At 72.2% G+C, this 54,273-nt stretch carries 54 protein-coding genes, 1 tRNA gene, 3 pseudogenes and 1 riboswitch (1 of these 59 running past the window's edge); of the genes and pseudogenes, 36 read left to right on the top strand and 22 right to left on the bottom strand.

Translation table 11 applies throughout. From position 1 onward, the window contains the following. The 5 genes from metX to QE401_RS20740 all read left to right on the top strand — a co-directional run. Window positions 1-648, top strand: the 3' portion of a protein-coding gene (gene metX, locus QE401_RS20720; RefSeq protein ID WP_307139996.1) for a homoserine O-acetyltransferase MetX. It extends 558 nt beyond the left edge of the window; only the last 648 of its 1,206 coding nucleotides appear in the window; its start codon lies off the left edge, out of view; it ends in the stop codon at window positions 646-648. 279 nt (window positions 649-927) lie between these two features. Next, window positions 928-2,235 carry an MFS transporter gene (locus QE401_RS20725; protein ID WP_307139997.1) on the top strand — a complete coding sequence of 436 codons (1,308 nt, stop codon included), beginning with the start codon at window positions 928-930 and terminating at the stop codon, window positions 2,233-2,235. A gap of 84 nt (window positions 2,236-2,319) precedes the next feature. Then, window positions 2,320-4,077 carry an ABC transporter ATP-binding protein gene (locus QE401_RS20730; RefSeq protein ID WP_307139998.1) on the top strand — a complete coding sequence of 586 codons (1,758 nt, stop codon included), beginning with the start codon at window positions 2,320-2,322 and terminating at the stop codon, window positions 4,075-4,077. Between the two features lie 127 nt (window positions 4,078-4,204). Next, entirely contained in the window at window positions 4,205-6,409 is a 2,205-nt protein-coding gene (locus QE401_RS20735) for a TonB-dependent siderophore receptor (RefSeq protein ID WP_307139999.1), read from the top strand. Window positions 6,410-6,653: 244 nt separating this feature from the next. Beyond that, the gene (locus QE401_RS20740; RefSeq protein WP_307140000.1) at window positions 6,654-7,322 is read left to right on the top strand and encodes a dual specificity protein phosphatase family protein; all 669 of its coding nucleotides are present in this window, start codon (window positions 6,654-6,656) and stop codon (window positions 7,320-7,322) included. Between the two features lie 45 nt (window positions 7,323-7,367). Here the strand turns inward: QE401_RS20740 and QE401_RS20745 are convergent, their stop codons facing one another. Together QE401_RS20745 and hemF are read right to left on the bottom strand one after the other, a co-directional pair. Then, complete coding sequence (locus QE401_RS20745) at window positions 7,368-8,363, bottom strand: Bug family tripartite tricarboxylate transporter substrate binding protein (RefSeq protein ID WP_307140001.1); 996 nt, start codon at window positions 8,361-8,363, stop codon at window positions 7,368-7,370. 91 nt (window positions 8,364-8,454) lie between these two features. Continuing rightward, the gene (gene hemF, locus QE401_RS20750) at window positions 8,455-9,381 is read right to left on the bottom strand and encodes an oxygen-dependent coproporphyrinogen oxidase (RefSeq protein ID WP_307140002.1); all 927 of its coding nucleotides are present in this window, start codon (window positions 9,379-9,381) and stop codon (window positions 8,455-8,457) included. A 331-nt stretch (window positions 9,382-9,712) separates the two neighbouring features. Between hemF and petA the strand changes: the two genes are divergently transcribed. The 4 genes from petA (at window position 9,713) to QE401_RS20770 (ending at window position 13,387) form a co-directional block, all read left to right on the top strand. Next, on the top strand, window positions 9,713-10,297 hold the full coding sequence (petA, locus tag QE401_RS20755; RefSeq protein ID WP_307140003.1) for a ubiquinol-cytochrome c reductase iron-sulfur subunit: 585 nt from the start codon (window positions 9,713-9,715) through the stop codon (window positions 10,295-10,297). A gap of 12 nt (window positions 10,298-10,309) precedes the next feature. Further along, window positions 10,310-11,581 (top strand): cytochrome b, encoded by a 1,272-nt coding sequence (locus QE401_RS20760; protein ID WP_307140004.1) that lies wholly within the window; start codon window positions 10,310-10,312, stop codon window positions 11,579-11,581. Further along, window positions 11,581-12,363, top strand: coding sequence for a cytochrome c1 (locus QE401_RS20765; RefSeq protein WP_307140005.1), 783 nt, complete (start codon window positions 11,581-11,583; stop codon window positions 12,361-12,363). Before QE401_RS20760 ends, QE401_RS20765 begins: the two co-directional genes overlap by 1 nt. A 139-nt stretch (window positions 12,364-12,502) precedes the next feature. Beyond that, entirely contained in the window at window positions 12,503-13,387 is an 885-nt protein-coding gene (locus QE401_RS20770) for an S-methyl-5'-thioadenosine phosphorylase (RefSeq protein WP_271136131.1), read from the top strand. On the opposite strand, the gene QE401_RS20775 is transcribed toward QE401_RS20770, so the two are convergent. Further along, entirely contained in the window at window positions 13,374-13,931 is a 558-nt protein-coding gene (locus QE401_RS20775; RefSeq protein ID WP_307140006.1) for a 2'-5' RNA ligase family protein, read from the bottom strand. The genes QE401_RS20770 and QE401_RS20775 overlap by 14 nt on opposite strands. Before the next feature lie 84 nt (window positions 13,932-14,015). Between QE401_RS20775 and lysA the strand changes: the two genes are divergently transcribed. Together lysA and QE401_RS20785 are read left to right on the top strand one after the other, a co-directional pair. Next, entirely contained in the window at window positions 14,016-15,359 is a 1,344-nt protein-coding gene (lysA, locus tag QE401_RS20780) for a diaminopimelate decarboxylase (protein ID WP_307140007.1), read from the top strand. Next, window positions 15,356-17,959 carry a TIGR02302 family protein gene (locus QE401_RS20785; protein ID WP_307140008.1) on the top strand — a complete coding sequence of 868 codons (2,604 nt, stop codon included), beginning with the start codon at window positions 15,356-15,358 and terminating at the stop codon, window positions 17,957-17,959. Before lysA ends, QE401_RS20785 begins: the two co-directional genes overlap by 4 nt. A gap of 21 nt (window positions 17,960-17,980) precedes the next feature. Here the strand turns inward: QE401_RS20785 and QE401_RS20790 are convergent, their stop codons facing one another. The 5 genes from QE401_RS20790 to QE401_RS20810 all read right to left on the bottom strand — a co-directional run bounded on the left by QE401_RS20790 (window position 17,981) and on the right by QE401_RS20810 (window position 22,282). Further along, on the bottom strand, window positions 17,981-18,997 hold the full coding sequence (locus QE401_RS20790; protein WP_307140009.1) for a DUF2125 domain-containing protein: 1,017 nt from the start codon (window positions 18,995-18,997) through the stop codon (window positions 17,981-17,983). 386 nt (window positions 18,998-19,383) lie between these two features. Next, window positions 19,384-20,142, bottom strand: a complete 759-nt coding sequence (locus QE401_RS20795) for a lysophospholipid acyltransferase family protein (protein ID WP_307140010.1) — start codon at window positions 20,140-20,142, stop codon at window positions 19,384-19,386. Next, entirely contained in the window at window positions 20,139-20,741 is a 603-nt protein-coding gene (locus QE401_RS20800) for a YdcF family protein (protein WP_307140011.1), read from the bottom strand. Before QE401_RS20800 ends, QE401_RS20795 begins: the two co-directional genes overlap by 4 nt. Window positions 20,742-20,751: 10 nt before the next feature. After that, the gene (locus QE401_RS20805) at window positions 20,752-21,615 is read right to left on the bottom strand and encodes a cell division protein FtsX (protein WP_307140012.1); all 864 of its coding nucleotides are present in this window, start codon (window positions 21,613-21,615) and stop codon (window positions 20,752-20,754) included. Then, window positions 21,608-22,282, bottom strand: coding sequence for a cell division ATP-binding protein FtsE (locus tag QE401_RS20810; protein ID WP_307140013.1), 675 nt, complete (start codon window positions 22,280-22,282; stop codon window positions 21,608-21,610). The genes QE401_RS20805 and QE401_RS20810 overlap by 8 nt, the downstream gene beginning before the upstream one ends. A 191-nt stretch (window positions 22,283-22,473) precedes the next feature. Here QE401_RS20810 and QE401_RS20815 point away from each other — a divergent pair, with 191 nt between their 5' ends. Next, window positions 22,474-23,037: a zinc-ribbon domain-containing protein gene (locus QE401_RS20815; protein ID WP_307140014.1), complete on the top strand. Its 564-nt coding sequence runs from the start codon at window positions 22,474-22,476 to the stop codon at window positions 23,035-23,037. 116 nt (window positions 23,038-23,153) lie between these two features. Further along, entirely contained in the window at window positions 23,154-24,230 is a 1,077-nt protein-coding gene (locus QE401_RS20820; RefSeq protein ID WP_307140015.1) for an SMP-30/gluconolactonase/LRE family protein, read from the top strand. Window positions 24,231-24,394: 164 nt separating this feature from the next. Here the strand turns inward: QE401_RS20820 and QE401_RS20825 are convergent, their stop codons facing one another. The 4 genes from QE401_RS20825 to QE401_RS20840 all read right to left on the bottom strand — a co-directional run bounded on the left by QE401_RS20825 (window position 24,395) and on the right by QE401_RS20840 (window position 26,729). Then, window positions 24,395-24,694, bottom strand: a complete 300-nt coding sequence (locus tag QE401_RS20825; protein WP_307140016.1) for an AzlD family protein — start codon at window positions 24,692-24,694, stop codon at window positions 24,395-24,397. Beyond that, on the bottom strand, window positions 24,691-25,437 hold the full coding sequence (locus QE401_RS20830) for an AzlC family ABC transporter permease (protein WP_307140017.1): 747 nt from the start codon (window positions 25,435-25,437) through the stop codon (window positions 24,691-24,693). Before QE401_RS20830 ends, QE401_RS20825 begins: the two co-directional genes overlap by 4 nt. Next, the gene (locus QE401_RS20835) at window positions 25,430-26,056 is read right to left on the bottom strand and encodes a regulatory protein RecX (protein ID WP_307140018.1); all 627 of its coding nucleotides are present in this window, start codon (window positions 26,054-26,056) and stop codon (window positions 25,430-25,432) included. The genes QE401_RS20830 and QE401_RS20835 overlap by 8 nt, the downstream gene beginning before the upstream one ends. Window positions 26,057-26,318: 262 nt before the next feature. Further along, complete coding sequence (locus QE401_RS20840; protein ID WP_307140019.1) at window positions 26,319-26,729, bottom strand: hypothetical protein; 411 nt, start codon at window positions 26,727-26,729, stop codon at window positions 26,319-26,321. Window positions 26,730-26,927: 198 nt separating this feature from the next. On the opposite strand from QE401_RS20840, the gene QE401_RS20845 reads away from it, so the two are divergent. The 8 genes and pseudogenes from QE401_RS20845 to QE401_RS20880 all read left to right on the top strand — a co-directional run bounded on the left by QE401_RS20845 (window position 26,928) and on the right by QE401_RS20880 (window position 34,473). Further along, window positions 26,928-28,130, top strand: a complete 1,203-nt coding sequence (locus QE401_RS20845; protein WP_307140020.1) for an aspartate aminotransferase family protein — start codon at window positions 26,928-26,930, stop codon at window positions 28,128-28,130. 66 nt (window positions 28,131-28,196) lie between these two features. Then, complete coding sequence (gene argF, locus QE401_RS20850; protein WP_475638110.1) at window positions 28,197-29,093, top strand: ornithine carbamoyltransferase; 897 nt, start codon at window positions 28,197-28,199, stop codon at window positions 29,091-29,093. A 103-nt stretch (window positions 29,094-29,196) separates the two neighbouring features. Next, window positions 29,197-30,897: a methyl-accepting chemotaxis protein gene (locus tag QE401_RS20855; protein ID WP_307140021.1), complete on the top strand. Its 1,701-nt coding sequence runs from the start codon at window positions 29,197-29,199 to the stop codon at window positions 30,895-30,897. 140 nt (window positions 30,898-31,037) lie between these two features. Continuing rightward, window positions 31,038-31,526 (top strand): annotated as a pseudogene (locus tag QE401_RS20860) (FAD-dependent monooxygenase); the annotation flags it as partial. 181 nt (window positions 31,527-31,707) lie between these two features. Further along, on the top strand, window positions 31,708-32,196 hold the full coding sequence (locus QE401_RS20865; protein ID WP_307140293.1) for a hypothetical protein: 489 nt from the start codon (window positions 31,708-31,710) through the stop codon (window positions 32,194-32,196). A gap of 181 nt (window positions 32,197-32,377) precedes the next feature. Continuing rightward, window positions 32,378-33,331 (top strand): Hsp33 family molecular chaperone HslO, encoded by a 954-nt coding sequence (gene hslO / locus QE401_RS20870; RefSeq protein ID WP_307140022.1) that lies wholly within the window; start codon window positions 32,378-32,380, stop codon window positions 33,329-33,331. Window positions 33,332-33,367: 36 nt separating this feature from the next. Further along, window positions 33,368-34,066 carry a hypothetical protein gene (locus QE401_RS20875; RefSeq protein WP_307140023.1) on the top strand — a complete coding sequence of 233 codons (699 nt, stop codon included), beginning with the start codon at window positions 33,368-33,370 and terminating at the stop codon, window positions 34,064-34,066. Window positions 34,067-34,083: 17 nt separating this feature from the next. After that, window positions 34,084-34,473 (top strand): RidA family protein, encoded by a 390-nt coding sequence (locus QE401_RS20880; protein WP_307140024.1) that lies wholly within the window; start codon window positions 34,084-34,086, stop codon window positions 34,471-34,473. A 92-nt stretch (window positions 34,474-34,565) separates the two neighbouring features. Here QE401_RS20880 and folE read toward each other — a convergent pair whose 3' ends face one another. The 3 genes and pseudogenes from folE to metZ form a co-directional block, all read right to left on the bottom strand. Continuing rightward, complete coding sequence (gene folE, locus QE401_RS20885; RefSeq protein WP_307140280.1) at window positions 34,566-35,198, bottom strand: GTP cyclohydrolase I FolE; 633 nt, start codon at window positions 35,196-35,198, stop codon at window positions 34,566-34,568. Window positions 35,199-35,322: 124 nt separating this feature from the next. Continuing rightward, complete coding sequence (apaG, locus tag QE401_RS20890; protein ID WP_307140025.1) at window positions 35,323-35,733, bottom strand: Co2+/Mg2+ efflux protein ApaG; 411 nt, start codon at window positions 35,731-35,733, stop codon at window positions 35,323-35,325. Window positions 35,734-36,117: 384 nt separating this feature from the next. After that, window positions 36,118-37,308: pseudogene (gene metZ, locus QE401_RS20895) on the bottom strand (O-succinylhomoserine sulfhydrylase); the annotation flags it as partial. 55 nt (window positions 37,309-37,363) lie between these two features. Continuing rightward, window positions 37,364-37,442: riboswitch (SAM riboswitch) on the bottom strand. 68 nt (window positions 37,443-37,510) lie between these two features. Between metZ and QE401_RS20900 the strand changes: the two are divergent. Both QE401_RS20900 and QE401_RS20905 read left to right on the top strand, forming a co-directional pair. After that, window positions 37,511-37,584 (top strand) — tRNA-Gly (locus QE401_RS20900). A 264-nt stretch (window positions 37,585-37,848) separates the two neighbouring features. Then, window positions 37,849-38,760 carry a sensor domain-containing diguanylate cyclase gene (locus tag QE401_RS20905; RefSeq protein ID WP_307140026.1) on the top strand — a complete coding sequence of 304 codons (912 nt, stop codon included), beginning with the start codon at window positions 37,849-37,851 and terminating at the stop codon, window positions 38,758-38,760. Between the two features lie 53 nt (window positions 38,761-38,813). On the opposite strand, the gene QE401_RS20910 is transcribed toward QE401_RS20905, so the two are convergent. Beyond that, window positions 38,814-39,458, bottom strand: coding sequence for a YqgE/AlgH family protein (locus tag QE401_RS20910; RefSeq protein WP_307140027.1), 645 nt, complete (start codon window positions 39,456-39,458; stop codon window positions 38,814-38,816). A 149-nt stretch (window positions 39,459-39,607) separates the two neighbouring features. Between QE401_RS20910 and QE401_RS20915 the strand changes: the two genes are divergently transcribed. Further along, complete coding sequence (locus tag QE401_RS20915; RefSeq protein WP_307140028.1) at window positions 39,608-40,090, top strand: peroxiredoxin; 483 nt, start codon at window positions 39,608-39,610, stop codon at window positions 40,088-40,090. Between the two features lie 153 nt (window positions 40,091-40,243). Here QE401_RS20915 and QE401_RS20920 read toward each other — a convergent pair whose 3' ends face one another. After that, window positions 40,244-40,891: an NUDIX domain-containing protein gene (locus QE401_RS20920; RefSeq protein WP_307140029.1), complete on the bottom strand. Its 648-nt coding sequence runs from the start codon at window positions 40,889-40,891 to the stop codon at window positions 40,244-40,246. Window positions 40,892-41,010: 119 nt separating this feature from the next. On the opposite strand from QE401_RS20920, the gene QE401_RS20925 reads away from it, so the two are divergent. The 11 genes and pseudogenes from QE401_RS20925 to QE401_RS20975 all read left to right on the top strand — a co-directional run bounded on the left by QE401_RS20925 (window position 41,011) and on the right by QE401_RS20975 (window position 49,398). Then, entirely contained in the window at window positions 41,011-41,490 is a 480-nt protein-coding gene (locus QE401_RS20925; protein WP_307140030.1) for an SUF system Fe-S cluster assembly regulator, read from the top strand. Window positions 41,491-41,501: 11 nt separating this feature from the next. Continuing rightward, complete coding sequence (gene sufB, locus QE401_RS20930) at window positions 41,502-43,001, top strand: Fe-S cluster assembly protein SufB (RefSeq protein WP_307140031.1); 1,500 nt, start codon at window positions 41,502-41,504, stop codon at window positions 42,999-43,001. A gap of 87 nt (window positions 43,002-43,088) precedes the next feature. Next, window positions 43,089-43,832 carry a Fe-S cluster assembly ATPase SufC gene (gene sufC / locus QE401_RS20935; RefSeq protein WP_307140032.1) on the top strand — a complete coding sequence of 248 codons (744 nt, stop codon included), beginning with the start codon at window positions 43,089-43,091 and terminating at the stop codon, window positions 43,830-43,832. Further along, window positions 43,829-45,118 (top strand): Fe-S cluster assembly protein SufD, encoded by a 1,290-nt coding sequence (sufD, locus tag QE401_RS20940; RefSeq protein ID WP_307140033.1) that lies wholly within the window; start codon window positions 43,829-43,831, stop codon window positions 45,116-45,118. The genes sufC and sufD overlap by 4 nt, the downstream gene beginning before the upstream one ends. Window positions 45,119-45,138: 20 nt before the next feature. Next, window positions 45,139-46,383, top strand: a complete 1,245-nt coding sequence (locus QE401_RS20945; RefSeq protein WP_373461487.1) for an aminotransferase class V-fold PLP-dependent enzyme — start codon at window positions 45,139-45,141, stop codon at window positions 46,381-46,383. Then, window positions 46,383-46,850 (top strand): Fe-S cluster assembly sulfur transfer protein SufU, encoded by a 468-nt coding sequence (gene sufU, locus QE401_RS20950; protein WP_007003290.1) that lies wholly within the window; start codon window positions 46,383-46,385, stop codon window positions 46,848-46,850. Before QE401_RS20945 ends, sufU begins: the two co-directional genes overlap by 1 nt. Continuing rightward, entirely contained in the window at window positions 46,819-47,232 is a 414-nt protein-coding gene (locus QE401_RS20955) for an SUF system Fe-S cluster assembly protein (RefSeq protein WP_373461467.1), read from the top strand. Before sufU ends, QE401_RS20955 begins: the two co-directional genes overlap by 32 nt. Window positions 47,233-47,243: 11 nt before the next feature. Continuing rightward, complete coding sequence (locus QE401_RS20960) at window positions 47,244-47,612, top strand: HesB/IscA family protein (protein WP_307140036.1); 369 nt, start codon at window positions 47,244-47,246, stop codon at window positions 47,610-47,612. 91 nt (window positions 47,613-47,703) lie between these two features. After that, window positions 47,704-47,757: pseudogene (locus tag QE401_RS23015) on the top strand (hypothetical protein); the annotation flags it as partial. A gap of 150 nt (window positions 47,758-47,907) precedes the next feature. After that, the gene (locus QE401_RS20970) at window positions 47,908-48,522 is read left to right on the top strand and encodes a LysR substrate-binding domain-containing protein (protein ID WP_307140038.1); all 615 of its coding nucleotides are present in this window, start codon (window positions 47,908-47,910) and stop codon (window positions 48,520-48,522) included. 114 nt (window positions 48,523-48,636) lie between these two features. Then, window positions 48,637-49,398, top strand: a complete 762-nt coding sequence (locus QE401_RS20975) for an SDR family NAD(P)-dependent oxidoreductase (RefSeq protein ID WP_307140039.1) — start codon at window positions 48,637-48,639, stop codon at window positions 49,396-49,398. A 53-nt stretch (window positions 49,399-49,451) separates the two neighbouring features. Here the strand turns inward: QE401_RS20975 and QE401_RS20980 are convergent, their stop codons facing one another. Then, window positions 49,452-50,078: a TetR/AcrR family transcriptional regulator gene (locus tag QE401_RS20980; RefSeq protein ID WP_307140040.1), complete on the bottom strand. Its 627-nt coding sequence runs from the start codon at window positions 50,076-50,078 to the stop codon at window positions 49,452-49,454. Between the two features lie 152 nt (window positions 50,079-50,230). On the opposite strand from QE401_RS20980, the gene QE401_RS20985 reads away from it, so the two are divergent. After that, window positions 50,231-50,650 (top strand): nuclear transport factor 2 family protein, encoded by a 420-nt coding sequence (locus QE401_RS20985; protein WP_307140041.1) that lies wholly within the window; start codon window positions 50,231-50,233, stop codon window positions 50,648-50,650. Window positions 50,651-50,698: 48 nt separating this feature from the next. On the opposite strand, the gene QE401_RS20990 is transcribed toward QE401_RS20985, so the two are convergent. From QE401_RS20990 to QE401_RS21005, 4 genes are all read right to left on the bottom strand, one after another. Continuing rightward, window positions 50,699-51,394 carry a type 1 glutamine amidotransferase domain-containing protein gene (locus QE401_RS20990; protein WP_307140042.1) on the bottom strand — a complete coding sequence of 232 codons (696 nt, stop codon included), beginning with the start codon at window positions 51,392-51,394 and terminating at the stop codon, window positions 50,699-50,701. Between the two features lie 67 nt (window positions 51,395-51,461). Next, entirely contained in the window at window positions 51,462-52,214 is a 753-nt protein-coding gene (locus QE401_RS20995) for an SDR family NAD(P)-dependent oxidoreductase (protein WP_307140043.1), read from the bottom strand. A gap of 105 nt (window positions 52,215-52,319) precedes the next feature. Beyond that, entirely contained in the window at window positions 52,320-52,805 is a 486-nt protein-coding gene (locus tag QE401_RS21000) for a hypothetical protein (RefSeq protein ID WP_307140044.1), read from the bottom strand. 31 nt (window positions 52,806-52,836) lie between these two features. Further along, the gene (locus QE401_RS21005) at window positions 52,837-54,264 is read right to left on the bottom strand and encodes an NAD-dependent succinate-semialdehyde dehydrogenase (protein WP_307140045.1); all 1,428 of its coding nucleotides are present in this window, start codon (window positions 54,262-54,264) and stop codon (window positions 52,837-52,839) included. Between the last annotated feature and the right edge of the window lie 9 nt (window positions 54,265-54,273).

The raw sequence follows: 54,273 nt of genomic DNA on the forward strand, positions 1-54,273 counted from the left end.
ACCTATCCGGAGATGGTGCATGCCTGCGCGCCCATCGCGACCGCCACCCATCACAGCGCGCAGAACATCGCCTTCCACGAGGTCGGCCGCGCCGCCATCCATTCCGACCCCGACTGGCGGGGCGGGCGCTACTGGGCCGAGCCCGGGCTGGTGCCGGCCAAGGGCCTGTCGGTGGCGCGCATGGTGGCGCATATCACCTATCTCTCCGAGGAGGCGCTGACCCGGAAATTCGGCCGCCGCCTGCGCGGCGCCCCGGCGCTGACCTTCCTGGAGGATGTGTTCGAGGTGGAGAGCTATCTGCGCCACCAGGGCAGCAGCTTCACCCGCCGCTTCGACGCCAATTCCTACCTGACCATCACCCGCGCCATGGATTACTTCGACCTGGCGGCGGAGCATGGCGGCGACCTGGCGGCGGCCTTCCGCGGCACGGCGACGCGCTTCTTCGTGGCCAGCTTCTCCTCCGACTGGCTGTTCCCGACCGAGGAGAGCCGCACCCTGGTGCGGGCGCTGAACGCGGCGGCGGCCAACACCTCCTTCGTCGAGATCACCTCCGACAAGGGGCATGACGCCTTCCTGCTGGACGAGCCGGAATTCCATGCGGCGCTGGGCGGGTTCCTGCGCGGCGCGGCAAGCCGGTTGAAGATTTAAGAATCTTCTTTTTCTGAAGAAAAAGAAGCAAAAAGACTTTCTTTCAGTTGGCGTCCCGCCTCAGGCCAGACGCGGGACGCCAAACTGACAAAAGTTTTTTGGTTCTTTTTTCCTAAAAAAGAACCCTTTCTTTCCCCCTGTATGCCCGCGCCCGCTGCAATGCAGCATCCAGCTTTCTTGCCGCCACTTTGGGGCTGGACGATCTAAAATTGCTGCGATACCCCGCCGCCGCGCAATGAACGGCGCAGCTGCCCTGAGACGACCCGAATGGCGGAGCCGATGACCCAAGCCAGTGCGACTTCCTCTTCCCCCAGCCTGACGCGGCAGGACATCCGCACCCTCGTCCTCGCCTCGCTCGGCGGCGCGCTGGAATTCTACGATTTCATCATCTTCGTCTTCTTCGCGGCGGCCATCAGCCACCTGTTCTTCCCGCCCGACATGCCGGAATGGCTGCAGACGGCGCAGACCTTCGGCATCTTCGCCGCCGGCTACTTGGCGCGGCCGCTGGGCGGCATGATCATGGCGCATTTCGGCGACAAGGTCGGCCGCAAGCGCATGTTCACCTTCTCCATCTTCCTGATGGCGGTGCCCACGCTGCTGATCGGCCTGACGCCGACCTATGAGACCATCGGCTATGCCGCGCCGATCCTGCTGCTGGTCTTCCGCATGATGCAGGGTGCGGCGATCGGCGGCGAGGCGCCGGGCGCCTGGGTCTTCGTGGCCGAGCATGTGCCGCCGCACCGCGTGGGCCTGGCCGTCGGCCTGCTGACCGGCGGGCTGACCGGCGGCATCCTGCTGGGCTCGCTGATGGCCACCGCCATCAACCTGGCCTTCACCCCGGCCGAGGTCTCCAGCTTCGCCTGGCGCATCCCCTTCCTGCTGGGCGGCGTGTTCGGCCTGCTGGCGATGTATCTGCGCCGCTGGCTGCACGAGACGCCGATCTTCGAGGAGATGCGCCGCCGCGCCGAGCTGGTGCGGGACCTGCCGATCAAGCAGGTGCTGCGCGGCCATGGCCGCTCGATCATCGTCTCCATGCTGATGACCTGGATGCTGACCGCCGGCATCGTCGTGCTGATCCTGATGACGCCGCCGCTGATGCAGAAGCTGCACGCGATCCCGGCGACGCAGACCCTGGTCGCCAGCATCGCCGCCACCCTGGCGCTGACCCTCTCCGCCATGCTGACCGGCGCGGCGCTGGACCGCTTCGGCACCCGCAAGGTCATGGTGGTGGGCGGCCCGGCGCTGATCCTGGCCGCCTATGCGCTGTGGATGGGCACCGCCGCCAACACCGCCCTGCTGCTGCCGCTGCACGCGCTGGCGGGGGCCGCCGTCGGCGTCATCACCATCGTGCCCTATGTGATGGTGCATGCCTTCCCGCCGGCCATCCGCTTCAGCGGCATCTCCTTCTCCTACAACATGGCCTATGCGGTGTTCGGCGGCATCACGCCCCCGGCCGTGTCGCTGATGCTGGCGGCCGACCACCTGGCCCCGGCGCATTACGTGGCGGCGGTGGCGGCGGTGGGCATGGTCACCGTGCTGGCGCTCTCCACCCGGGCGCACCGCCCGGCCGCCACCCAGCCGGCCTGAAACCCCCAGGCGTGCCGCCGAAGCGCGGCACACCCCCAAGCAACGCCTTCGGCGGCGCGGCATGACTATGCTAAGCGCCGCCGCATGGCCCGTCTTCCTCCCCCCGAGACCAGCAAAGCCCTGATCGCCCGGCTGTGGCGCCACTATGTGCGCCACCACCGGGGGGGGATCGCGCTCGCTTTGCTCTGCACCGCGGCGCTGGCGGGCTTCACCGCGCTCTACCCGGTCGTCATCCAGCAGGCCTTCGACCTGTTCACCGCCGGCGACACCCGCATCGTCTGGCTGGTGCCGCCCGCCATCATCCTGATCACCGCGCTGAAATCGCTCGCGCAATACGGCCAGGCCGTGTCCGTCCAGGCGGTGGTGCTGCGGGTGATCGAGGCGCTGCAGAACGACCTGTTCCGCGCCCTGACGCGGGCCGACTTTGCCACCGTGGCGCAGGAGGCGCCGGCCCGCCACGCCGCCCGCTTCACCGCCGACGCCCAGGCCATCCGCGAGGCGCTGACCAAGGCCATCAACGCGCTGGCCGATGGCCTGACCGTGGTCGGGCTGGTCGCCGCCATGGTCTGGCTGGACTGGCATATGAGCCTAATCCTGCTGGTGCTCTACCCGCTGGCCGTGGTGCCGGTGACCAAGCTCGGCAAGCGCATCCGCCGCGCCTCGGGCGGCATGCAGGAGCGGGTGGGCGAGGCGGCGGCGATGCTGACCGAGAGCTTCTCCGCCGCCCGCGTGGTGCGCAGCTACGGGCTGGAGCGGCAGGAGGAGGCGCGCGCGGCGCGGGCCTTCGCGGCGCTGCGCGAATCGCTCTACGCCATCGCCCGCACCCGCGCCAAGCTGGACCCGATCCTGGAGGCGCTGGGTGGGCTGGCGGTCGCCGGCGTGCTGGCCTTTGTCGGCTGGAAGGTCAGCAGCGGCCTCGGCACGGTGGGCGAGTTCACCGGCTTCATCTCCGCCCTGCTGCTGGCGACGCGGCCGATGCGGGCGCTGGGCTCGCTCAACGCCTCGCTGCAGGAAGGCTTTGGCGGGCTGATCCGCGTCTTCGGCGTGATGGACCGCCACGCCAGCATCGCCACCCCGCCCGGCGCGCCCTCCCTGCCCGAGGGCGCCGGGCGCCTGACCTTCGAGCATGTCGGCTTCCGCTATCCGGACCTCGACCAGGCGGCGCTCGAGGATCTTTCTTTCAGCGCCGAGCCGGGGCAGACGGTGGCGCTGGTCGGACCCTCAGGCGCCGGCAAATCCACCGCCCTCGCCCTGCTGCCGCGGCTCTACGACCCGACCGCCGGGCGCATCACCCTGGACGGCGCCGAGATCCGCGAGGTCTCGCTGGACTCCCTGCGCGCCGCCATCGCCTATGTCGGCCAGGATGCGGTGATCTTCGATGACAGCGCGCTGGCCAACATTGCCTGCGGCCATCCCGGCGCCGACCGCGCGGCGGTGGAGGCGGCGGCGCGCGCGGCCGCCGCGCATGATTTCATCGCCGCCCTGCCGGCCGGCTACGACACGGTGCTGGGCCCCTCCGGCTCGCGCCTGTCGGGCGGGCAGCGGCAGCGCATCGCGCTGGCCCGCGCCCTGCTGCGCAACCCGCGCGTGCTGCTGCTGGACGAGGCGACCAGCGCGCTGGACGCCGAGAACGAGGCGGCGATCGGCCGCGCGCTCGAGCATCTGCGCCAGGGCCGCACCACGCTGGTGGTGGCGCACCGCCTGGCCACGGTCTACGCCGCCGACCAGATCGTGGTGATGCAGGAGGGCCGCGCGGTGGAGCGCGGCCGCCATGCCGAGTTGATGGCGCAGGACGGGCTCTATGCCCGCATGGTGCGCACCCAGGCCTTCGAACTGAGCTGAGCCGAACCGGGCGGGGCGGCGCGCCCGCCCGGTCATTCCCGGATCGATTTGAGAGTAATTCTTATTAACAAGCTCGCGAGGAGCGCCTAGAAGGCTGCAACTCGTTCTCAGTCGCTTCCGAGGCACTATGACCACCGATCCTGGACTCCGGCGCTCTCCCCGCCGCGCGCTGCTGCTCTCCGCCACCGCCCTGGCGCTGGTCTCCCTGCCGGCGGTGGCCCAGAATGCGGTGCCGAATGCGGCGCCCGAGGCCGCCTCGGGCGCCGTGGCGCTGCCCGAGCTGTCGGTGACCGGCCGCGCCGAGCGCGCGCTGGAGCCGGTGCAGGGCTTCGTCGCCCGGCAGAGCGTCACCGGCAGCAAGACCGACACTCCGATCCTCGAGGTGCCGCAATCGCTCTCGGTCATCACCCGCGACTCGATGAACGCCCGCCAGGTGCAGACGCTGGAGCAGGCGATGTCCTACAGCGCCGGCGTGCAGGCCGGCATGTATGGCAATTCCGGCCGCTATGACTGGTTCCGCATCCGCGGCTTCGACGCCCACACCAACGGCATCTATCTGGACGGGCTGCGCTACAATCTCGGCGCCCTGACCAGCAAGTTCGAGCCCTACGGGCTGGAGCGCCTCGAGGTGCTGCGCGGCCCGGCCTCCGTCCTGTTCGGCCAGAACGAGCCGGGCGGCATGGTCAACATGGTCTCCCGCCGCCCGACCCAGACGGCGCAGGGCGAGGTGCGGCTCTCCGCCGGCACCAATGACCGCAAGCAGGCCGAGTTCACCACCAGCGGCCCGCTCGATGCCGCGGGCGAGTGGTCCTACAGCCTGACCGGCGTGCTGCGCGACGCCAATCTGCAGAGCGGCCATGGCAAGGATGACCGCACCTTCATCGCCCCCGCCCTGACCTGGCGCCCGAGCGACAACACCCGCTTCACCTTCCTCGCCCACTATCAGCGCGACCTGACCCATGGCGACGAGTTCCTGCCCTATACCGGCACGGTGACGCGCTCCGCCTTCGGCCGGGTGCCGACGACCATCTTCAGCGGCGAGCCCAATCTCGACCACTACAACCGCACCGTCTGGGGCGCGGGCTACGAGTTCGAGCACCGCTTCGACGAGGTGTTCAGCGTCCGCCAGAACCTGCGCTACACCAAGGTCGATTACGACTGGTACCAGACCTACGGCCTCGGCCTGGCGTCGGGCAGCCAGCGGCTGATGAACCGCTACGCCTACCAGTCGGTGGTCGAGGGCTCCTCCATCGCCGTCGACAACCAGCTCGAGGCGCGCTTCGACACCGGGCCGCTGCGCCACACCGTGCTCGCCGGCCTCGACTACAGCCGCACCCTCTATGGCGCGCGCAACAGCGGCGCCACCGCCTCGCCGCTCGACCTCTACCGCCCGGTCTATGCCGGTGTCGGGCCGCGCCTGGCCACCACCGCCGACACCATGACGACGACCGACGTGCTCGGCCTCTATCTGCAGGACCAGATCCGCTTCGGCGAGCGCTGGGTCGCCACGGTCGGCATCCGCCAGGACTGGTACGACCAGGATGTGCGCAACCGCCGCACCGGTGGCCTGACCAGCAGCGATGGCGACGCCTTCACCTGGCGCGCCGGCCTGACCTACCAGGCGCCGAACGGCCTCGCCCCCTATGTCAGCTACACCGAATCCTTCATGCCGGAGACCGGCGTGAACTTCTATGGCGAGGCCTATGAGCCCACCACCGGCCGCCAGTACGAGGCCGGCGTGAAGTACCAGCCGCCGGGCGGCAGCAGCTTCGCCCAGCTCGCCGTCTTCGACCTGACCAAGCAGAATGTCCGCGGCACCGACCCGAACAACCCGCTGAACTCGGTGCAGACCGGCGAGATCCGCGTGCGCGGCGTCGAGCTGGAGGCGATGGTCAACCTCGCCCCGGGCTTCGACCTGCTCGGCTCGCTCACCTGGTGGGATGCCGAGATCACCCGCAGCACCAACGCCGCCACCCGCGGCAACCGGCCGAATGGCGTGCCCGAGTGGCTGGCCTCGCTCTACGCCCAGTACAGCTTCGCCGAAGCCACCGGCCCGATCAGCGGCCTGACCATCGGCGGCGGCGTGCGCTATGTCGGCCGCACCCCGGTGGGCGACGCCCATCTGGCCAGCGCCGTGCCCGCCGTCACCCTGTTCGACGCCGCGATCAGCTACGACCTCTCCAAGCTCGGCACCACCTTCAACGGCTTCAACGCCCAGGTGAACGCCCGCAACCTGGAGGACAAGCGCTTCGTCGCCAGCTGCGGCAGCCTCGGCTCCTGCTTCTACGGCGAAGGCCGCAGCGTCATCGGCACCCTCGCCTATCGCTGGTAATTTTTTCGGCTGCCGGTCAGGGCCGGGAGGGGAGGGAGACCTCCTCAAACCTGGCACCTGGGCCCGGGGGCGCGAGAGGAACGGGGAGGGGGAGGCCATCGGCCTCCCCCTTTCTGCGTTGGGTCCGGGACCTTCAGGGATGGGGGCGCCGGATCCGGAGCGGCGTCCATGATCCGGAACGCGGAAGGAAGGCCATCGGTCTCCCCGTCTTGCGTCCGGCCCCGCGCCTCGCCATACCGCGCGCATGGCGCAGGATCTCTCCACCCAGGCCGGCCGCCGCGCGGCCTGGCTGAACAGCCTGTTCGTCGACCACGCCGTGCTGCGGCTGGGCTGGCGCAACTGGGGCGTGGTGGCGCCCGGCCGCTTCTACCGCTCCAACCACCCGAGCCCCTGGCAGATGCGCCGCGCCGTGCGCGCCGTCGGCATCCGCAGCATCGTCAATCTGCGCGGCCACCGGGAGAGCTGCGGCTCCGACGCGCTGGGCCGCGCCATGGCGGCCGAGCTCGGGCTGGAGCATGTCGACGCGCCGCTGGAAAGCCGCGGCGCGCCGCACAAGGACCGGCTGCTGCGCCTGGCCGGGATCTTCCGCGACCTGCCCGAGCCGGTGCTGATCCACTGCAAATCCGGCGCCGACCGCACCGGCCTCGCCGCCGGGGTCTGGCTGCTGCTGCAGGGCCGCCCCGTGGAGGAGGCGATGCGCCAGCTCTCCTGGCGGCATGGCCATGTCTCGGCCAGCAAGACCGGCATCCTCGACGCCTTCTTCCGGGATTACGCTGCCTTCCAGAAGGCCAACGGGCCGAAGCCCTTCCTGGACTGGCTGCGCGAGGATTACGACGAGGACCGGCTGCGCCAGAGCTTCCGCAGCCGCGCCTGGGCCGACCGGCTGGTCGACGGCATCCTGCGCCGCGAATAGGCTGCGCCGCCGCCCCGTGCCCGGGGCCGCGGCGCGCCCTGTCGCTCAGTCGGCGCGGGCGCCGGAGGCCTGCACGGCGGCCTGCCACATCGGCCGCTCCGCCTTGCCGCGGGCGATGGCGTCCTCCGGCGTCGACCAGAGCGGCGTGCCGCCGGCCTGCAGGAAACGCTGCTTCAGCCCCTCATCCGCGGTGATCTCGCGCAGCGCCGCGTTCATCCGGTCGATGATCGGGCGCGGCGTGCCGGCGGGGGCGACAAAGGCGCCCCAGGAGGTGATGACGAAATCCTCCACCCCGGCCTCGGCCATGGTCGGCACCTCCGGCAGGCTCGGCCAGCGCTGCGCGCCGGTCACGGCGAGCGCCCGCATCCGCCCCTCCTGGATCACCGGCACATAGGAGGCGAGGTTGTCGATGGCGAAGGTGACATCGCCCGCCAGCATCGCCGGGATGGTCTGCGCCGCGCCGCGGAAGGGCACATGCGTCGCGTCCAGCCGCAGCCGGTTGCGGAAGATCTCGCCCGAGAGATGCGGCGTGGTGCCGACGCCGGGCGAGCCGAAGGAGGCGCCATTCGGCCGCTGCCGCACCCAGGCGATGAATTCCTGCAGCGTCCTGGCCGGCACATGCTGGGTCGAGACTACCACGACATTGGGGAATTCCCAGGTCAGCGAGACCGGGGTGAAGTCGCGGTCGATGTCCCAGGGCATGCGGCTGTAGAGATATTGGTTGATCGAGAAATGCCCGATCGTCGCCGCGCCGAAGGTGTAGCCATCGGGCGCCGATTTGGCGACGGCGTCCATGCCGATATTGCCGCCCGCGCCGGGCCGGTTCTCGATGATGAAATTCTGCCCCAGCTTCTGGCTCAGCCGCTCGGAGAGCAGCCGGGTCAGCAGGTCGGTCGAGCCGGCCGGCGGATAGGGCACCACCATGCGCACCGGGCGCTCGGGCCATTGCCCCTGGGCGCGGGCGGCGCCCGGCAGCAGGGCCGGGGCGGTGAGGGCAGGCGCGGCCAGGGCAGCGCCCAGCAGGGCGCGGCGGGTGGTCATGACGATCCTCCATGTACTTTTATTATGGAGGAAGCATGCCCGAGCCCCCGGCACCGCGCCAGCCCGGGGCGGCGCCAGCCCGGGGGAACTCCTAGGGCCAGCGCACCTCGGGCGGCATCGACATCAGGATCGCCTCGGTGTTGCCGCCGGTCTTCAGCCCGAACAGCGTGCCGCGGTCATGCAGCAGGTTGAACTCGACATAGCGGCCGCGGCGGACCAGCTGGTGCTCGCGCTCCGCCTCGGTCCAGCTCTCCTGCATGCGGCGGCGGATGATGGCGGGGTAGGCGGCCAGGAAGGCCTCGCCGACATCCCGGGTGAAGGCGAAATGCCGGTCGAGATTCTCGCCCTCCGGCTCGTCGCGGCCCAGCCAGTCATAGAAGATGCCGCCCAGCCCGCGCGGTTCTTTGCGGTGGGGCAGGAAGAAATACTCGTCGCACCAGGCCTTGAAGCGCGGATAGTAGGCCGGGTCGTGCCGGTCGCAGGCGGCCTGGAAGGCGGCATGGAAGGCGGCGCCATCGGCCAGCGACTCGGGCGCGTCCATCTGCATGGGGGTCAGGTCGCCGCCGCCGCCGAACCAGGCGCGGCGCGTGACGATGAAGCGCGTGTTCATATGCGCCGCCGGCACCCGCGGTGAGCGCATATGCGCCACCAGCGACACCCCGGTGGCCAGGAAGCGCGGATCCTCCTCGGCGCCCGGGATCTGCCTGCGGAATTCCGGGCTGAACTCGCCCCAGACGGTGGAGACATTCACCCCCACCTTCTCGAACACCCGGCCGCGCATCACCGACATGACGCCGCCGCCGCCGCCCGGGCGCGCCCATTCGCTGCGCTGGAAGCGGCCGGCGGGCAGGGCGCCATGCGGGCCGCCCTGCAGGCTGTCCTCGATCGCCTCGAACTCGGCGCAGAGCCGGTCGCGCAGCGACTCGAACCAGGCGCGGGCCGGCCCGGCCAGGCGGTGCGGCGGCGGGGCTGTGGCCTGGCCGGCGGCGTCACTCTGGGGAAGGGCGGGCTCGGACATGGCGGGACCTGCTGGCGGAAGGGCGGGGGAAGGCGCTAGCCCGGCTGCCGCCGCGCCGCAACCGGGGCCGCCCCGCACCGCGCGCCCGTCCGCCCCGGGGAGGGGGCGGGGCCGCGTAACTGTGGCGCAACCGTACCGCAACCGGGCGGAAGTCACATCGCGTCGCCCCGCGGCGATTGCCACCCCGCAGGCGCTGCCCTTATATGGCGCCGGCGCATGGCGTTGCAGCGCGGCTTCGCGCATGCCCTGTGCCTCCGCATCTGCGGACAAGGATCAGCGGTCGGCCCGCCTGCCAGGACTCCGGGGCGGCCGCCAAAAGGGACGATGAGGCATGGCCGATACGCTTGCGCCGAGCAGCTCCCCCAATGAGGGACACACCCACGGGGGTGGCGACCATGGTCCCGAGGGGACCAAACGCGACTTCCTGAAACTCCTGGCGGGCTCCTTCGCGGCGGTCGGCGTGGGCGCGATCGTGTGGCCGTTCATCCATTCGATGAACCCGGCCAAGGACGTGCTGGCGCTGGCCAGCACCGATGTGCCGCTGTCGCACATCGCCGAGGGCCAGGCGGTCACCGTCATGTGGCGCGGCAAGCCCGTCTTCGTCCGCCACCGCACGGCGAACGAGATCCAGGAGGCCGAGGCCGTGCCGCTGGGCGAGCTGCGCGACCCGCAGCCGGACAGCGCGCGCGTGCAGCGCAAGCCCTGGCTCGTGGTGCTGGGTGTCTGCACCCATCTCGGCTGCGTGCCGCTCGGCCAGAAGCCGACCGATGCGCGCGGCGATTTCGGCGGCTGGTTCTGCCCCTGCCACGGCAGCCACTACGACACTTCGGGCCGCATCCGCCGTGGCCCGGCGCCGTCCAATCTCGCGGTGCCGGAGTACACCTTCTCCTCCGACACCCAGATCCGCATCGGCTGAGGACCGCACCCCATGGCATCCGGCCTGCACGACAGCAGCTTCACTAACCCGGTGGTGCGTTGGATCGACCAGCGCATGCCCGTGTTCACCATGATGCAGAAGGAGTACGGGACCTTCCCGACTCCGCGGAATTTCAACTACTTCTGGAATTTCGGCGCGCTGGCCATGATCAATCTGATGATCATGATCGCCACCGGCATCTTCCTGGCGATGAACTACACGGCGCACACCTCGCTCGCCTTCGAGAGCGTGGAGCGCATCATGCGCGACGTGAACTATGGCTGGCTGATCCGCTACGTTCACATGAACGGCGCCAGCATGTTCTTCATCGTCGTGCTCGTCCATGTCTGGCGCGGCATGTATTACGGCTCCTACAAGGCGCCGCGCGAACTGCTCTGGATGCTGGGCGTCGTCATCTTCCTGCTGATGATGGCCACCGCCTTCATGGGCTATGTGCTGCCCTGGGGCCAGATGTCCTTCTGGGGCGCGACGGTCATCACCAACCTGTTCTCGGCCATCCCGCTGGTCGGCAACAGCATCGTGACGCTGCTCTGGGGCGGCTTCTCGGTCGACAACCCGACGCTGAACCGCTTCTTCAGCCTGCACTACCTGCTGCCCTTCGTGATCTTCGGCGTGGTGTTCCTGCACATCGCCGCGCTGCACATCACCGGCTCGAACAACCCGCTGGGCATCGAGCCCAAGGGCCCGCAGGACACGCTGCCCTTCCATCCCTACTACACGATGAAGGACAGCGTCGGCATCGTCGTCTACTTCATCGTCTTCGCCTTCCTGGTGTTCTTCTCGCCGAACTATCTCGGCCACCCGGACAACTACATCCCGGCCAACCCGCTGGTGACGCCCGCGCATATCGTGCCGGAATGGTACTTCCTGCCCTTCTACGCGATCCTCCGCGCGGTCCCGAACAAGCTCGGCGGCGTGCTGATGATGTTCGGCTCCATCGCCATCCTCTTCGTGCTGCCCTGGCTCGACCGCTCGCCGGTGCGCTCCATGCGCTTCCGCCCGATCGCGAAGTGGGCCTTCCTGCTCTGGACGGCGAACTTCTTCGTCCTGATGTGGGCGGGCGGCATGCCGGCCGAGGGCGTCTATGTGGTGATCTCGCGCCTGGCGACCGCCTACTACTTCGCCTACTTCCTGGTGATCCTGCCCCTGCTGGCGAAGATCGAGCGGCCGCTGCCGCTGCCCGAGAGCATCGCCAAGGCCGTGCTGCGCGGCGGTGGACCCCTGCCCGGCGCCGCCGCGGCCAAGCCGATGGAGAAGGCGTGATGCCTGTTCGCACCCTGAAAGCGGCGGCCCTCGCGGCCGCCCTGTCCCTGGGCCTGATGGCGGCGCCCCCGGCCCAGGCGGCGGAAGGCAGCATCCATATCCCCGACACCCGCTTCTCCTTCGACGGGCTGTTCGGCACCTTCGACCGCGGCGAGCTGCAGCGCGGCTTCCAGGTCTATAAGGAAGTCTGCTCGGCCTGCCATTCGATGCGGCTGCTCTCCTACCGCAACCTGCGCGACATCGGCCTCTCCGAGGCCGAGGTGGCGGCGATCGCGGCCTCCTACCAGATCCAGGACGGCCCGAACGACAATGGCGAGATGTTCGAGCGCCCGGGCCGCGCCTCGGACCGCTTCCGCCGTCCCTTCGCCAATGACGCCGCCGCGCGCGCCGCCAACAATGGCGCCCTGCCGCCGGACCTGTCGGTGATCACCAAGGCCCGCGTCGGCGGCGCCGACTACATCCATGCCCTGCTGATGGGCTATGAGGATCCGCCGCCGGCCGGCGTGACCGTCATGGAGGGCATGCACTACAACAAGTATTTCCCGGGCCATCAGATCGCCATGGCGGCGCCGATCAACTCGGACGGCCAGGTGACCTATGCCGATGGCACGCGCGCCACGGTCGACCAGATGACCCGCGACGTCTCCGCCTTCCTCACCTGGGCGGCGGAGCCGGAGCTGGAGACCCGCCGCTCCATGGGCGTGCGCGTGATCCTGTTCCTGATCATCCTGGGCGGCCTGACCTATGCGGTGAAGCGCAAGGTCTGGGCGAACGTCCACTGACACGGCGCCGGCCGGGCCCCGCCCGGCCGATCGCCCCGGAACGCAGGGCCGCCCCTCGGGGCGGCCCTTTGTGGTTTCGGGCGATTCTCCTGTATGGGGCGGCCATCCTTCCTCTCTTCCCGTTCCGGGGGTGACCTGCATGAGCGAGACCATCGAACCCGTCATCGGCCTGATCGGCGGCTCCGGCCTCTACGATATCGACGGCCTCGAGGACCGCGAGTGGAAGCGGGTCGAGAGCCCCTGGGGCGAGGCCTCGGACGAGCTCCTCTTCGGCCGGCTGGCCGGGGTGAAATGCGTCTTCCTGCCGCGCCATGGCCGTGGCCACCGGGTGCCGCCCTCGGCGCTGAACTACCGCGCCAATATCGACGTGCTGAAGCGCGCCGGGGTGACCGAGATCCTCTCCCTCTCCGCCGTCGGCTCGCTGAATGGCGATCTGCCGCCGGGCACCTTCGTCATCGTCGACCAGTTCATCGACCGCACCTTCGCCCGGCAGAAGAGCTTCTTCGAGACCGGCTGCGTCGCGCATGTCTCGGTCGCCCACCCGGTCTGCCCGCGCCTTGGCGACGCGGCGGAGGAGGCGGCGCGCCAGATCGGCCTGAAGCACAAGCGCGGCGGCACCTATTTGGTGATGGAGGGGCCGCAATTCTCCACCAAGGCGGAGAGCGAGCTGTACCGCGCCTGGGGCTGCGACGTGATCGGCATGACCAACATGCCGGAGGCCAAGCTCGCCCGCGAGGCGGAGCTCTGCTACGCGACCATCGCCATGGTCACCGATTTCGATTGCTGGCACCCCGACCATGACGCGGTGACGGTGGATGCGGTGGTGAAGGTGATGCACGCCAATGCCGACCGCGCCAAGGCGCTGGTGAAGACGCTGGTGCCGATGCTGGGCGCGCCGCGCGGCGCCTGCCCGGCCGGCTGCGACCGGGCGCTGGAATACGCCATCGTCACGCCGAAGGAGCTGCGCGACCCGGCGCTGGTGGCGAAGCTGGACGCCGTGGCCGGCCGCGTCATCCATCGCTGAGCGGCGGGGGCGGGGGCGCTGCCTCCGCCCCGGTTCCGCCGAAGCCGAAGCGCGCGGCCGCCTCCCAGGGGCCGCCGCGGTAATGCCAGAGGCACAGCGCCTCGCCGCGCCCCTGCCAGGGGGTGAAATCGCGCTGCAGCGCCGCCAGCAGGCTGCGCGCCGCCTCCGGCGTCACCTTGTTCTGCACCGTCACATGCGGGCGGAAGCCCTTGGCGTCCTGCGGCGTCAGCCAGGGGCGCCAATCCCGCGCCAGCTCTTCTCTCAGCGCCATCAGCGCTGTGCTCTCCACGCTGTAGGCGGTGCCGCGGCCCAGGCTGCGCAGCCCGGCGAAGCGCAGCGCCGGCATCGGCGTGGCGGCCGCCAGCGCCGCCAGCCTGTCCTCCACCGCCGCCCGCTCCGCCCCTGGCAGGGCGTGGAACAGCGTCAGATGGGCGGAAAGAACATTGCGCCCGGGCGGGAAATGGGCGCGGCGCAGCGCCTCCAGCCGGGCGAAGCTCGTCGCGTCCAGCGCCAGGGTCAGGATCAGCGGGGCGGCGTCGTCCATGCGCAGAGGATGGGGCGGAAGCGCCGTCCCGCCAGGGATGGATCCGCGCTTCAATCGGCGCGGTGCGCACCCTAATATGAGGGGATGGCCGTTCCGTCCCCCCTCGCGCCGCATGGCGCCGATCCCGCCTTCGCCGACCTGATCGCCGCCCGCCCGGCGCTGTCGCTGCACGCCCATGACGGGCTGCTGATGGAGGAGGTGCCGCTCGCCCGCATCGCGCGGGAAGTGGGGACCCCCACCTGGGTCTATTCGGCGAACACGCTGCGCCGCCGCTACCGCGCGCTGCGCGACGCGCTGCGGGGTGCCGGGCTCGAGGCCAGCATCCACTACGCCACCAAGGCCAATGACAACCAGGCGGTGCTGCGCGTGCTGGGCGCCGAGGGCGCCGGCGCCGACATCGTCAGCATGGGCGAGCTGCGCGCCACCATGGCCGCCGGCATCCCGGCCGGCGCGACGGTGTTCTCCGGCGTCGGCAAGAAGCCGGAAGAAATCCGCTTCGCCCTGGCGCAGGGCATCTTCCAGCTAAATGCGGAAAGCGTGGAGGAGATCGACATGATCGCCGCCATCGCCGCCGAGCTCGGGGTCCGCGCGCCGGTGGCGCTGCGCGTCAACCCGGATGTGGACGCCAAGACCCACGCCAAGATCACCACGGGCAAGGCCGAGAACAAGTTCGGCATCGCCTATGAGGATGCGCTGCCGCTCTATGCCCGCATGGCGGCGCTGCCCTCGATCCGCCCGATCGGCATCGCCACCCATATCGGCAGCCAGATCACCGAGGGCGTGGCGCCCTTCCGCGCCGCCTATGCGCGGCTGGCCGAGATGGTGCAGGCGATCCGCGCCCAGGGCCTGCCGATCGAGCGGGTCGATTGCGGCGGCGGCCTCGGCATCCCCTATCGCGACGAGGTGGCGCCGCCGCCCGAGGCGCTGGCCGGCGCCATCCAGGCGACGCTGGGCGGGCTCGGCCTGCCGGTGATGCTGGAGCCGGGGCGCTGGATCGCGGGGCCCGCCGGGGTGCTGCTGGCCTCCATCGTGCTGCAGAAGCAGGGGCGTGGCCGCCGCTTCCTGGTGGCGGACGCCGCCATGAACGACCTGGTCCGCCCCGCCATGTACGAGGCCTGGCATGGCATCCTGCCGCTGGACCCGAAGCGCCACGCGGCGCCGCTGGCCCCGGCCGATATCGTCGGCCCGGTCTGCGAGAGCGGCGACACCTTCGCCCGTGGCCGCGCCATGCCCGACATGGCTCCCGGCGATTTCATCGCGTTTTTAGATGCCGGTGCCTATGGTGCGGTGATGAGCAGCACGTACAACGCCCGCCCGCTGGCGGCCGAGGTGCTGGTGGATGGCAGCCGCCACGCCGTCGTGCGCCCCCGGCAGACGCCTGAGGACCTCCTGGCGCATCAGCGCCTGCCGGAGTGGCTGACCGCATGACCGACCCGCGCGATCCGCTGGCCCGTCGCCTCTCGCGCGGGCGGCGGCTCGCGCGCTGGGCCCTGGGGTGGGAGGCCCTCTGGCCCCGCCTCTGGCCCGTGCTCGGCCTGGCCGGGCTGTTCCTGCTGCTGGCGCTGTCGGGCGTCGTGGCGCTGCTGCCGCCCTGGCTGCATCTCCTTCTGCTGCTGGGTTTCGCCGCCGCCATCGGCGCCGCCGCCTGGCGCGGCTTCCGCGGCTTCGCCTGGCCGGGCGATGCGGCGGCCGAGCGGCGGATCGAGGCCGCCTCCGGCCTGACGCACCGGCCGCTCTCCACCTTGCGCGACCATGCGGTGTCCGAGGATCCGGCGACGCTGGCGCTGTGGCGGGCGCATCAGGCGCGGGTGCTGGCGGGGCTGGCCCGGCTGCGGGTCGGCAGGCCGCGTCCCAACCTGGCCGCGCGCGACCCGCGGGCGCTGCGCGCCGGGCTGCTGGTCGGCCTCGCCGCCGCCCTGGTGGTGGCCGGCGACAGCGGTGGCGAGCGCATCCGCCGCGCCCTCTGGCCCAGCCTGCAGGCCGCGCCCGTGGCGGCGCCGGCGCTGCGGCTGGAGGCCTGGGTGACGCCGCCCGCCTATACCGGCGCCGCGCCGATCTTCCTCGACCCCGCCGGCGGATCGCTCAGCGTGCCGCAGGGCTCCAGGCTGCAGCTGGCGCTGTCGGGCGGCCGTGGCGGCGTGCCGGAGCTGCGCCAGGATGAGAGCGGCGCGCCGATGCGCCAGCTCGACGCCGGCAGCTACGCCGCCGAGGCGGTGCTGGAACGGGGCGCCCGCATCGCCATCGCCCGCGACGGGCGGGAGCTGGCGGCCTGGAGCTTCGGCGTGCAGGCCGATGCGCCGCCCAGCGTCGCCTTCGCCGATCCGCCGGAGCCGAGCGGGCGCGGCCTGTCGATCCGCCTGCCCTGGCGCGCCGAGGATGATTGGGGCATCGCCGCCCTGCGCGCCGAGCTTCGCCTGGCCGAGCGGCCGGAGGGCGGCGCGCTGGTGCTCGACCTGCCGCTGCCGGGCGGCAATCCGCGCCAGCTGCGCGGCGTGGCGCAGCCCGACCTCTCGGCGCATCCCTGGGCCGGGCTGCCGGTGCAGATCCGCCTGGTGGCACGCGACGGCGCGCAGCAGGAGGGCTGGTCGGTCCCGGCCGGGCTGACCCTGCCGGAGCGCAGCTTCACCCACCCGGTGGCGCGCGCCCTGGTGGCGCTGCGCAAGGCGCTGTCGGTCGATCCCTCGGCGCGCGAGCCGGCGCGGCGCGGGCTGGACGAGCTGGCGGCACGGCCCGAGGCCTTCGAGAACGACCTGACCACCTTCCTGGCGCTGCGCGTGGCGCGCCACCGGCTGCAGCGCGACCGCCGGCCGGAGGCGGTGGCCGAGGCGCAGGCGCTGATGTGGCAGATCGCCGTGGCGCTGGAGGAGGGGCGGACCGACCGCACCGCCCGGGCGCTCGCCGAGGCGCGCGAGGCGCTGCGCGAGGCGCTGGCCGAGGCCGAGCGCACGCCGCCCGATGCCGAGGGCCGCGCCGAGCTGGAGCGCCGCGTCGAGGCGCTGCGCGAGGCGGTGCAGCGGCATCTGGAGGCGCTGGCCGAGCGGCTGCGGCAGGAGAATGCCGAGGCGATGCCCTTCGACCCCAGCCAGCGCCTGATGGATCAGCGCGAGCTGGACCGCCGCACCCAGGAGATGCAGGACGCCGCGCGGGAGGGCCGCACCGACCGGCTGCAGCAGGAGCTGGCCGAGCTGGAGCGCATGCTGGACGCGCTGCAGGAAGGCCGCGTCGCCCGCAGCGAGGGCGCCAATGGCCGCAGCCAGCGCCAGCAGGAGCAGCGCGAGCGCGGCCAGCAGCAGATGGGCGCGGTGCAGGACATGGTGCAGCGCCAGGGCGAGATGCTGGACCGCGCCTATCGCCGCGACCAGTCGCCGCAGGAGGGGCGCCAGGCGGAGCCGCGCGGCCTGCAGCAGCAGCGCCGCCAGCCCCCCGCCGCCCAGCAGCAACAGCAACAGCAGCAGCAGCAGCAGCAGCAGCAGCAGCAGGGCGATGCCGCCGAGGCGCAGCGCGATGGCCGCCAGCAGCGCGCGCTGCGCCGCGCGCTGGGCGAGCTGATGCAGCAATTCGGCGACCTGACCGGCGAGATCCCCGAGGCGCTGGGCCGCGCCGATCAGGCCATGCGCCAGGCGCAGGAGGCGCTGGGCCAGGGCCGCGACCCGGTGCCGCACCAGCAGCAGGCGATCCGCGAGCTGCAGGAAGGCGGGCGGCAGATGGCGCAATCCATGCAGCGCCAGTTCGGCGAGGGCGAGGGGGAAGGCGAGGGCCAGGGCCAGGCGATGGAGGGCCAGGGCCAACAGCCCGGCCAGCAGGGCCAGGAGCGCATGACCGGCCAGTCCCAGGGCCGCGACCCGCTGGGCCGCCCGACGCGCGAGGCGCCCGGCGCCAATGACCAGGGCAGCGACACCCAGGTGCCGCAGGAGGCCGAGATGCTGCGCAGCCGCCGCATCCAGGAGGAGCTGCGCCGGCGCGGCGCCGAGCGCGAGCGCCCGGCGCAGGAGCTGGACTATATCGACCGGCTGCTGCGCGCCTTCTGAGCCGGCGCGGCCGCGCCGCCGCTAGGGCCAGCGCAGCTCCGGCAGCCGCAGCAGGTTCAGCCGCGCCACCGACAGGGTGCGGTTCTCCAGCGCGGCCGGCACCTCCAGCTGCGGCGGGCCGCCGGCCGGGTCGGGCCGCTGCATCAGCGGCAGCAGGCCGCGCGCCAGGGTGGCGTTGCGCGCGCCCAGGCTGCCCGATTGCACCAGCGCATCCAGCAGCCGCTCCGCCCCCGCCAGGCGCAGCGTGCCGGCGCCGGCCGGCTGCAGCGCCGCATCCAGCGCCAGGGTGGCGGCGGCGCTGGCGGCGGCGCCACCCCAGCGCAGCGTCAGCCCGCGCAGCTCCAGCGCGCCGCCGGCATCGCGCCAGGCGGCGGCGCGGCGCGCCAGGTCGGGGCCGGGCGGCAGCGGGCCGGTCAGCGCGGCATCCAGCGTCGCCGCCTCGATCCGCTGGCCGAGCGGCGTCGGCGCCGGCAGCACCAGCCCGGTCGCCGCCAGCTGCACGGCGCGCGGGTCGCCGCCGGGCAGCAGCGTGCCGTCCAGCCGCGCCACTTCCAGCATCTGGCCGGGCGGGCCCAGGCGCAGCGCCTCGGCCAGCAGCGGCACGCCCTGAAGCGGCGCGCGCAGCGGGATCTCGGCTTCCACCCGGGCGGCGCTGTAGGGCAGGTCGATGGGGCCCAGGCGCAGCGCCTGGGCGCCGCCGGGCTCCAGCCGCAGCCGGTCCCAGGCCTCGGCGTGCAGCGACAGGCGCAGGGCCTCGGCCTGCCAGGACAGGCCCTCGGGCAGGGCCAGGCGCGGCTCGGGCAGGGTGACGCTGGCGGCCAGCGGCCAGCCGCCGCGGCGCGGCGGGCCATGGGCGATCTGCCAGCCCTCGGCGCGGCGGGCCTCGGCCCAGCGCAGCGCCTCCTGCTCCAGCCGGTCGGTGATCAGGTACCAGGCCAGGCCATGCAGCGCGGCCAGCAGCAGGACCAGCCCGGCCAGCAGGCGGGGCAGGCGGCGGCGGCGCGGCGGCTCGGCGCGCGCGCGGATGCGGTCGGTCATGCGGCGGAGGCTAGCCCGGTTGCTGCGCTGCGGAAACCGGGGGCGGGCCCGGGGCGCCGCGCGGGCCGCGGCCGGGGGGAGCGCAAGCGAAGCGGAGCGTCGCCGATTCGCCCCGCCTCGCAGCGGGGGCTGGGGCGGTTTTCCGCAGAGTTATCCACACGAAATCCCCAGCCCCTGCGCGGCGGCGGGGGCGATGTCCGGCGGGCTGGCAAGGGGGATTCTGCCGCTCCCGCCATGCTTGCGCGGAAGCTGATGAAAAACAGTCACTTGCAGGTTCCCTCGGCGAATCGGAACCGGTGACGTGACCGTGCCGTGACGGCAAAAAGGCAATGCCCGCAGGGGCTTGGGGCGCGTTGCTGGCAGGGGGTGGAGCCGCGGCCGGCTCCTTATCCCACAGAATTATCCACAAGCGGCGGCTGCACCGCTGGGCCGCCCCCGGCGCGCACCAGCCGGTCGGTCTCGGTCTCGATCGCCGCCTCCAGCTGGCCGAGCAGGGCGGCACGGCCGAGGCCGGGCGGCAGGGCGGGCAGGATCGCCACGGTGATGTCGCCGGGCTGCTTCGGCGCGAAGGCGCCGCGGCCCCAGCGCAGGCCGCTGTCGGTCGCCACCGGCACCACCGGGGCCGGGCTGGCGGCGGCCAGCGCCACCACCCCCGGCTGGTAGGGCACGCGGTGGCCGGGCAGGGTGCGGGTGCCCTCGGGGAAGATGACGATCTGGTCGCCCTGCGCCAGGGCGGCGGCGGCCTGCTTCACCATGCGCTTCAGCGCCGAGGCGCCGCCCTTGCGGTCCACCGCGACCGAGCCGTAATGCCGCGCCAGCCGGCCCCAGGCCGGGATCTTCAGCAGCTCCTGCTTCAGCACATAGACCGGCTCCGGCAGCAGCGCGAGCCAGACCACCGTGTCATAGGCCGATTGGTGCTTGGCGGCGATCACCACCGGCCCCTCCGGCAGGTTCTCGCGCCCGGTGACGCGCAGCCCGATGCCGCAGACCCGCTTCAGCACCCACAGGATCAGCCGCGCCCAGCCCTGCACGAAGCGGCGCAGCACCCGGCGGGGAAAGGGCAGCAGGGCCAGGCCGAAGATGCAGGCCAGCGCGGTCAGCGCGAAGAACAGCGCGTTGAACAGCGCCGAACGCAGCAGGATCACGGGACGGGCTTCTCCGGTTTCAGGGCCGACAATCCGAGCGTCGCCCCGATGAACTTGCCATATTCCCGCAGCAGCAGACCGGGGCGGGGGCCATCCGCCTGCACGGGGTGCGGCACCAGCTCCACCCCGGGCAGGGTGCGGCGCAGCTCCAGCAGGGCGCGGGGCATATGGAAGGCGGCGGTGACGACGCGCAGGCTGCGGATCTGCCGCGAAGCGGCCCAATCCGCAACCTCCTGGCCATTGCCGCGGGTGCTGGTCGCCTCCCGCCCCAGGGTGACGCGGGCGGCGAAGCCCTCCGGCAGCGGGTCGGGCAGGCCGGCGCGGCGGGCCAGCTCCTCCAGCGTCGCGTCGCGCCCGGTGCCGGAGATGATGAGATAGCGCGCATGCCCCTCGGCCAGCAGGCGCAGCCCGGCATCGACGCGCTGCGGGCCGCCGGTCAGCACGGCGATGCCATCGGTCTGGCGCAGCGGCAGCTCGGGCCGGGCGCGGCTCTGCCCGGTGAACAGGGCGAAGCCCGCCACCACCAGGATGGCCAGCAGCGCCGGCAGCAGCCAGAGCCGGCTCCAGCCGCCATCGCGGCTGCCATCGGGCAGGCTCATGGTGTCTCTCTCACGGCAGGCGCTGCAGCCAGCGGCGGACGCTGAGCTGGGCGGTGGCCCAGCCGATCAGCCCGGCGAAGGGCGGCAGCAGGGCCAGGTCGAGCCAGGGCAGCGCCGTCCAGGGCGCCACCTCGCCCCCGGCGAGCGGCGCCGCGATGCTGGACAGGGCGGCCAGCGTCGGCACCGCCAGCGCCGCCCCGGCCAGCGCGCCGCCGGCGGCCAGCAACCCGATGCGGCGGGCGAAGCGGCCGGCGATGTCGCCCTGGGTGGCGCCGAGATCATGCAGGATCTCGATCGCCTGGCGGCGGGCGGCGAGGCCCGCGCGGGTTGCCACCGCCACCACGGCGACCGCGACGGCGACCACCAGCGCCAGCACCGCCAGCGCCACGCCCTGCACGCTGCGGGCGAGTGCGGCCAGCCGCGCGACCCAGATGCCATGCGCCTCCAGCTCGGCGCCGGGAATCGCCTCGGCCAGGCGCTGCGCCACCGGGGCGGGGTCGAGCGCCAGGTTGCGCATGCGCAGCTCCAGCACCGCCGGCAGGGGGAGGGAGGGCACATCGCCCAGCCAGGGGCGCAGCAGCTCGCGCATGCGGGCGGAATCGACCGGCGCGGCCTCCGCCACCTCCGGCATCTCGCGCAGCAGGGCCAGGGCCTCGTCGATGCGGCCCGACTGCTCGGGCGGCAGCTGCACGGTGACGGCGGCGGCGGCGCCATGCTGCCAGCGCTGCTGCAGCGCCTCCGCGCCGCGGCTGCCGGCGAGGGCGAGGGCCGCCAGCAGCGCCATGGCGGCGACGAGGCCCGGCAGCAGCCGGTCCGACAGCGCCCGCTTCAGCCCGAGCGGATCGCGCGCATAGCGGGTGCGGCGCTCAGCCATGCTGCATCACCCTGCCATGCTCCAGCACCAGGGCGGGGGCGGGGAATTGCGCCACCAGCTCCTCGCTATGGGTGGCCACCACCACGGTGGTGCCGAGGCGGTTCATCTGCGTCAGCAGCGCCAGCAGCCGCCGCGCCTGGTGCGAATCGAGATTGCCGGTGGGCTCATCCGCCACCAGCAAAGCGGGGCGGGTGACCACGGCGCGGGCGATGGCCACGCGCTGCTGCTCGCCGCCCGAGAGCTGCTGCGGCAGCGAGGCCTCTTTCCCCTGCAGCCCGACCCAGCGCAGCATCTCGGTGACATCCGGCCGCAGGCTGGATTCCGAGCGGCCGGCCAGGCGCAGCGGCAGCGCCACATTGTCGAAGGCCGAGAGATAGGGCAGCAGCCGGAAATCCTGGAACACCACGCCGATGCGCCGGCGCAGCGCCGGCAGGGCGGCGCGCCGCTCCGGCCGCACCAGCACGCCCAGCACCTCGAGCTCGCCCCGGGTCGGCAGCTGGGCCAGGTGCATCAGCCGCAGCAGCGAGGATTTGCCGGCGCCCGAGGCACCCAGCAGCCAGGTGAAGCTGCCCTCGGGCAGGGTGAAGGTCAGGTCGGCCAGGGCCTCCGGCCCCTCGCCCCCATCGGGGGAGGGATAGCGCAGGCCGACCGCGGTGAAGCGCACCATGCGGAGCCACATGCCACGCCCGGGCCGCCGCCGCCACCCGCCAGCGTTTACGAAGGGTTTCGCCACACGGTGCCGGCTGGGGCCGGGCCTGGAGCGCGGCGGCGCGGCCGCCGGGCTTGCGGCCCGTCTTCGCGGCCGGCGCTTGCGGCTGGGGCTTGCGGCTTGGGCGGCGCCCCGGCATAGCCCGCTGCATGCGTCTTCAATGCCCGGATTGCGCCGCCGCCTATGAGGTGCCGGAGTCGCTGGTCGCCCCCGGCCGGCTGGTCCGCTGCGTCCGCTGCGGCCATGGCTGGGTGCCGCTGCCGGCGCCGCCGCGCGCCCTGCCGCGCACCGAGATGCCGCCGATCCGCCCCTCCTTCGGCCTGGCCGACAAGGCGGAACCCGCGGGCGAGGGGCGCGCGCCGCAGAGGGCAGGGGCGGAGGCCGCCGGGCGGCAGGATGCGGCGCCGGAGACCGCCCGGGCCGCGACGCCGCGCCAGCAGGCCGCCACCGGCCCGGCCGCTGCCGCCGCGCCGCCAGCCGCGTCTTCGCCAGCCTCGCCCTCGCCAGCCGCGCCGCCGCCGGCGCGGCCCAGCCAGAACCTGCCGGTGCCGGTGCCCACCCCGGTCAGCGCGCCGCCGCGCGGCGCCGGCCTGGCCTGGCTGCTCTCCCTGCTGCTGCTGGCGGCCGCGCTCGGGGCGCTGTGGCATTGGCGGGGGCCGATCGCCGCCGCCTGGCCGCCCATGCGGCGCCTCTACCAGCTGCTGGGCGGCTGAGGCGCCACCGGGGCATTTTCTGCCTCGTCAGGTCATCTGACGAATTGACCCCGGCCGGCGCCGGGTGCGAGCCTCCGGCCCCAGGGCGGCGCCCAGCCGCACGGAGGAAACAAGCCATGACGATGACGAGGCGCGGCCTGCTCGGGGCCGGCGGCGCGCTGCTGGCCAGCGGTGCCGCGGCGCAGAGCTTCCCCTTCACGCCGAACCAGCGCTACCCGGACCCGGCGGTGCAGATCCTCGACCCCAGCTTCGCGCGCTACCGCATCTACAGCTCGACGCTGGAGCAGGTGGCGAGCGGCATGCGCTGGGCCGAGGGGCCGGTCTATTTCCCCGAGGGCGGCTACCTGCTCTGCAGCGACATCCCGAACAACCGCATCATGAAGTTCGACGAGAAGGATGGCAGCTTCACCGTCTTCCGCGCCGGCGCCAACTACGCCAATGGCAATGCGCGCGACCGGCAGGGCCGGCTCGTCACCTGCGAGCATTCGGTGACGCGCCGCGTCACCCGCACCGAGCGCGATGGCAGCATCACCGTGCTGGCCGACAGCTATGAGGGCAAGCGGCTGAACGCGCCGAACGACATCGTGGTGCGCTCGGACGAGACGATCTGGTTCACCGACCCGCTCTTCGGCATCAATGGCGAATGGGAGGGCAGCCGCGCCCGGCCGGAACAGGCGACGACCAATGTCTACCGCATCGGCGCGGACGGAAAGATCGCCGCCGTCATCACCGATCTGGTGAACCCGAACGGCCTCGCCTTCTCGCCCGATGAGAGCAAGCTCTATGTCGTCGAATGGCGCGGCACGCCGAACCGCAGCATCTGGAGCTATGATGTCGGCGCCGGTGGCGCGCTGTCGAACAAGACCAAGCTGATCGATGCCAGCGACCAGGGCGCGCTGGACGGGTTCCGCGTCGACCGCGACGGCAATCTCTGGTGCGGCTGGGGCAGCAATGGCGCGCTGGAGGCGGAGCCGCGCCAGGTCAATGGCCGCGCCGTGCACGAGCTGCGCGGCAAGCCGGAGGATCTGGACGGCGTCAAGATCTTCAATGCGCAGGGCAAGCCGATCGGCTTCATCCGCCTGCCGGAGCGCTGCGCCAATCTCTGCTTCGGCGGGCCGAAGAACAACCGGCTCTACATGACGTCGAGCCACTCGCTCTACGCGCTCTATGTCGAGGCGCATGGCGCGGTGTGAAGGTTGAGGGGGCTTTGCCCCCTCAAACTCCCCCATTTCTTTCCCTTGGGCAGGGGACAAGGGTCCCCTGCACCCGCCTTCAGTAAAGTTCCAACAGATGGGTTTCCAAAGGCCTCAGGCCTTTGGTGGGGAGTGAGAGGGGCAAAGCCCCTCTCAAGCAGGCGCTATCCGAAAAAAACCTGCGCCAGCCACACCGCCCCGATGCCGGCCAGGATCGAGGCGCTGAGATGCCCGGTGCGCCATTGCACCAGCACCACCGCGGCGCTGCCCAGCACGCCGACCCAGCCGATGCGGTCCAGCGCCAGCGCCACATAGGCGGTGAAGATCGGCCCCGGCAGATTGCGCAGCATGGCGTCGACGAAGGGCGGCGGCCGCACCGCGCGCAGCACCGCATAGCCGCCGGCGCGGCAGGCATAGGTGACGACGGCCATGCAGAGGATGGCCAGCAGGACGTCCCATCTCATCGCGCCGCGCGCCCTTCCAGCCAGGCGGCCAGCGCCGCGCCGGACAGCGCGCCAAAGAGCAGCGGCAGCGGCTGCGGCAGGCCGAGGCGCTGCGCCGCCACCGCCACCGCCCCGGCCAGCGCCCAGGGGGCGAGGTCGCGCCGCGCGCCGCGCCACAGCGGCACCAGCAGCCCGCTGAAGGCGGCGATGCCGCCAAAGAACAGCGGATGCCCCGGCGGCAGCGCCACGCTGTTGCCCAGCACATGGCCGGCGATGCTGGCCAGCTGCCAGGCGAACCACAGCGACAGGCCGATGCCGAGCAGATAGCCCGCATCGCGCCCGCCCGCCCGCTGCTCGGCTACACCCAGCGCGAAGGAATGGTCGACCAGCGTCGCCAGCGTGCCCCAGAGCCGCAGGCCGCGCAGCCGGTCCAGCCAGGGGGCCAAAGCCGCGCCCATCGGCGCCAGGCGGATATTCACCACCGCCGCCGCCAGCGTCACCGCCAGGATCGGCGCCGGATCGGCCCAGAGCTCGAGGGCCAGGAGCTGCGAGGCGCCGGCATAGACGATCATCGACATCAGCGCCGTCTCGGCGAGCGTCAGCCCCTTGCCGGCGGAGAGCACGCCGACCACCAGGCCGAAGGGCAGCAGCCCGATCCACAGCGGCAGGGCGGTGCGCACGCCGCGCCACACCCCGGCGCGGGTGAACACCACCGGGCCGCGCGGCGCGGCGGCGCCGGTCGTTGCCGGTGCGGGCTCAGCCACGGCGGGCCTCCAGCAGCCGCGCCTCGGCCTCCTCGGGCGGCAGGTCGAGCGCGCGCTGCGCGACCTCGCGGGCGAAGCCGGCGCGGGCCAGCGCGCCGAGCGCCTTCAGCCGCGCCTCGGGCGAGGGCGGCTCGGGCGCGAAGGGGCCGGCGCGGCGGCGGCGCAGCTGCGCCAGCGCGGCCGCCAGCTCATCCGGCGGATTTTCCTCCAGCACGCCGGCGGCGGTGGCGGCGGGCACGCCCTTGGCGGCCAGATGCGCGCGGATGGCGCGGGTGGAGCGGCCGGATTGCGCCAGCCGCCGCGCGCGGGAGGCGGCATAGGCGGTGTCGTCCACCGCGCCGGCGGCGGCCAGGCGGCGGGCGATCCCGGCCACCGCTTCGCGGGCCGGGCCGGTCACGGCGGCGATGCGCTCGGGCGGCTGGCCCTCGGCCTCGGCGCGGCGGGCCCAGCGGTCGATGCGCCGCTGCAGCACGCGGGCGAGCCCGGCCTCGGTGGCGGCGAAGCGCGCCAGATGCGCCAGCGCCGCCTCGCGCAGCGCGGCCGCGTCGGGCGGTCGCCCGGCGGCGGGCGGGCCGCTCGGGCGCCTGGCCTGGCGGCCGCGCGCGGCGCGCTGCTCCATGCCCGGGCCGTCCCGCTCCATCCCCGATCGCCGCGGCGCCGGGGCGGGGTCCCCTGGCGCGTCCTCCCGCTCATCCATGCCGGCACTGTGCCATGGCGCGGGCGGCGCGCCCATCCGCCCAGGCCCGCCGGCGCGGCCGGGGCTGGCATGCCCTGGCGGCGATGCGCTCCCCCGGCAAAGCCCCCCTGCGGAGACAATCATGAAAAAAGGCCGGCGCCCCAGGGGGACGCCGGCCGGTCAGGCCGCCTCGGCTTGGCCGCGCTTACGGGCGCGGATGGCCGGACTGGGCGTTCGGCGGCGTCGGCGCGCCGGTGCCCGGGGTCATCACCGGGGCGTTGGCGCCGGCCTGGCCGGTGGTGGTGCTCTGCGGCGCCGGGCGCTCGGGCGTCGGCGACGGGTTGCCGGACTGCACCGGCGCCGGCGTGCCGGGCTGCGAGCCGCCGACGGTCGGCGGGCTGGCGCCCTGCGAGGAGGGCGCGGTGGGCTGGGTGGTCACGGTGCTGCCCGGGGCGGGGGTGCTGCTGGTGGCGCCGCCGCTGGTGTTGCCGCTCAGATTGGGCTGGCCGGCGGTGGGGCCGGAGCCCGAGCCCGGGCTGCCGGCGCCTTGCGCGAAGGCGGCGCCGCTGAGCCCGATCAGGGCGGCGGCAGTGAGGGCGAGCATCGAACTCCGCATGAACATCCTCCTCGGTGATCGTTGCGCACGGGGCGCAAGGGCATCTCGGCGGGGTAACGGCGCGGATCCGGCGCGGGTTGCGGGAAAACGCCATGCCTGCCTTTGACCGGTGCGGCGGTTTGCGTCACTGTGGGTCTTTCCGCGTGGACGCCGCGCGACAGGCGCGCGGGCCGCGGAAAGATCCGGAGAAAGACTCGCGTGATCCCCGCCCTGATGCCGACCTACAACCGTGCCGACCTCGCTTTCGAGCGGGGCGAGGGCGCCTGGCTGTGGACGGTGGATGGCCGACGATTCCTGGATTTCGGCAGCGGCATCGCCACCACCAGCATCGGGCATGCGCATCCGCATCTGGTGCAGACCGTCGCCGAGCAGGCGGCCAAGGTGATGCACGTCTCCAACCTCTACCGCGTGCCGCAGGCCGAGCGCCTGGCGGCGCGGCTGGTCGAGACCTCCTTCGCCGACAGCGTCTTCTTCTGCAACTCGGGCGCCGAGGCGAATGAGGGCATGATGAAGGCCGTCCGCAAATACCATGCGGAGAACGGCCATCCGGAGAAGTTCCGCTTCATCTGCTTCGAGGGCGCCTTCCACGGCCGCACCCTCGCGGCGCTGGCGGCCACCGGCAACCCGAAATACCTGGAGGGCTTCGGCCCGGCGCCGGAGGGGTTCGACCACATCCCCTTCGGCAACATGAACGCGGTGCGCGACGCCATCGGCCCGAACACCGCGGCCATCATGATCGAGCCGATCCAGGGCGAGGGCGGCGTGCGCCCGGCCGAGCTGCGCTTCCTGCGCGAGCTGCGCGCCGTCTGCGACGAGTTCGGCCTGCTGCTGGCGCTGGACGAGGTGCAGACCGGCATGGGCCGCTCCGGCAAGCTCTGGGCGCATCAATGGGCCGGGATCGAGCCGGATGTGATGTCCTCGGCCAAGGGCATCGGCGGCGGCTTCCCGCTCGGCGCCATCCTGGCGAAGGAGAAGGTGGCCCAGTATCTGAAGCCGGGCACCCATGGCACCACCTATGGCGGCAACCCGCTGGCCTGCGCCGCCGGCAATGCGGTGCTCGACGTCATCCTGGCGCCGGGCTTCCTGGAGCAGGTGGACCGCGTCGCCCGCCATCTCTGGCGTTCGATGCAGGATCTCGCCGCGCGCCATCCGGGGGTGACCTCGGGCGTGCGCGGCGCCGGGCTGCTGCTCGGCCTGCAGCTGCTGCCGGAGGTGACCAACACCGAGCTGCAGGCGGCCGCGGTGGCGGAAGGCCTGCTGACGGTGGCGGCGGGGCAGAATGTGCTGCGCGTCGCGCCCTCGCTGATCATCACCGAGGCCGAGGTGGATCAGGCGATCGAGATGCTCGACCGCGCGCTGCGCCGCGTCACCCCCTCGCAGGCGAAGGTGGCCGCCAAGTGAGTTCGCCGATCCAGTCCGGACCGGCGCGTGACGGGGGGGCTGCGAAGCCCCCCCGGCATTTCCTGACTGGAACTGTCGGATTTCGAACCCGCCGCGCTGCGCCACATGCTGCAGCTGGCGGCCGACGCCAAGGCCGGCCGCGTGCCGGAGAAGCCGCTGGCCGGCAAGTCGGTGGCGCTGATCTTCGAGAAGCCCTCGACCCGCACCCGCGTCTCCTTCGAGGTCGGCATCCAGAAGCTCGGCGGCCATGCCGTGGTGCTCTCCGCCCGCGACATGCAGCTCGGCCGCGGCGAGAGCGTGGCGGACACGGCGCGCGTGCTGTCGCGCTATGTGGACGCCATCATGCTGCGCACCGACAGCGTGGCGAAGCTGCGCGGCCTGGCCGAGCACGCCACCGTGCCGGTGATCAACGGGCTGACCGATGTCTCCCACCCCTGCCAGCTGATGGCCGACATCCTCACCTTCGAGGAGCATCGCGGCCCGGTCGCCGGCAAGGTCTTCGCCTGGACCGGCGATGGCAACAATGTCGCGCAGAGCTTCATCCAGGCGGCCGCGCGCTTCGGCTTCATCCTGCGGCTGGCGACACCGCCGGAGCTGGCGCCGCCGGCCCAGCTGGTCGACTGGGCGCGGCGCGAGGGGGCGCGGGTCGAGCTGACCTCCGACCCGGTGGAGGCGGTGCGCGGCGCCGATTGCGTGGTGACCGACACCTGGGTCTCCATGTCGGACGAGAAGGAGGATGGGCCCTCCGCCCGCCACAACCTGCTCGCCCCCTACCAGCTGAACGCGGCGCTGCTGAAGCATGCCAAGCCCGAGGCGCTGGTGATGCATTGCCTGCCCGCGCATCGCGGCGAGGAGATCACCGAGGAGGTGATCGAGGGGCCGCAGAGCGTGGTGTTCGACGAGGCGGAGAACCGGCTGCACGCGCAGAATGGCGTGCTGCTCTGGGCGCTGGCCGGGCTCTAGCCCCGGCCGGCGGCGCCGGATGCCTGGTTCCGGCGCTGTAATTAACAGCATGGTAATATCGCTTGGCGATTAGGAGGGTTTCCTTGCCCCGGGAAACCCGCCCATGCCCCTGCTCCGCTGGTTTGCTGGCCTGCCGCGCCGCTTCGGCGTGGTGAGCTGTCTGCTCTCTGTCACCCTCCTTTCCGTGCTGGTCGCCGCCGGCGCCGTCGCCGTCGCCCTCACCGCGGAGGTGCGCGAGAGCATGCTGGAGCGCTCGCAGCAGCGGCTGGAGGGCAATCTCGGCATGCTGAAGGCGCTGCTGGCGCAGCAGGGCAGCGAATGGCGCCTGGAGGGCGACCGGCTGCTGCTGGGCGGCCAGCCGCTGAACGGCCGCAACGAGGTGGTGGACACGGTGAAGAGCATCACCGGCGGCGTCGCCACCCTGTTCGCCGGCGACACCCGCATCGCCACCAATGTGCTGCGCCCGGATGGCGGCCGCGCCGTCGGCACCAAACTGGCGCCCGGCCCGGCCTATGACGCGGTGTTCCGCCGCGGCGAGGCCTATCGCGGCGTGGCGCAGATCCTGGGCAGCGAGCACCAGACCATCTATGAGCCGATCCGCGACGCCTCCGGCCGCGTCATCGGCCTGTTCTTCGTCGGCCAGCCGCTCTCCGCCGTGCAGGCGCAGACCGCCGAGCTGCAGCAGCAGGGGCTGATCGTCGGCGGCGCGGTGATGCTGGTGATCGGGCTGCTGGCCTGGCTGGCGACGCGGCTGGCGCTGCGCCCGCTGCGCGGCCTGGCGCGCGCGGTGCACGACATCTCCGAGGGCCGGCTGGATCTCGACCCGCCCTGCACCGACCGGCGCGACCTGCTGGGCGAGATCGGCCGCGCCGTGCAGCGCCTGGCCGAGCGCGGCCGCCAGGCCCGCGCGCTGGAGGCGGAGGCCGAGGCGGCGCGCGAGCGGTCGCGCGCCGAGCGGCGGCAGATGCAGCAGGGCCTGGCCGGCGAGATCGAGCAGGCGGTGGGCGGCGTGGCGCGCGGCCTGGCCGATGAGACCGGCCGGCTGAACACCGCCGCCGCCCTGCTGGCCGAGGGCACCACCCAGGCGCAGCGCGATGCCGGCCAGGTGGCCGAGCGCGCCCGCGGCGCCACCCAGAACGTCCAGGCGGTGGCGGCGGCGGCCGAGCAGCTGGCCAGCAGCATCGCCGAGATCAACCGCCGCGTCAGCGAGGGGGCGCAGATGGCGCAGCGCGCCGTCACCGCCGCCGGCGCCTCGGACGCCACCGTGGCCGGGCTCGCCGCCGCCGCCGACCGCATCGGCGATGTGGTGCGCCTCATCGCCGACATCGCCGGCCAGACCAATCTGCTGGCGCTGAACGCCACGATCGAGGCGGCCCGCGCCGGGGAGGCCGGCAAGGGCTTCGCCGTCGTCGCCTCGGAGGTGAAGACGCTGGCCAGCCAGACCGCCCGCGCCACCGAGGAGATCTCCGCCCAGATCGGCGCCATGCGCGGTGCCACGGCCGAGGCGGTCACCGCCGTGCGCGGCATCGCCGAGGCGGTGGCGCGCATGGGCGAGGTGACCGCGGCCATCGCCGCCGCCGTGGAGGAGCAGGGGGCGGCGACGCGGGAGATCGCCCGCAACGCCGCCGCCGCCGCCCAGGGCACCGAGGGCGCGGCGCAGAGCACGCTGGGACTGACCGAGCATGTCGAGGCCGCCGCCGCCGCGCTGGGCGATGTGCGCCACGCGGCCGAGGCGGTGGGCCGCCAGGGCGCGGCGCTGCAGGGCGAGCTGTCCGGCGTGGTGCAGCGGCTGCGCGCCGCCTGAGCCGGGGGCATCCGCGCCGGGCGGGGCGGGGGCTGCCCGCCCGCCCCGGGGCGCGCGGCGCCCTTCCCGAAACCCGGCGGCGGGCCTACCTATCGGCCAGGACGCAGAAGGCAGCGCAGATGCAGTTCGATATCGCGATCATGGGCGGCGGTCCGGCCGGGCTGGCGCTGGCCACCTCCCTCTCCGGCACCGGGCTCTCCGTCGCGGTGGTCGAGAAGCAGCCGGAGGCGGCGCTGCAACAGGCCGGCTTCGACGGGCGGGAGATCGCGCTCACCCACCATTCCCAGGCGCTGCTGCGCGCGATGGGGGCGTGGGCGCTGATCCCGGAGGAGAGCATCTCGCCGCTGCGCGAGGCGCGGGTGCTGAATGGCGGCTCGGCCTATGCGCTGCGCTTCGACACCAGCGGCCGCGCCGAGGCCGAGCTGGGCAAGCTGGTCTCCAACCACGCCATCCGCCGCGCCCTCTACCGCACCGCCACCGCCGCGAAGGAGGTGACGCTGCTGGCCGGCACCGGCGTGGCCAGCCTGCGCACCGATGTCGAGCGGGTGGAGCTGACCCTGCAGGATGGCCGCAGCCTGCGGGCGCGCCTGCTGGTCGCCGCCGATAGCCGCTTCTCGATGGCGCGCCGCGCGCTCGGCATCGGCGCCGAGACGCGGGATTTCGGCAAGCGCATGATGGTCTGCCGGCTGCGGCACGAGGCGCCGCACCAGGGTGTCGCCACCGAATGGTTCGACTATGGCCAGACCATCGCCATGCTGCCGCTGAACGGGCGCGAATCCTCGGCCGTCATCACCCTGCCGGCCGGAGGAGATGGCGCGGCTGGAGGCGCTGCCGGAGGCCGAGTTCGGCCCGGAGATCGCCCGCCGCTACCGCCAGCGCCTGGGCGCCATGGAGCTGGTCAGCACCCGCCATGTCTATCCGCTGGTCGCCGTCTATGCCGAGCGCTTCGCCGCCACCCGCGCCGCCCTGCTGGGCGACACGGCGGTCGGCATGCATCCGGTGACGGCGCATGGCTTCAATTTCGGCCTGAGCGGGCAGGAGATCCTGGCGCGCGAGATCCGCGGCGCCCTGGCCGCCGGGCGCGACATCGGCGCCCCCGACCTGCTGCGGCGCTACGCGGTGGCGCATCGCCGCGCCACGCGGCCGCTCTACCTGGCCACCAACGCGACCGCGCTGCTCTACACCGAGGACACGGCGCCGGCGCGGCTGCTGCGCAACATGGCGCTGCGGCTGGGCAACCATCTGCGCCCGGTGCAGCAGCGCATCGTCTCCCACCTGATGCAGACCCGCGCCGCCTGAGGGCGCCGCCTGGGGGAGGAGCATGGCGGGGGCGGGTCGCAGAGCGGGCCGGGACGCACTATCTAGGCAGGGACGCGCCCTCAGAAGCGCATCCCTTCCCACCGACGCCCGGCCCCCGTGATCGCCTGCCTGAAGCGGGCGCGCATGCCCCGGGCCGTTTTCGTACCGAGACCCCTGCCGCGTGACCGATCCGACCGAACCCTCCGCCACCCCCGATTTCCTCAACCATGACCGCCCGCCGGTGCCGCATCTGACGGTGCCGCGCGGCGTGCAGCCCTTCCATCTGGAGCAGAAGCCGGTGCGCGGCCGGCTGGTGCGCCTCGGCCCGCTGGCCGAGGCGCTGCTGGCCCGGCACGACAATCCCGAGCCGGTCTCGGCGCTGCTCGGCCAGGCGCTGGCGCTGACCGCGGGCCTGGCCGCGGCGCTGAAATTCCAGGGCAGCTTCAGCCTGCAGGCCAAGGGCGACGGCCCCGTCGCCATGCTGCTGGCCGATTGCACCGAGGCCGGCGCGCTGCGCGGCTATGCCCGCGCCGAGGCGCTGCCGGAAGGCGCCGAGAGCGCCGCCGCGCTGCTGGGCAGCGGCTATCTGGCCTTCACCTGCGACCAGGGGCCGGACATGGACCGCTACCAGGGCATCGTCGCCATCGAGGGCGAGACCCTGGCGCAGATGACCGGCCAGTATTTCGAGACCTCGGAGCAGCTGGACAGCCGCGTCTGGCTGGCCGCCGCGCGTACGCAATCCGGCTGGCGCGCCGCCGCGCTGATCCTGGAGCGGGTGGCCGGGGCCGGCGGCATCGGGCCGGAGCTGGACGCCACGGCGCAGCAGGATGCCTGGGAGACGGCGCTGGCGCTGGCCGGCACCATCACCGAGGCGGAGCTGCTGGACGACAACCTGCCGCCCGACCGTCTGCTCTACCGGCTGTTCCATGCCGAGGGGCTGGCGCTCGACCGGCCGCGTCCGCTGTCCTATGGGTGCCGTTGCTCCCGCGCCCGGCTGGCCTCCGTGCTGTCCGGCTTCGGGGCGGATGATCTGGACCACATGGCCGAGGACGGGGTCATCACCATGACCTGCGAGTTCTGCAATGTCGGCTTCCGCTTCGAGCGGGACGAGGTGCAGGCGGCAGGGCGCGGCTGAGGACGGTCCGCAAGCAGACGGGGGAGTAGCAGCAGCATGACGCCGACCGAGCGCCTGACGGAACGCCCAGCCCGCAGCCCAGCCGAGGATCCGGGGGGGCGCCGCGCGCCCGGCCGCCTGCCGCGCCGCGCCGCGCTGCTGCTGGCCCCCCTGCTGCTGGCCGCCTGCGGGGGCGGTGGCGAGGCGCCGCCGGTGCTCGCCGCGCCGCCGGGCTATGCCTATCTGACGCCGCTGCGGCTGAACGTGCTGGAGGTCGAGGTGGTGGAGCCCGCCGCCATGCGCGCCGATCCGCCGGCGCCGCTCTCCCCCGCCACCCAGGCGGCGCGCATGGGGCGGGAGCGGCTGAGCGCCGTCGGCACCACCGGCCGCGCCCGCTTCCTGGTCGACAATGCCGTGCTGACGCGGGAGACCGCCGATGGCGGCGGTCTGTTCAGCCAGCGCACCGAGCGGCTGACGGTGGTGATCCGCGTCCGTGTCGAGGTGCTGGGCAATGATGGCCGCCGCGTCGGCTTCGCCGAGGCCGAGGTGCGCCGCAGCGCCACGCTGATCGATGACGGCCAGGCCAGCCGCAGCCGCAATGCCGACCAGATCGTCCGCCAGGCGATGGACGATTTGAATGTCGAGTTCGAGTTCCAGCTGCGCCGCAACCTGCGCGACTGGATCATGAGCGGCCCGCCCGCCGCCCCGCTGCCCGGCCCGGTGCAGCAGGAGAATCTTTCGCGTCCCGGCAGCTGAACCGGGGGCGGCAGGACATGGCGGAGATCCGGTTTTCCGACCCGGAGGGCGTGCCGGCGCCGATGGGCCCCTATTCCCAGGCGGCGCTGATCCAGGGCGCGGGCCGGCGGCTGGTCATCAGCGGCCAGATCGGCCAGCGCGCGGACGGCACGGTGCCCGAGGCACCGGCCGCGCAGATGGCCCAGGCGCTGGCGAATCTGCAGGCCGTGCTGGCGGCGCATGCGATGCGCCCCGGGCAGGTTGTGCGGGTGCTGGTGCTGCTGACCGACCGTGCCCTGCTGCCGGAATGGCGCCAGGCGCGCAACGCCGCCTTCGGCGCGCACAGGCCCTGCAGCACGCTGATGATCGTGGCGGGGCTGGCCGACCCCCGCCTGGTGGTGGAAGTCGAGGCCGAGGCCATCGATTGAAGGCGGGCGACTAAAGGCGGGTGCAGGGGACCCCGTCCCCTGCCCAAGGGAAAGAATGGGGGAGCCTGAGGGGGCAAAGCCCCCTCAAGCCTTCAGGCCTCGGGCGCCGGCGCCCCGCGCGTCATGGCGAGGAATTCCCGGCGCAGCCCGGCATCCTCGCGGAAGGCGCCCAGCATGCGGCTGGTGATCATGCTGACCCCCGGCTTGTGCACGCCGCGGGTGGTCATGCATTGGTGGCTGGCCTCGATCACCACGGCGACGCCGCGCGGCTGCAGCACCTCCTGGATCGAGTTGGCGATCTGCGCCGTCAGCTTCTCCTGGATCTGCAGGCGGCGGGCATAGGCCTCGACCACCCGGGCCAGCTTGCTGATGCCGACCACCCGGCCGGAGGGCAGGTAGGCGACATGGGCGCGGCCGATGATCGGCACCATGTGGTGCTCGCAATGGCTCTCCACGCGGATGTCGCGCAGCACCACCATCTCGTCATAGCCCTCCGTCTCCTCGAAGGAGCGGGCGAGCAGCGCCACCGGGTCCTCCTGGTAGCCGGAGAAGAATTCCTCATAGGCCCGCGCCACCCGCGCCGGCGTGTCCCGCAGCCCCTCGCGCTCCGGGTCGTCGCCGGCCCAGAGCAGCAGGGTGCGCACCGCCTCCTCGGCCGCCTCCCGGCTCGGGCGGGGGGCGGTGACATCGGGCAGGGCCCGCTTGGCGGCGGGCGGCAGGGGCATGTTCAAGGCGGAGTTCCGGTGCATCATCGGGAATGGGCGCGCTGCCGCATCAGATGGCAAGGCGGCGCGCCAGGGCAATGGGCAAAGAAGCAGGCCAGTCCTGCCCGCGGCGCGGCCTCGCGCCTCAGTGCATCGCGCCGGTCTGGTGCGGGCTGTCCAGGCTGAAGGCGGGGATGGCGATGTCGAAGGCCTCGCCGCTGGCGGTCTCGACCATGTGGTAGGTGCCGCGCATGAAGCCCGACGGCGTCGAGAGCGGCGTGCCGGAGGTGTATTCGAAGCTCTCGCCCGCTTCCAGCACCGGCTGTTCCCCCACCACGCCGGGGCCGTGCACCTGCTGCATGCGCCCCTGGGCGTCGGTGATCTGCCAGCTCCGCCTGAGCAGCTGCACGGTGCGCTGGCCGAGATTCTCGATCGTCACCCGATAGGCCCAGACGAAATGCGACTGCTCGGGGTTCGACTGGTCCTCGAGATAGAAGGCGCGCACCGAGACGCGGATCTCGTGCGTGGTGGCGGTGAAGAGGGGCGGTTGCGACATGGCCTAACCCTGCGCGGCACGGCGCCGCTCTGGCAAGCCCGCAGGCGGGCCGGCGGTGGCGGGGCGGCCCCGAAGGACCGCCCGCGACCGCGGCGCGCCGGCGGGCGGCTGCGGTCAGCGGCGCTTGCGCGGCGCCGTCTCGGCGAAGAGGTCGGGCTCGGCCGGCTTGCGGGCGCGCGGCTTGGCCGGCTCGGCCGGCGCCGCCGCCTCCGGCTGCGCCGGGACGGGCCTGGCGGCGGCAGGCTTGGCCTTGGCCGGCGCCGCCTTGGCCTTGGCCGGCCTGGGGGCGGCGGGCTTGGCCGTGGCGGGCCTGGCGGCGGGCGCCACGCTGTCCTCCACCACCAGCCGCGCCAGCGGCTTCCGGCGCGGCGCCGGGTTGCCGGCCACCGCGTCCAGCGCGGCGGCGATGTCCTCGACCAGATCCTCGACATCCTCGAGCCCGACCGAGAGCCGCACCGCGCCCTCGCCGATGCCGAGCTTGGCCCGCTCCTCCGCCGGCACCCGCATATGGGTGGTGGTGGCGGGGTGGGTGATCAGGCTCTTGGCGTCGCCCAGATTGTTGGAGATGTCGATGACCCGCAGCGCGTCCATGAAGCGGAAGGCCGCCTCCTTGCCGCCCTTCAGCTCGAAGCTGACCAGCGTGCCGCCGCCCGACATCTGCTGCTTGGCCAGCGCGTATTGCGGATGGCTGGCGAGGTAGGGGTAGCAGACGCGCGCCACCTCGGCCCGCTCCTCCAGCATCTGGGCGATGGTGGTGGCGCTGCGGCACATGGCGTGCACGCGCAGATGCAGCGTCTCCAGCCCCTTCAGGATGACCCAGGCGTTGAAGGGGGAGATCGAGGCGCCGGTGTTGCGGGTGAAGGGCTGCAGCACCTCCTCGACCCATTTCTTCGCGCCGAGCACGGCGCCGCCGAGGACGCGGCCCTGGCCGTCGAAATGCTTGGTGGCGGAATAGACCACCACATCGGCGCCGAGCTTCAGCGGCTTCTGCAGCAGGGGTGTGGCGAAGACATTGTCGACCACGACGATGGCGCCGGCCTCATGCGCCAGGTCGCAGACCGCCTTGAGGTCGACCAGTTCCAGCATCGGGTTGGAGGGGGTCTCCAGCAGCACCGCCTGGCAGGGCCGGCGGAAGGCGGCCTTCCACTGCTTCAGGTCGGCACCGTCGACGAACTCCGTCTCGATGCCGTAGCGCGGCAGCAGGGTGGAGATGATCCAGTGGCAGGAGCCGAACAGGGCGCGGGCGGCCACCACCCGGTCGCCGGCCTTCAGATGCGACAGCAGCGCGGCGTGCACCGCGGCCATGCCGGTCGGCGTCGCGCGACAGGCCTCGGCGCCTTCGAGCGCGGCGAGGCGGTTCTCCAGCATCTGAACCGTCGGGTTGCCGAAGCGGGAATACTGGAAATGGCTGACCTCGCCGGTGAAGGTCTGCTCGGCCTGCAGCGCGCTGTCATAGGCGAAGCCCGAGGTCAGGTAGAGCGTCTCGGAGGTTTCGTCGAAATTGCTGCGCATCTGCCCGCCGCGGACCAGAAGGGTGGCGGGGCGCAGCGGTCGGTCGGAACTGGGCTTGGCCATCGGGCGGGCGACTCTCGGATCTGGCAACGACCCGGCCCGGTCGGCGGGGCACGCGCACGCCCCCCGCACGGCCGTTTAGCGCGGTTGTTTATGCTCGCCGCAAGCTGGCCGGACAAATCGCGAGCGCCCCGCCTGGCGGGACGGGGCGGACCTTACGCCCGGCTTGCCGAGGGCACAAGGGCAGGCTAAAAGCGGCGCCGAGGCGGGCGTAGCTCAATGGTAGAGCTCTTGGTTCCCAACCAAGTGACGAGGGTTCGATTCCCTTCGCCCGCTCCAGACACCTGCAAAACCCCTTATAGACCGCCCCTTTGCGCCGATCTGTTGGTCGGGCGTATCGGTTCAGCCCTTGCTAACCGGAGGCGGCGCATCCTGCGTTATCCGCGCATGGAAATGAGGGATGTGCCGCGTGTGGTCGATAATCCGTTTCCCGGGCTGCTGTCGAAGGTGGCCCTGGCCAGGGCTGCCGCGGACAGGGCTTCCGCTGGCAGGGCAACCGGCCCGCGCGCCGCTTCCGCCCGGGCCGATCTGACCAGTGCGGCCTTGATCGACGCGGCCGGCCGCGCCCTGACATCGGAAGAGCTGCGGCTGATTCTGGACGCCGTCCCGGTGCCGCTCAGCTGGGCGACGCTGCCGGATGGCCGCATCCGCTTCATGAACCAGGCCTTCCGCCGCTGCTTCGGCTATGCGGTCGAGGATTTCTCGGGGGTCGAGGACTGGATCTCCCGCGCCTATCCGCGCGAGCAGGATCGCGACAGCGCCCGCGCGCTGTGGGAGGTGCTGTGGAAGGCCCGCCGCAGCGGCCATGCCATGGTCGAGGATATCGAGCTGGAGCTGCGCTGCGCCGATGGCAGCTCCCGCACCGTGCTGCACCGGGGCATCGTGCTCTACGATATCGGCATCGGCATCGCGACCTTCGACGACATCACGCTGCGCAAGCAGGCCGAGCAGGCGGCCTGGCATTTCGCGCATGAGGATTGCCTGACCGGCCTGCCCAATCGCCGCCAGCTGAAGCAGCGCTGGGAAGATTCGGCGTCGCGCCCGGGCGAGGGCCCGGCGGTGCTGGCGCTGCTCGACCTCGACGATTTCAAGCCGGTGAATGACCGCTACGGGCACGAGGCGGGGGATGCGGTGCTGCGCCAGGTGGCCACGCGGCTGCGCGGGCTGCTGCGGAAGGAGGATCTGGTCTGCCGCCTCGGCGGCGATGAATTCGCCCTGCTGATGGGCCCGCCTTCCGACACCGCCTCGGCCGAGGCGGTCTGCGCCCGGCTGCGCGAGGCGATCCGCGCGCCGCTGCCGGGGCTGGACGGGCACCGGCTGGACGTGTCGCTGGGGCTGGTGCGGGTGGCGCCGGGGCGGGCGGATTTCTCCCAGGCCTATCGCGCCGCGGATGCCGCGCTGTACCGCGCCAAGCGCGCCGGCAAGGGCAGCTGGCGCTGGGCCGAGACCGGCTGAAGCAGGAGAGGAGAGGCAGGGGCGGCTGGCCCTCTGGCGGGCCGCGCCGCGCCTCAGGCGTGGCCGGCGCTGCCGGAGAGCAGCAGCGGGTCGACCCGCAGCTTGGCCAGGGCCAGGCGCCATTTGTCGTCCGGCGGGCCCTCGAACAGCAGCGCCTCATCGGCCGGCACGCTGAGCCAGGCATTGCGCTGGATCTCGTCCTCCAGCTGGCCGGGGCCCCAGCCGGCATAGCCCAGCGCCAGCAGGCCGAGGCGCGGGCCGCCGCCGCCGGCGATCGCCTTCAGGATGTCGACGCTGGCGGTCAGCGCCAGCTCGCCCGTCACCTTCAGGCTGCCCTCGCTGGACCAGTCGGTGGTGTGCAGCACGAAGCCGCGCCCGCCCTCGACCGGGCCGCCGGCCATCAGCCGGATCTGCCGCTGCGGCGGCGTGGGCTCGACCTCCAGCTGGCGCAGCAGCTCCTCGAAGCTCAGATTGTCGAGCGGCTTGTTCAGCACGATGCCCATGGCGCCATCGGCCGAATGCGCGCAGAGGCAGATGACCGAGCGGACGAAGCGCGGATCCTGCATGCCGGGCATGGCGATCAGCAGCTGCCCGCCCAGATAGCCCGCCTGCAACAGGGGGCCGTCCTCGCCCCGCGCGGCCCGGGAGCGGCCGCCGAAAGCCTCGGGAATTTCGTCCTCGCGTGCGCGTCGTGCCATGGCGAATCAAAATGGCGGGGGGGCGGCCGGCGCGCAAGCATCTCGCGGGCGCCGCGCCGAGGCGGTGCCGGGCGCCAGCCCGGGCCGGGCCGTTGACAGGCCGCGCCACGGCGTGAAATGCCGGTGCCTCCGCAGGAGGACACGCAGCCATGACCATCCAGACCGGCGATTCGATTCCCGCCCAGACGCTGACCCAGGCCACCGCCGAGGGCCCGCGCGAGCTCTCCACCGAGGCGCTGTTCGGGGCCAAGACGGTGGTGCTGTTCGGCGTGCCGGGCGCCTTCACGCCGACCTGCTCGGCCCGCCACATGCCGGGCTTCCTGCAGAATCTGGAGGCGCTGAAGGCCAAGGGTGTCGACACCGTGGCTTGCATGGCGGTGAACGATGCCTTCGTGATGAATGCCTGGGCCAAGGACCAGGGTGTCGAGGACCGGGTGGTGATGATCGCCGATGGCGCGGCCGCCTTCACCCGCGCGCTGGGGCTGGAATTCGACCTGACGGCGCGCGGCCTGGGCGTGCGCTGCCAGCGCTTCGTGCTGGTGGCCAAGGACGGCAAGGTGGCGCATGTGGCGGTCGAGGCGCCGGGTGCCTTCGAGGTGTCCAGCGCCGAAGCCGTGCTCGCCGCCCTCTGATTTTTTTCAGGTGCGGGGGCGGTGCCCCCGCGAGGGTCGGGGCGCGTCCTGCGGGGCGCGCCCTTTCTGTTGCGCCGGTTCCACCAGCGATGCGGCCGAGTGCCGCGTCCCGCTTCCCCACGAGGCGGCGGCAGCCCGACAGAAATAAAAGCCTTATTCTATGAGGCGGGTTTCGCGGCCGCGGTACCAGATCAGGGGGAGGGTGTGGCGGGTCTCCTCCGGCTGGGCCAGCCAGAGGCGGAACTCGCCCAGCACCCGCGCGGTGATGGGCGCCACGGGCAGGGCCAGCAGCCCGTCCAGCGGATGCCAGGCCAGATCCTCCAGCTCGCCCGAGCCTTCGAGCCGGCCGCTGGCGCGTTCGGCGGGAGCGATCAGGAAGCGGGCGTTGAAGCGGATGGGGCTGACCGGCGGGGTCACCGCGCGGCAGAGATAGGCGAAGGCGTCCAGCTCCGGCGCCGTGGCGCCGAGGCGCAGGCCGGTCTCTTCCTGCAGCTCGCGCGCCGCGGCGATGGCCAGCGCCCGGGCCAGGCGGGGCGGGGCGCGGCGTTCCAGGGCGGCGCGGGTTTCGGGGCGCAGCTCGGTGGCGGCGGGGGCGGTGCGGTCGCCGAGGTCGACGCGCCCGCCGGGGAAGACCAGCCGGTTGGGCATGAAGCGGTGCCCGGCGGCGCGCAGCCCCATCAGCAGCTCCACCGTGCCATCCTGGCGGCGGCGCCAGAGCAGCAGGCTGGCGGCGTGGCGCGGGAAGGCGGGGCGGGCGCGGGGGGCGGCGGGCTGCGCCGGGGCGCTGGGGAGCGGCGACATGGCATCAGCCTTGCACCGCGCGGGCGCGCCGGAAAGATGCCAACTTCTTGACATTCGAGGGGGCCGGGCGCATCTGCCGAAAGCGGACAAGAACGGTCCGCTTTGAGGAGAAGGTCCGCGTGTTGCGGCTGTCGAAACTCACCGATTACGCCGTGGTGGTACTGGCGCGGCTGGAGGCCGAGGGCGGGGTGCAGACCGCGCCGGGCCTGGCGGCGGCGACCGGCATTGCCGAGCCGACGGTGGCCAAGGTGCTGAAGCATCTGGGCCATGCGTCGCTGGTCGAGGGCTTGCGCGGGGCGCGCGGCGGCTACCGCCTGGCGCGTCCGCTCTCCTCGATCCCGCTATCGGAGGTGATCTGCGCCATCGATGGCCCGATCGCGCTGACCGCCTGCGTGGATGGCGCGACCGGGGGCTGCGAGGCCGAGGGGCTCTGCCCCGTGCGCGGCCGCTGGGACCCGGTGAACGAGGCGATCCGCGCCGCCCTCTCCGCCATTTCCGTGGCCGATATCGCCGCGCCGCGCAGCGCCACTGGCTGCCGCCGCCCGGCCGTCTCCGCCGCTCTGTCCGCCCTATCGGCCTCCCTGCCGGCCGCTGAGTAGGATCACGACCAATGCCTGCCGTCACCGAGACCATCGACGCCGTCCAGTCGGTCACCCAGGGAACCTACAAATATGGGTTCGAGACCGAGATCGATATGGAGTTCGCGCCCAAGGGGCTGAACGAGGACATCGTTCGCTTCATCAGCGCGAAGAAGAACGAGCCGGCATGGCTGCTGGAATGGCGGCTGAAGGCCTTCGCGCTGTGGAAGACGATGGAGGAGCCGCGCTGGCCCGCCGTCTCCTACCCGCCGATCGATTACCAGGATGCCTATTACTACGCGGCGCCGAAGCAGAAGGTGAAGCCGAAGTCGCTCGACGAGGTCGATCCCGAGCTGCTGCGCACCTATGAGAAGCTCGGCATTCCGCTGAAGGAGCAGGCGATCCTGGCGGGCGTCGAGGGCGCGGGGGACACCCCGGCCGAGGGCGGGCGCATGCCGGTGGCCGTCGATGCGGTGTTCGACAGCGTCTCCGTCGCCACCTCCTACAAGGACCGGCTGGCGAAGGAGGGCATTGTCTTCTGCGCCATCTCCGAGGCGGTGCAGGAGCACCCCGAGCTGGTGCGGCAGTATCTGGGCAGCGTGGTGCCACAGGGCGACAATTTCTTTGCCGCGCTGAACTCCGCCGTCTTCACCGATGGCAGCTTCGTCTACATCCCGAAGGGCGTGAAATGCCCGATGGAGCTGTCGACCTATTTCCGCATCAACGCCAAGAGCACCGGCCAGTTCGAGCGCACGCTGATCATCGCCGAGGAAGGCTCCAGCGTCTCCTATCTGGAGGGCTGCACGGCGCCGATGCGCGACGAGAACCAGCTGCACGCGGCGGTGGTCGAGCTGGTGGCGCTGGACGACGCCTCGATCAAGTACAGCACGGTGCAGAACTGGTATCCGGGCGACGAGAACGGCCGGGGTGGCATCTACAACTTCGTCACCAAGCGCGGCGCCTGCCGCGGCAAGCGCTCCAAGATCAGCTGGACGCAGGTGGAGACGGGGTCGTCCATCACCTGGAAGTATCCTTCCTGCATCCTGCAGGGCGATGAATCGGTCGGCGAATTCTACAGCGTCGCCATCACCAACAACCGCCAGCAGGCCGATACCGGGACCAAGATGTTCCATATCGGCAAGAACACGCGCTCGACCATCATCTCCAAGGGGATCAGCGCGGGCTTCGGGCAGAACACCTATCGCGGCCTGGTCAAGATCAGCCCGAAGGCGTCCGGCGCGCGCAACTTCACCCAGTGCGACTCCCTGCTGATCGGCGATCAGTGCGGCGCGCACACCGTGCCCTATATCGAGAATCGCTGCATGACGGCGAAGGTCGAGCATGAGGCGACGACCAGCCGCATCGCCGAGGACCAGCTCTTCTACTGCCGCCAGCGTGGCCTGTCCGAGGAGGACGCGGTCGGCCTCATCGTCAACGGCTTCTGCCGCGAGGTGCTGAAGGAGCTGCCGATGGAGTTCGCGGTCGAGGCGCAGAAGCTGCTGCAGATCAGCCTCGAAGGCTCGGTCGGCTGAAGAATTCCGGCGCCTTCCGCGCCATTGATCGCGAAGCTGCACGGGTGGCGCCTGCCAGCGCCCCCTTGAGGACGGAACTGAAAAAAGATGTTGAAGATTGAAGGGCTGCGCGCCGAGGTCGAGGGCAAGGAGATCCTGAAGGGGATCGATCTCGAAGTGCCGGCGGGCGAGATCCACGCCATCATGGGCCCGAACGGCTCGGGCAAGTCGACGCTCTCCTATGTGCTGGCCGGGCGCGAGGGCTATGAGATCACCGGCGGCAGCGTGACCTTCCACGGCCAGGACCTGCTGGCGATGGAGCCGGAGGAGCGCGCGGCCACCGGCCTGTTCCTGGCCTTCCAGTATCCGGTCGAGCTGCCGGGGGTGGGCAATGCCAATTTCCTGCGCACCGCGCTGAACGCCATCCGCCGCTCCAAGGGCGAGCCGGAGCTGGACGCGATGCAGTTCCTGAAGGTGGCGCGCGCCCGCATGAAGGCGCTGTCGATGCCGGAGGACATGCTGAAGCGCGGCGTCAATGTCGGCTTCTCCGGCGGCGAGAAGAAGCGCAACGAGGTGCTGCAGATGGCGCTGCTCAACCCGAGCCTGGCCATCCTGGACGAGACCGATTCCGGCCTCGACATCGACGCGCTGAAGATCGTGGCCGATGGCGTCAACGCCATGCGCGGGCCCAACTTCTCCTCGCTGGTGATCACCCATTATCAGCGCCTGCTCGACTACATCGTGCCGGACAAGGTGCACGTCCTGATGGGCGGCCGCATCGTGCAGACCGGCGGGCCGGAACTGGCGCATCAGCTGGAGGCCTCGGGCTACGGCTCGGTGCAGGCGGCATGAGCGCGCCGGTCCTGACGGGGGCCGCCGGCTTCCTGCACCGCTATGAAGGGCTGCGCGCGCGGCTGCCGGGCCAGGGCCTGCCCTGGCTCACCGCGCTGCGCGAGCGTGGCATCGAGGCCTTCCGCACGCTCGGCCTGCCGACGCGCCGGGTCGAGGCCTGGAAATACACCGACCTCGCCCCCGTGGCGCAGGCCGGCTTCGCCGAGCCGCTGACGCCGGTCGATGGCGCGCTGCCCCTGCCGCGCGCAGCCGCGCCGAAGCGCATCGTCTTCGTCGATGGCCGCTACCGCGCCGACCTGTCGGATGCCGACGCGCCGGCCCGCAGCCTGGCCGCCAATCTGCCGGCGGCCGAGGGGCTGCTGGGCAGCGTCGCGCGCATCGACGACCTGCCGCTGGTGGCGCTGAACACCGCGCTGTTCGAGGATGGCGCGCTGATCGATCTCGGCCCCGGCGTGGATGGCGGGGTGGTCGAGGTGCTGCATGTGACGCTGGCCGACCGGCCGGTCGCCGCGCATCCGCGCCATCTGGTGCGGCTGGCCGAGGGCGCGAAGCTGGTGCTGATCGAGCGCGCCTGGGGTCATGGCGTGGGCGGCACGGAAAGCCGCACCCTGCACAGCCCGGTCTGGGAGTTCATCGTCGGTGCGAAGGCGCATGTCACCCATGCCCGCCTGCAGCAGGAGGCGCTGAGCGGCGTGCACCTGGCCACCACCTTCGCCCGCGTCGAGGCCGAGGGCACCTATGACAGCTTCCTGCTGCATGCCGGTGCGAAGCTGTCGCGCTCCGAGGCGCATGTGGTGCTGGCGGGGCCGAAGGCGGCGGCGCATCTGAACGGCGCGCAGCTGCTGGCGGATGGCCAGCATGGCGATTGCACCACCTTCCTCGACCATGCGGCGCCGGATTGCCCGAGCCGCCAGACGGTGAAGACGGTGCTGTCCGGCAAGTCGCGCGGCGTGTTCCAGGGCAAGATCCATGTCCATCAGGTCGCCCAGCGCACCGATGGCTACCAGATGAACCAGGCGCTGCTGCTCTCCGACCAGGCCGAGATCGACAGCAAGCCGCAGCTGGAAATCTACGCCGACGATGTGAAGTGCAGCCATGGCGCCACGGTGGGCGAGCTGGACGAGGCGCAGCTTTTCTATCTGCGCGCCCGCGGCATCCCGGAAGAGACCGCCCGCGCCATGCTGATCGAGGCCTTCCTGCTGGAAGCCGTCGAGGGTGTCGCCGATGAGACGGCGCGCGCCGCGCTCTCCGAGGTGGTGGCCGGCTGGTGGGAGAAGGTGGCGTGACCAGCGCCGCGGCGGCCCCGGTGGGAGCGCCAGTGGCGGCGGGCGGCTTCGATGTCGCCCGCATCCGCCAGGATTTCCCGATCCTGTCGCAGAAGATCCGCGGCAAGGATCTGGTGTTCCTCGATTCCGGCGCCTCCGCCCAGAAGCCGCGCCAGGTGATCGAGGCGATGACCGGGCTGCTGGAGCGCCGCTATGCCAATGTGCATCGCGGCGCCTATTTCCTCTCCGAAAGCGCGACCGAGGCCTATGAGGCGGCGCGCCACGCCGTGGCCGGTTTCCTCGGCGCGGCGACGGAGCGGGAGATCGTCTTCACCGGCTCCTCCACCAACGCCATCAACCTGGTGGCGCATTCCTATGGGCGGGGCGTTCTGAAGCCCGGCCAGGCGGTGCTGGTCTCCGAGATGGAGCACCACGCCAATCTCGTGCCCTGGTTCATGCTGCGCGACAGCCACGGCATCGAGCTGCGCATCGCCCGCGTGACCGAGAGCGGCGAGCTCGACCTCACCGATCTGGAAGCCAAGCTGGCGGATGGCAAGGTCGGGCTGGTCGCCGTCACCCATATGTCCAATGTGCTGGGCACGGTGACGCCGGCCGCCCGCATCGCCCAGCTGGCGCATGCTTATGGCGCGAAGCTGCTGCTGGACGGCTCCCAGGCGGCGGTGCACCGCGCGGTCGATGTGCAGGCGCTGGGCTGCGATTTCTACGTCTTCACCGGCCACAAGCTCTACGGCCCGACCGGCATCGGCGTGCTCTGGGGCCGGATGGAGCTGCTGGAAAAGATGCCGCCCTTCCTCGGCGGCGGCGACATGATCTCCGAGGTGTCGCTGGAAGGCTTCCGGCCGGCACCGGTGCCGGCGAAGTTCGAGGCCGGCACGCCGCCGATCACCGAGGCGGTCGGGCTGCACGCCGCCATCGACTATGTGCAGGCCATCGGCATGGCGGCGATCGAGGCGCATGAGCGCCATCTGGTCGACCACGCCATGCGCCGGCTGTCGGGCATCGAAGGGCTGCGGCTGATCGGCCAGGCGCAGGATCGCGGCGGGGTCTTCGCCTTCGCCCTCGACAACGCCCATGCGCATGACCTGGCGACATTGCTGGACCGCGTCGGCATCGCGGTGCGTTCGGGTCGCCATTGCGCCGAGCCGCTGCACGCCCGATTTAACGTCGAGAGCACCTGCCGCGCCTCCTTCGGCCTGTACACGACCGAGGGGGAGGTCGATTACCTGGCCGAGGCGCTGGACAAGGCGCGGGAGTTCTTCCGCTGATGTTCGACGATCTGCGCGATCTCTACCAGGAAGTCATCCTGGACCATGGCCGCAAGCCGCGGAATTTCCGCCGGCTGGAGGAGGCCGACCGGCATGGCCGCGGCGACAACCCGATGTGCGGCGACCGCATGGAGCTGTGGGTGAAGCTGGCCGGCGATGGGCGGCTGGACGACGTCGCCTTCCAGGGCAAGGGCTGCGCCATCTCCATGGCCAGCGCCAGCCTGATGACCGAGACGGTGCGCGGCAAGACCCAGGACGAGGCGCGCGAGCTCGCCGGAAAATTCCGCGAGCTGGCGATGACCGGGCATTGCCCGGAATGCGGCGCCTCGCTGGAGGAGGAGATGGAGCGGCTGCAGGTGCTGGGCGGCGTCGCCGAGTTCCCGAGCCGGGTGAAATGCGCGACGCTCGCCTGGCACACGCTGGTGGCCGCGCTGGATGACAGCGGCAAGGAGGCGAGCAGTGAGTGACGGCAGCCCCACCCAGGACAGCGCCGCCCCGGTGGCGGGCGCGCATGGCGCCTGGACGCCGGAGGGCGAGACCACGCCGCGCGTCAGCGAGGATGCGGTGATCGGCGCCATCGCCACGGTCTACGACCCCGAGATCCCGGTGAACATCTATGAGCTCGGCCTCGTCTACGCCATCGAGCTGGGCGAGGACGGCACGGTCAAGGTCGAGATGACGCTGACCACCCCCTCCTGCCCCTCGGCGCAGGAACTGCCGGGGCAGGTGGAGGAGTCGATCCGCCTGCTGCCGGGCGTCAAGGATGTCGCGGTCGAGATCGTCTGGGATCCGCCCTGGGACCCCTCGCGCATGAGCGAGGATGCCCGGCTGGCGCTGAACATGTTCTGAGGGAGGGAGGCATGAGCACCACCACCACCGCCCCGCGCCCGCCGCGCGCCCTGCCGCCGCTGATGCAGCTGTCGGAGGCGGCGGCCGAGCGGCTGCGCGGCCTCTACGCCAAGGGGCAGGAAGGCAAGCTGTTGCGCATCGCCGTCAGCACCAAGGGCTGTTCCGGCATGGCCTATGACCTCACCTGGGCCGATGCGCCGGGCCCGGGCGACGAGGTGGTGACCGACAAGGGCGTCACCGTGCTGGTGGACCGCAAGGCGACGCTGTTCCTGATCGGCACCACCATGGATTACGAGGTGAAGGCGATGTCCGCCGGCTTCACCTTCACCAATCCGAACGAGAAGGGCCGCTGCGGCTGCGGCGAGAGCTTCCACGTCTGACGAGGGCGGCCCCAGCGAGCGCGACTATGCCGATCTGCAGTCGCTGCGCTGCATCATCGAGCAGGGCAGCTTCGTCGCGGCGGCGCGCCAGCTGCGCGTCTCCCGCTCGGCGCTGAGCGAGACGATCCGCCGCTTCGAGGCGCGGCTCGGCCTGCAGCTGCTCCACCGCACCACGCGCAGCGTCAGCCCGACCCCGGCCGGGGAGCGGCTGGCGGCGCGCTTCGGCGGCGCCGCGGCGGAGATCGGGGCGGCGCTGCGCGAAGCCATCGAGGCCAGCGGCGAGGCTGCCGGCGCCGTGCGCATCCACACCCAGCGCCTGGGCTATGACACGGTGCTGAAGCCCTTCCTGCCGGGCTTCCTGGCCGCCCATCCGCGCATCACCGTCGAGGTCGAGATCGGCGATGCCGGCCTCGACATCGTCTCCGGCCGGTTCGACCTGGCCATCCGGCTGGGCGAGCTGCTGGAGCAGGATGTCATCGCCATCCCGCTGCAGCCGCCGATGCGGCAGATCGCGGTCGCCAGCCCCGCCTATCTGGCGGCGCAGGGCGCGCCGCTGCACCCGCGCGACCTGCTGCGGCATCGCTGCCTCTGCTTCCGCTGGCCCGGCCATGACGCGCTGTACAGCTGGGAGTTCTTCGAGGATGGCGCCTGGTTCGCGGTGCCCGTCTCCGGCCCGCTGATCGTCAATGACCAGCGCGCCACCATCGACGCCGCCATCGCGGGCGCGGGCATCGCCTTCTGGGTGGAGAGCGAGCTGCAGCCGCATATCGGGGCCGGCCGGCTGGTGCCGCTGCTGCTGCCCTACACGGCGGAATTCCCGGGCTTCGCGCTCTCCTACGCCCGGCACCGGCACCGCTCCGCCGCGGTGAATGCCTGCATCGCCGCGCTGCGCGCCAGCGCCCGCCGCTGAGCCCCGGCGCCGGGGATTGTACCCCGCCAGGCGAATGACCCATGCGGCCGGCCGGGCATTCCGGGGCCCGGCCACCTGGCCCATCTGCGCTGGACCCCAACCAAGGAGGTCCAGATGACCACGCAGAACAACACCGCGCCGGAATTCGCTGGCCAGGTCGCCATCGTCACCGGCGCCGCCAGCGGCATCGGCCGCGCCACGGCCGAGCTGCTGCACGCCCGCGGCGCCATCGTGATCGCCGAGGATCGCGACCCGGCGGTGGAGGCGCTGCGCCGCCCCGGCATCGAGCCGCTGGTCGGCGACGTGACCCAGGAGGCGGCGGCGCAGCGCGCCGTGGCGCTGGCCACCGGGCGGTTCGGCCGGCTCGACATTCTGGTGAACAATGCCGGCATCATCCTGAACAAGCCGGTGCTCGAGACCAGCCTGGCGGAGTGGGAGGGCGTGCTCGCCGTCAACGCCACCGGCGCCTTCCTGCATGCGCGCGAGGCGATGCGCGCCATGGTCCCGGCCGGGCGTGGCGCCATCGTCAATGTCGGCTCCTATGCCTGTTTCCAGGCCTTCCCCACCATCGCCGCCTATGCGGCGTCGAAGGGCGCGCTGGCGCAGCTGACGCGGGTGCTGGCGCTGGAGGGCATCGGGCATGGCATCCGCGTCAATGCCGTGGGCTCGGGCGATGTGGTGACCAACATCCTGAACACGGTGCGCGAGGATGGCCGCGATTTCCTGGCCGAGCATGGCCGCAACGCGCCGATCCGCCGCGCCGCCGAGCCGGAGGAGATCGCCGAGGTGATCGCCTTCCTGGCCTCGGAGCGGGCCAGCTACATGGTGGGCTCGGTCACCATGGCCGATGGCGGCATGAGCGTGGCGCTGCCCTGAGCCGGGCAGGGCTGAGCCGGGCAGGGTTGAGCCGGGCAGGGAGGCCGGGGCGGCTAGCGCCCCGGCCACATCTGCAGGAAGGTCGCCGCCACGCCCTGCAGCTCCGCCTCGGTGGCGCCGCTGGCGGCGGCGACCAGCAGCCCGTCGGTCGCGGCCTTCAGCGAGAGCGCCAGGCTGCGCGCCTCGAAGCCGGGCGGGAAATCGCCGGCGCGGCCGGCCTCCTCCATGCGGTCGATCAGCTTCTGCCGCCAGAACAGGCCGCGCCGGGTGACGAAGTCGCGGATCCTCTCATCGCCCGGGGCATGGCTGAGGGAATGCACGATGCCCATGCTGCCCTTCGGGTCCGCCGTGCCGGCCTGCAGGGCCAGCGTGCCCTGCAGCAGCGTCTCGGCCACGCCGCGGGCGGTCGGGCGCTGCAGCGCCTCCAGCATGTAGGCGGTCTTCTCCCGCTCATAGAGATCCATGACCTGGTGGAACAGGCTCTCCTTGTCGCCGAAGCTGGCATAGAGCGTGGCGCGGCTGATCCCCATGGCCTGCAGCAGCGTGCCGATGCTCGCCCCCGCATAGCCATGCTGCCAGAAGACCCGCATGGCGGCGGCCAGCGCCACATCGCTGTCGAACTGGCGCGGGCGGCCGCGCGCGGCGGGCGGTCCGGCGGGCGGGGCGTCAGGCTTGGGCATGCGGCTCCTCATCACGATCCAGGCAGGGCGTCGGCGCCCAATATGGCAGCGCGTTGACTTTTGGAACGATCGGTCTAACTGAGGGTTTCTGGAACGATCAGTCCAGAAAATGCGGGGCCGTCATACCGCGGCCCTCGACCCAGGAGAGACCCATGCCCTACTCCCCCCAGGAACAGGCCAATCTGCAGATCGTGAAGGCGGCGCTGGCGCAGGCCGCGCAGGATTTCCCGATCTTCTTCCAGAGCATCTTCGCGGAGGATGTGGAATGGTCGATCGCCGGCCATGGTCCGGTCGCACGGACCTATTCCGGCATGAAGGACCTGTTCGAGAATGCCGAGGACGCGCTGTTCCGGCGGCTGGCCGAGCCGCTGCGCATCACCACGCGCGGTGTCTGGGCCGATGGCGACGAGGTCTTCGCCCGCATCGACAGCGCCAGCCGCGCCATCGATGGCGAGCCCTATCGCAATGGCTACATGTACATCATGACGCTGAAGGACGGGAAAGTCGTCTCCGGCATCGAATGGCTCGACCTCAACGCCTATTACGGCATCATCGAGCGGGTGAAGCTGTAACCCGCTGACCGCCGGCATGCCCCGGGCAGGGGCATGCCGGCCCCCGCCTCAGGCCAGCGCGGCGACCACCTCCCGGGCCAGCTGCGCGCTGGAGCCGGGATTCTGCCCGGTCAGCAGATGGCCGTCGCGCACGGTGAAGACGGCCCAGTTCGGCCCCTGCTCGAACACCGCGCCGGCCTTGCGCAGCCGGTCGGCCAGCAGCCAGGGCGCGTTCTCCGCCGTGCCGAAGGCGATCTCCTCCTCATCGGTGAAGGAGGTCATCCGCCGCCCGGCGAAGGGCCAGCGGCCCTGCTCGTCGCGCGCCGCCAGGAAGGCGGCGGGGCCGTGGCAGACGGCGGCGATCAGCCGCGACTGCCGGTCGGCCTCCACCAGCACGCGGCCCATATCGGGGTCCTTGTGCAGATCCTCCACCGGCCCGTGGCCGCCCGGCACCACCACGGCGTCGTAGCGGGAGACATCGACATTGCCGAGCACCATCGGCTTCTGCAGCCGCGCCGCGTGGCGCGCCAGATAGTCGCGCATCTGGCCGGCGACCGCCTCGCCGACGACGGCCGGATCCAGGCTGTGATGGTCGATGGTGGGCGTGGTGCCGCGCGGGCTGGCCAGCTCCACCTCGAAGCCGGCCTGCAGGAAGGCCTCGTCCAGATCGACGAATTCCTGCGCCCAGACGCCGGATTCATAGAGCGAGCCATCGGCGCGGGTCCAGTGCGTGGCGGCGGACAGCACGATCAGGATGCGGGTCATGTCATTCTCCCGGTCTCGGGGCGGCCGCGCGCGGCGGCCGCGGTTTCGAAAGTTTGCTTCGCGCGGCTCAGATGTTCTGGCCGCCGGAGATCTCGATGCGCTGCGCCGTCACCCAGCGATTATCGGGGCCGAGCAGGCTGGCGATGGCCGGGCCGATATCGTCCGGCACGCCGACGCGGCCGAGCGCGATCATCTTCGCGAAGGCCTCGTTGTATTCGGGCGTGTCGCGCACGGCGCCGCCCAGGAAATCGGTCTCGATGGCGCCCGGCGCGACGGTGTTGGCGGTGATGCCGCGATGCCCCAGCTCCTTCGCCAGGTAGAGCGTCAGGATCTCCACCGCGCCCTTGGCCGCCGAATAGGCGGAGAAGCCGGGGAAGGAGACGCGCGTCAGGCCGGAGGAATAGTTCACGATGCGGCCGCCATCGGCCAGCAGCGGCAGCAGCGCCTGGGTCAGGAAGAACACGCCCTTCACATGCACGTTGAACAGCGCGTCGAACTGCGCCTCGGTGGTCTCGGCGAAGCCCGCCATCTCGCCATGGCCGGCATTGTTGACGAGATGGTCGAAGCGCTCGCGGCCGAGCTCGCGCAGCACCCGCCGCACCTGTTCGGCGAAATCGCCGAAGCTTCCGACATTGGCGACGTCGAGCGGCAGCGCCACGGCGCGGCGGCCCAGCGCCTCGATCTCCTCCACCACGGCGCGGGCCTGCGCGGCGCCGCTGCGATAGGTGAGCAGCACGTCGCCGCCATGGCGGGCGATGCTGATGGCGGTGTTGCGGCCCAGGCCGCGGCTGCCGCCGGTGACAATCGACAGAGTGGTCATCGCAGGATTCCTCATGGCATGGCTCCGCAGGGCCGGGCCTGAAGGCCGGGCCGCATGGGCGGGAGCGTGATGGATCGGGGGTGCCGGCCTGGCGCCGTGCGGGCGCTATCCCGGCAGGTCGGGCGGGCCGGCCTGGCCCGCGCCGAAGGCGTGGTGCAGCCGCAGCAGGCCGCGGCCGCAGGCGCCCTCGCGGAAGAAGGCGTGGGCGGCGGCGAGCAGGAAGAGCAGCGCCGCGCCGCCCGCCGCCGTCAGCGCATGGCCGAGCGGCAGCGCCGGCACCAGGCCGGCGCGGGCCAGGAAGGCGCCGCCGAGGCTCGCCACCGTGCTGGCCGCGAACAGCGCCACCGCCGCGTTGAGCAGGCCGAGCCCGCGCAGCTGCAGCCGCAGCCGCCGCTCGGCCAGGGCCAGCGCCGCGCCGGGGTCGCGGTAATGCTGCGCCAGCCTGCCATCCGCCGCGGCCAGCGAGGCGCGGAAATCCCGCCATTGCGTGATGGCCAGGTTGTGGCGCAGGGTCGCGCCGTTCTGCAGGATGGCACAGGCATTGGTCAGGATCGCCGTGCCGGCCGCGAAGGGAAGCGGATCGTCGAGCATGCGGAAGAGTCCTCGCTGCGGGCGCCGCGGATCAGGCGATGCTGACATGCTTGCTCCGCTGATAGGGTTCGAGGATCTCGATGCCGCCCTCGGTGTCGATGCCGCTTTCCTTCCAGCCGCCCAGAGAGGCTTCGGGATAATGGGTCAGCGCGCTGTTCACCCCCACCACGCCATAGTCCAGCGCCTGGGTCAGCCGCCGCTCGCGATGGACGTCGCGTGTCAGGATGTAGGAGGCGAGGCCGAATTCCAGCCCGTTGGCGCGCGCCAGCATCGCCGCCTCGTCGGTGAAGGGCAGGATCGGCACGACGGGGCCGAAGATCTCCTCGCGCAGGACCGCGGCCTCCTCCGGCACATCGGCCAGCACGGTCGGGCGGTAGAAATAGCCGCGCTGGCCGAGGCGCTCGCCGCCGGTCAGCAGGCGGGCGCCGCGTTGCCGCGCATCCTCGACCAGCCGCGCGACCGCCTCCAGCCGGCGCGCATTGGCCAGCGGCCCCATCTGCGTCGCGGGGTCGGTGCCGTCGCCGAGGCGCAGCGCGGCGGCGAGTTCGGTGAAGCGCGCGGTGAAGCGCGCCTGGATCGGCGCCTCGACGAAGAAGCGCGAGGGGCACAGGCAGATCTGCCCGGCATTGGTGAATTTGGCGCGCACCAGCAGCTCCGCCGCCCAGTCCGGGTCGACATCGGCGCAGATGATCACCGGCGCATGGCCGCCCAGCTCCATCGTCACCGGCTTGATGCGCGCCGCCGCCGCGGCCGCCAGGCGCTTGCCGATGGGGATCGAGCCGGTGAAGGTGATCTTGGCGATCTCCGGCGCGGCGATGAGCTGCTCCGACACCTGTTCGGCATGGCCGAACACCACCGCCAGCGCCGCCGGCGTCACCCCGGCCTCGAGCAGGGCGCGCGCCATCGCCAGCACCGAGCCCGGCGTCTCCTGCGAGGGCTTGCAGAGGATGGCGCAGCCGGCGCCCAGCGCGCCGGCGAATTTCTTCGCCGCCAGCGCCATCGGGAAGTTCCAGGGGGTGAAGGCGGCCACCACGCCGACCGGGTGGTGCTGGATCTCGACCCGGCTGCCCGGCGCGCGGCCGCTGATGACCCGGTCGCTGAGGCGCCGCGCCTGCTCGCCGCCCCATTCCAGGAAATCGGCCGAGCGCTCCACCTCGATGCGCGCCTCGGCGAGCGGCTTGCCCTGCTCCAGCGTCATGGCGAGCGCGGCCTGGTCGCACTGGCCGCGCAGGATGTCGGCGGCGCGCTTCAGGATGCGGCCGCGCTCCCAGGGCGGCACCGCCTGCCATTCGCGCTGGCCGCGCACGGCCAAAGCGAGGGCGTCGTCCAGATCGGCGGCGGTGGCGTAGGCGACGCGGCCGATCGTCTCGCCGGTCGCCGGGTTCAGCACCGCCTCGCTCTCGCCGCCCGATCCGTCGCGGTGCCGGCCATCGATCAGCAGGGGGAATTCGCTCGTCATGACGACCTC

Origin of the sequence: Pseudoroseomonas cervicalis (assembly GCF_030818485.1) — a bacterium.
GTDB lineage: Bacteria > Pseudomonadota > Alphaproteobacteria > Acetobacterales > Acetobacteraceae > Pseudoroseomonas > Pseudoroseomonas cervicalis_A.

Bases quoted from the DNA above. Each gene is read 5' to 3' on its own strand.
- apaG (WP_307140025.1), bottom strand. From the start codon at position 35,733: ATGTCGCAACCGCCCCTCTTCACCGCCACCACGCACGAGATCCGCGTC.
- QE401_RS20790 (WP_307140009.1), bottom strand. From the start codon at position 18,997: ATGACCGACCGCATCCGCGCGCGCGCCGAGCCGCCGCGCCGCCGCCGC.
- petA (WP_307140003.1), top strand. From the start codon at position 9,713: ATGGCCGATACGCTTGCGCCGAGCAGCTCCCCCAATGAGGGACACACC.
- hemF (WP_307140002.1), bottom strand. From the start codon at position 9,381: ATGTCCGAGCCCGCCCTTCCCCAGAGTGACGCCGCCGGCCAGGCCACA.
- QE401_RS20990 (WP_307140042.1), bottom strand. From the start codon at position 51,394: ATGACCCGCATCCTGATCGTGCTGTCCGCCGCCACGCACTGGACCCGC.
- QE401_RS20770 (WP_271136131.1), top strand. From the start codon at position 12,503: ATGAGCGAGACCATCGAACCCGTCATCGGCCTGATCGGCGGCTCCGGC.
- QE401_RS20920 (WP_307140029.1), bottom strand. From the start codon at position 40,891: ATGTCGCCGCTCCCCAGCGCCCCGGCGCAGCCCGCCGCCCCCCGCGCC.
- QE401_RS20800 (WP_307140011.1), bottom strand. From the start codon at position 20,741: ATGAGCCTGCCCGATGGCAGCCGCGATGGCGGCTGGAGCCGGCTCTGG.
- sufD (WP_307140033.1), top strand. From the start codon at position 43,829: ATGAGCGCGCCGGTCCTGACGGGGGCCGCCGGCTTCCTGCACCGCTAT.
- QE401_RS20855 (WP_307140021.1), top strand. From the start codon at position 29,197: ATGCCCCTGCTCCGCTGGTTTGCTGGCCTGCCGCGCCGCTTCGGCGTG.
- QE401_RS20840 (WP_307140019.1), bottom strand. From the start codon at position 26,729: ATGCGGAGTTCGATGCTCGCCCTCACTGCCGCCGCCCTGATCGGGCTC.
- QE401_RS20915 (WP_307140028.1), top strand. From the start codon at position 39,608: ATGACCATCCAGACCGGCGATTCGATTCCCGCCCAGACGCTGACCCAG.
- folE (WP_307140280.1), bottom strand. From the start codon at position 35,198: ATGCCCCTGCCGCCCGCCGCCAAGCGGGCCCTGCCCGATGTCACCGCC.
- QE401_RS20910 (WP_307140027.1), bottom strand. From the start codon at position 39,458: ATGGCACGACGCGCACGCGAGGACGAAATTCCCGAGGCTTTCGGCGGC.
- QE401_RS20810 (WP_307140013.1), bottom strand. From the start codon at position 22,282: ATGGTGCGCTTCACCGCGGTCGGCCTGCGCTATCCCTCCCCCGATGGG.
- QE401_RS20735 (WP_307139999.1), top strand. From the start codon at position 4,205: ATGACCACCGATCCTGGACTCCGGCGCTCTCCCCGCCGCGCGCTGCTG.
- QE401_RS20955 (WP_373461467.1), top strand. From the start codon at position 46,819: ATGACAGCGGCAAGGAGGCGAGCAGTGAGTGACGGCAGCCCCACCCAG.
- QE401_RS20760 (WP_307140004.1), top strand. From the start codon at position 10,310: ATGGCATCCGGCCTGCACGACAGCAGCTTCACTAACCCGGTGGTGCGT.
- QE401_RS20745 (WP_307140001.1), bottom strand. From the start codon at position 8,363: ATGACCACCCGCCGCGCCCTGCTGGGCGCTGCCCTGGCCGCGCCTGCC.
- lysA (WP_307140007.1), top strand. From the start codon at position 14,016: ATGGCCGTTCCGTCCCCCCTCGCGCCGCATGGCGCCGATCCCGCCTTC.
- sufC (WP_307140032.1), top strand. From the start codon at position 43,089: ATGTTGAAGATTGAAGGGCTGCGCGCCGAGGTCGAGGGCAAGGAGATC.
- QE401_RS20875 (WP_307140023.1), top strand. From the start codon at position 33,368: ATGACGCCGACCGAGCGCCTGACGGAACGCCCAGCCCGCAGCCCAGCC.
- QE401_RS20975 (WP_307140039.1), top strand. From the start codon at position 48,637: ATGACCACGCAGAACAACACCGCGCCGGAATTCGCTGGCCAGGTCGCC.
- QE401_RS20995 (WP_307140043.1), bottom strand. From the start codon at position 52,214: ATGACCACTCTGTCGATTGTCACCGGCGGCAGCCGCGGCCTGGGCCGC.
- QE401_RS20865 (WP_307140293.1), top strand. From the start codon at position 31,708: ATGGCGCGGCTGGAGGCGCTGCCGGAGGCCGAGTTCGGCCCGGAGATC.
- QE401_RS21000 (WP_307140044.1), bottom strand. From the start codon at position 52,805: ATGCTCGACGATCCGCTTCCCTTCGCGGCCGGCACGGCGATCCTGACC.
- QE401_RS20820 (WP_307140015.1), top strand. From the start codon at position 23,154: ATGACGATGACGAGGCGCGGCCTGCTCGGGGCCGGCGGCGCGCTGCTG.
- QE401_RS20775 (WP_307140006.1), bottom strand. From the start codon at position 13,931: ATGGACGACGCCGCCCCGCTGATCCTGACCCTGGCGCTGGACGCGACG.
- QE401_RS20980 (WP_307140040.1), bottom strand. From the start codon at position 50,078: ATGCCCAAGCCTGACGCCCCGCCCGCCGGACCGCCCGCCGCGCGCGGC.
- QE401_RS20960 (WP_307140036.1), top strand. From the start codon at position 47,244: ATGAGCACCACCACCACCGCCCCGCGCCCGCCGCGCGCCCTGCCGCCG.
- QE401_RS20765 (WP_307140005.1), top strand. From the start codon at position 11,581: ATGCCTGTTCGCACCCTGAAAGCGGCGGCCCTCGCGGCCGCCCTGTCC.
- QE401_RS20805 (WP_307140012.1), bottom strand. From the start codon at position 21,615: ATGGCTGAGCGCCGCACCCGCTATGCGCGCGATCCGCTCGGGCTGAAG.
- sufB (WP_307140031.1), top strand. From the start codon at position 41,502: ATGCCTGCCGTCACCGAGACCATCGACGCCGTCCAGTCGGTCACCCAG.
- QE401_RS20825 (WP_307140016.1), bottom strand. From the start codon at position 24,694: ATGAGATGGGACGTCCTGCTGGCCATCCTCTGCATGGCCGTCGTCACC.
- QE401_RS20725 (WP_307139997.1), top strand. From the start codon at position 928: ATGACCCAAGCCAGTGCGACTTCCTCTTCCCCCAGCCTGACGCGGCAG.
- QE401_RS20880 (WP_307140024.1), top strand. From the start codon at position 34,084: ATGGCGGAGATCCGGTTTTCCGACCCGGAGGGCGTGCCGGCGCCGATG.
- QE401_RS20785 (WP_307140008.1), top strand. From the start codon at position 15,356: ATGACCGACCCGCGCGATCCGCTGGCCCGTCGCCTCTCGCGCGGGCGG.
- QE401_RS21005 (WP_307140045.1), bottom strand. From the start codon at position 54,264: ATGACGAGCGAATTCCCCCTGCTGATCGATGGCCGGCACCGCGACGGA.
- QE401_RS20730 (WP_307139998.1), top strand. From the start codon at position 2,320: ATGGCCCGTCTTCCTCCCCCCGAGACCAGCAAAGCCCTGATCGCCCGG.
- QE401_RS20815 (WP_307140014.1), top strand. From the start codon at position 22,474: ATGCGTCTTCAATGCCCGGATTGCGCCGCCGCCTATGAGGTGCCGGAG.
- QE401_RS20740 (WP_307140000.1), top strand. From the start codon at position 6,654: ATGGCGCAGGATCTCTCCACCCAGGCCGGCCGCCGCGCGGCCTGGCTG.
- QE401_RS20985 (WP_307140041.1), top strand. From the start codon at position 50,231: ATGCCCTACTCCCCCCAGGAACAGGCCAATCTGCAGATCGTGAAGGCG.
- QE401_RS20835 (WP_307140018.1), bottom strand. From the start codon at position 26,056: ATGGAGCAGCGCGCCGCGCGCGGCCGCCAGGCCAGGCGCCCGAGCGGC.
- sufU (WP_007003290.1), top strand. From the start codon at position 46,383: ATGTTCGACGATCTGCGCGATCTCTACCAGGAAGTCATCCTGGACCAT.